This is a genomic window from Pseudonocardia sp. N23, assembly GCF_002583555.1.
Classification (GTDB): Bacteria; Actinomycetota; Actinomycetes; order Mycobacteriales; family Pseudonocardiaceae; genus Pseudonocardia.
Window position 1 is genome coordinate 1 of sequence record NZ_BEGX01000019.1, and the last position, 55,458, is coordinate 55,458.

A 55,458-nucleotide genomic window follows, 5' to 3' on the forward strand; every position below is an offset into this window, starting at 1 on the left:
CGCAGGTGTGATGGCCGGGCCGCTGGTGCGCTCCTCCTACCGCGCCGGACGGCTCTACGCCCAGACGATCGCAGCACGTGGTGAGGAGCTGACCCCGACGCTGGTGCACCTCGCCGCCGAGGGTGCCGCGGCCCAGGAGGCCCGCTCCCTGCTCACCCCGACGGGAGTCGCCCGATGAGCGCCGCGCTCACCTGCAAGCTCGTGCCCATCCCGTCATCGCGCTGCGCGACCGGCTGGCTGCGCCCGGGTACGTCGCCCGGCTGGAGGCGGCACTCGTCGACGTCTGCCGCCGCTCCGGCGTCGTCGGCGCCCACCGCATCACCGGCCGCTGCGGCGTCCGGGTGCCCGGCCGTGCCGGACAGCCCGCCGCCGAGATCGCCGCGATCGGCGTGCGGATGACCGGCTCCGTCACCCAGCACGGGTTCGCCCTCGACTGCGATCCCGACCTCGCCGCCTTCGACTCGATCGTGCAGTGCGGACTGCAGGACGCCGCGGTCACCTCGCTCTCCGTCGCCACGGGCCGGCGCATCGGCCCCGACGACGTCCGCGAGCTCGTGGCGCACGCCGTCGTCTACGCCTCGACCGGGACTGCCCCGACGCGTAGAAAAGCGTCGTGCCGCGGGCGCCGGTACGCCTAGCCTCGCCGCGTGACCGAGACGCGGACGTCGGCCGGGCGGGTTCGGGGTACCGACGAGGCGGGCGTCGCGGTGTTCCGCGGCATCCCGTTCGCGGCGCCGCCCGTCGGCGACCTGCGCTTCGCGGCGCCCGCGCCGCCCCGGCCGTGGGACGGCGTCCGGGAGGCGACGACGTTCGGTCCCCCGCCGCCGCAGCCCGCGGGCACGGGCGGTCGTGCCTTCGTCGCCGGTGACACCGACTGGCTCACGCTCAACGTCTGGGCACCCGACCCGGGCCCCGGCGCGGGTCTGCCGGTGATGGTCTGGATCCACGGCGGCGCGTACACGATCGGTGCCGCCGACCTCCCGGAGTACGACGGTGCCCGGCTCGCCCGCGACGGCGTCGTGCTCGTCACCGCCAACCATCGCGTGGGCGTCGAGGGGTTCGCGCACGTCGAGGGTGCGCCGGACAACCGCGGTCTGCTCGACCAGGTCGCGGTCCTGAAGTGGGTACAGGAGAACATCGGTGCCTTCGGCGGGGATCCCGCGCGCGTCACCGTGTTCGGGCAGTCGGCGGGCGGCGGATCGGTCGCCGCGCTGCTGACGATGCCGCGGGCGGCCGGGCTGTTCGGCCGGGCCGTCGCGCAGAGCGTGCAGGGGACGACGTTCACCCCCGAGCTGGCCCGCGACATCGGCTCGGCCTTCGCCGCCGAGATCGGGCTGCGCGCGACGACGGCCGACCTCGCCGACGTCGACCCCGAACTCCTGGTCGCGGCGTCCGACGAGGTCATCGCGAAGGCGGGCGCGCACGTGGACCGCTGGGGACCGGCGGCGTACCGGTCCATCCTGTTCTCCCCGGTCGTCGACGGCGACGTCCTGCCCGCGTCGCCGTGGCAGGTGCGTCACGACGTCGACCTCCTGGTCGGGCACACCCGCGACGAGAACAGGCTGTTCGTCGTGTTCGGCGAGGTCGACCCGGCGGACGTCGCCGCGGCGGAGGAGCGGTACGCGCCGGGGCCCTACGAGGAAGGGGACCCGGACCGGCTGTACGACCTGGTGCTGTCGGACTGGATGTTCCGGATGCCGTCGCTGCACCTGGCCGAGCGGGCGGCGCGGGCGCACGTCTACGAGCTGACCTGGGGCGGCACCCTCGGCGCCTGCCACGGTCTCGACGTGCCGCTCGTCTTCGGCAACCTGACCCGCGGGCGGCCGGCGTCGCTGATCGGGGACGTCGCCACCGCCGGGCAGGTGTCGGCGGCGATGCGCGCGGCCTGGGTCGCATTCGCCACCCACGGCGACCCCGGTTGGCCGGTGTTCGACGACGACGGGCTCGTGCAGCTCTTCGACACCGAGCCGGCGGTCGTGCCGTACCCGGAGACGGAGTCGCGGCGGGTCTGGCGCGACCATGTCTTCGCGCCGTTGCCCCTGCGGTGACGACGCGTGCGTCACGGGTGCGGACCGCGGGGCGGGTCCGTGATCGTCACGAGTCGCCACCCGGACCCGCCGCCCACCTGGTGAGGTGACTCCCGGCGCGTCCCCGGGACGGTCGCGGGTCCGGTCACGACAATGACCTCCGTCCGCGCGAGGCGGGCGGAGGGCGGTCGGCATGCTCCACCTACGGGTGATCTCGCCTCCGGCACGCACCGGCGACGTGCGCAGGCTGCTGCTCGACGAGCCCGGCGCCACCCATGTGACCCTGCACGCGGGGGTCGCGCTGCAGCCTCCCGGTGACCTCGTCGAGGCCGACGTGACCCGCGAGGCCGTCGACGCGTTGCTGGGTCGGCTCGCCGACCTCGGCATCGAGGCCGCCGGCGGGATCACGCTCGAGACGGTCGACACGACGCTCTCGGACGCGGCCGACGCCGCCGAGGAGGCGGTGCCGGGCGACCCGTCCGACGCGATCGTCTGGGACGAGCTCGTCGAACGCACCGGCGAGGAGTCGCGGCTGTCGGTGAGCTTCCAGGCCTTCCTCACGATCGCGTGCCTGCTCGCCGCGATCGGCGCGGTCACGAACTCGCCGGTGACCGTGGTGGGCGCGATGGTGCTGGGGCCGGAGTTCGGCCCGTTGGCGGCGGTCGCGGTCGGCGTGGTGCTGCGCCGCCGGGACCTGGTCCGCCGGGGCGGGCTCGCGCTGGCCGCCGGCTTCCCGCTGGCGATGGGCGTCACCGCGCTCGCGGCCGTCGTGTTCGACGCCGCCGGCCTGTTCCCGACGACCCTCGACCACCTCGACCAGACCGACTTCGTCTACCAGGTCGGGCCGTTCTCGCTGATCGTCGCCCTGCTGGCGGGGGCAGCGGGGATGGTCGCCCTGAACTCGGCGAAGGCCGCCGCGCTGGTCGGCGTGTTCATCTCGGTGACGACGGTGCCCGCGGCGGGATTCTTCGCGGTCGCGCTGGTCGAGGGCCAGTACGCCCGCGCCGGGCAGTCCGCGCTGCAGCTGCTGGTCAACCTGGTCGGTATCGTCGCCGCCGCCGTCGTGGTCCTGATGATCTACCGGTGGAACACCGCGCGGGCGGCTCGGCGGGGTGGGCCCTGACGCCGGCGCCTCGCTTGCACTTATGCGCATGTCGCAATAGGTTGTGGTCGTGAGCGATCGTCACGACACCGGCCACGGGCACGGGCACGGGCACGGGTTGTCCGCCGACGCCGACCGGCGCTGGCTGACCATCGCACTCGTCCTGATCTCGGTGTTCATGGTCGCCGAGTTCGTCGTCGGCCTCATCGCCGGCTCGCTGGCCCTGCTGTCCGACTCGGCGCACATGCTCACCGACGCCGTGTCGATCGTGCTCGCCCTCGTCGCGATCCGGCTCGCCGCCAGGCCCGCAGCGGGCGGCTACACCTACGGGCTGCGTCGCGCCGAGATCCTCTCCGCCCAGGCCAACGGCATCACGCTGCTGCTGCTGGCCGTGTGGTTCGTCTACGAGGGGATCACCCGGCTCATCGATCCCCCGCCGGTCGAGGGCGGGCTCGTCCTCGTCACCGCGCTGGTCGGGATCGTCGTCAACGTGGCGGCGACGTGGTGCATCAGCCGGGCCAACCGTTCGAGCCTCAACGTCGAGGGCGCCTTCCAGCACATCCTCAACGACCTCTTCGCGTTCGTCGCGACGGCGATCGCGGGCCTCGTCCTCGTGACCACCGGCTTCACCCGGGCCGACGCGATCGCCGCGCTGGTCGTCGCCGCCCTGATGGTCAAGGCCGGGTGGGCGCTGGTGCGCGAGTCGGGCCTCATCTTCCTCGAGGCGGCCCCCCGCGGGACCGACCCCGAGGCCCTCGGCGCCGAGCTCGTCTCGGTGCCGGGTGTCGCCGAGGTGCACGACCTGCACCTGTGGGAGATCACCTCCGGTGAGGCGGCGCTGTCGGCGCACGTCATGGTCCGCCCGGAGGACGACTGCCACCAGGTACAGAAGGCCGTCGAGGACATCCTCCGCACCCACGGGCTGCGGCACACGACGCTGCAGGTCGACCACTCGGAACCCGGGGTCGACGACCACTGCGAGGAGTCGCACGGCGTCGCGCACCGGTCGCCTGCCCTCGACGACCCGGCCCCACGCCGGGCGTCCGGGCCGTGCCGCTGAGTACTACGGACCCTCCAGCATCTCGACGTGGCCACTGGTCCCGTTCACCCGGATCCGCTGTCCGTCCTTGACGAGCCGGGTGGCGTCCTGCACCCCCACGACGGCGGGCAGCCCGTACTCGCGGGCGACCACCGCGCCGTGGGTCATCAGACCGCCGACCTCGGTCACCAGGCCGGCGATCGTCACGAACAGCGGCGACCAGCTGGGGTCGGTGTAGGCGGTGACCAGGATGTCGCCTGGCTCGACGTCGGCGTCGGCCATCGTGAGCACGACGCGGGCGCGGCCCTCGACGGTCCCGGCGGACACGGCGAGCCCGGGCAGCGCACCCGCGGGCAGGTCCTCGCGCCGGTACGCCCCGGCGACGGTCTCGCCGTCGGACGTGAGCACCCGCGGCGGGGTGAGCGTCCGGAAGAAGGCCTGGTCCTCGCGGCGCCTGCGGATCAGCTCGCGGTCGGCCCGGCCCGTGCGCACGACCTCGTGGAGCTCCTGGAACCGGAGGTGGACGGCATCCTCACGGTCGTCCAGGACGCCGTCGAGCACCAGGCGGTCGGCCTCGGCGAGCAGTGCGTTCTTGTACAGGAAATAGCGGCTCACCATGCCGTACTTGGGATACTCGCGATATCCGATGAATGTCCGGAGCCGGTCGATCATCGCTTTCGTCTCGACGGTCTTCTGCTCCCCGCCGGGCAGTTCCCGGATTCGCGCGAGCAGCTCCTGCTCCTTCGCCGCGGCGTCCCGCCTGCCCTCGTCGAAACGCCGCCGGCTCTCGCCGGGTGCGAAGGTGTCGACGTTGCCGAGGATCACGGGGACGAGCGCGGCGGGCTGTTCGCTCCACCGTGGCCGGCTGATGTCGATCTCGCCGACGCAGCGCATGCCGTACTCGTCGAGGTAGCCGCGGATCGCGTCGCGGACCTCCTCGCCGCCCGCGACCTCGGACAGCCGGTCCAGGACGTCGTCGCCACCGGCCCGCAGGTGCGCGACCGCCGCCGGGTGCGCGCGGACCACGTCGGCGACGTCGAGCAGCGCGAGCCCCATCTCCGAGGTGATGTTGTGCGGGACGGACCGGGTGAGGGTGTCGGCGGCGTTCTCCTCACCGAGCCAGGTGCGCATCCGGTCGTTGATCCACTGCGCGGCATCCATCGCGGTCATGAACACCTGGTGGCTGCGGCGGTCGAACAGCAGCCTGCGCAGCTCCTGGAAGTCCTCCAGGACGAAGTCGAACAGATCGGCACCGTGGTGCTCGCCGATGTCGCGGGCGACCGCGGCCAGGGATTCCCGGCTCCCCGCGATCAGGTCCTCGACCAGCGCCGGGTCGGCGTCGATCGGGTCGAACGCGCCGGCGAGCGGGGCGGCCGATCCACCCGGCGACGGGGCGGCCAGGAAGTCGTCGCGGTCGAGGACGGTCCGCAGCGCGTCCCCGAGCAGCGGGTCCGACGTCGTCATCGTGTCGAGGAGGACGGTACGGCCCGCCTGCGACGCCACATGGCCGGTGACGTCGACGAACAGCCGCCCACCCGCCTCGGCCATGGGCCGCGGCGTGGTCAGCTGCCACACCGACAGCCCCAGCGGCGTCATCGCGTCGGTCATCATCTGCTGGTGCCCGACCGACACGTAGACGTGGTTGCCGCCGTCCTCGTTCGGCGGCACGGGGTACAGCGTCGTGATCGGCCTGCTCTGGACGATCCGGACCTCCCCACCGGCCAGGCACCACTCGATGTCCTGCGGGCGGCCGAAGTGCACCTCGATGCGACGGCCCAGCTGCGCGAGTGCCACCACCTGCCCGTCGGTGAGCGTCGCCGCGTCCTGCAGCTCGGGCCCGACCTGCTCCGCCTCCGTCCCGCCCCCCGGTGACGCGACGACGGCGACCTTCTTCGTGGCGATGGCGCTGTCGACGACCTCGCCGGCACGCACCGTCCAGGCGTCGGCGTCGACCAGGCCGGACACCAGCGCCTCGCCGAGACCCGGGACGGCCTCCACCCGCACGACCGTCCGGTCGGACGTGACGGGGTCGGCCGTGAACAGGACGCCCGACACCTGCGGGAACACCATCGCCTGCACGACGACCGCCATCGCGACCCGGCGGTGGTCGACGTCGTTGCGCAGCCGGTAGGTCACCGCCCGCTCGGTGAACAGCGACGCCCAGCACGACCGGATGTGGTCCAGGACCGCCGCGGGACCGACGACGTTGAGGTAGGAGTCCTGCTGGCCCGCGAACGACGCCGTCGGCAGGTCCTCGGCGGTCGCGCTGGACCGGACGGCGACGGCGGTGCCCTCGCCCAGCCGGGCCAACGGCCGGGTCAGCTCGGCGGCCAGGTCATCGGGGATCGGCAACCTCTCCACGGTCGCGCGGACCTCCGCGCTGAGTCCGGCGACCGGGTCCCGGTCCGCCGGGTCCAGGTGCGACAGCGCGTCGAGCAACCCGTCGAGCGCGGGCGCGTGGGCCAGCACCCGTCGGAACGCGTGCGTGGTCACGCAGTACCCGGGTGGCACGTGGACACCGTCCACCCGCATGAGCTCCCCCAGGTTCGCGGCCTTGCCGCCGACCACCGCGACCCCGCTCCCGTGAATCTCCTCGAAATCCAGCACGAAACGGTCGTGCGACAAATCCATGGTGATGCGTTCCCCCGCCATGACGTCGATTGCGGTCTTTCGAGTCGCAGAGTCTGCGCCACCGACGGGGTCTTGCCGCAAGACCCCCTGTGCGCTATACGTTGAAACAGAGGGAAACGGATCTCGACCGCTGTGCCGTGCCGGGCCAGACTGGGCGGATGACCGACCCGAGGGTGGCCTACGAACGGTTGCGTGGCTCCCACCTGGCAGTGGTCCGAGCCGCGCTGGAGGACCACGTCGCCCGGCTCGACTGGTCGCCCGACCGCATCGAGGCCTACCGGACCCAGCGGCTGCGCGCGCTCCTGGCCTACGCCCGCGAGCGGTCCCCGTTCCACGCCGCCCGGCTGTCCGACCTGGACCCGGCCACCGCGACCGTCGACGACCTGGCCCGGCTGCCACCGATGCTCAAGCGCGACGCGCAGGACCGGTGGGACGAGATCGTCACCACCCCCCGCATCGACCGCGCCGGCGCCGAGGACGTGCTGACCCGTCAGGAGTGGTTCTCCTACTCCCCCGACGGGCTGCAGGTGTTCAGCTCCGGCGGCTCGACGGGCGTGCGCGGCGTGTACGTGTGGGGCTGGGACCAGTTCGTCACGCTGGCCTGCCTGGCGTGGCGCTGGCAGGTCCGCGCCGACCGGCGCGCCGGCCGGTCGGGCCCGTCGACGCTGGTGGTGCTGGAGGCGGGCGGGCCGCCGCACGCCAGCACCCCGCTGTTCGACGTCGCGACCGACCCGTCGATGGCGACGGTCGTCGTCCCCGCGGCCGCACCGTTCGAGGAGGTGCGGGCCGCGGTGGGCGGCGCGCGGCCGACCCATCTGGTCGGGTACGCGTCGGTGATCGGCCGGCTCGCCCGGGAGGTCGTCGCGGGCCGGCTCGACATCGCCCCCGTCCGCGTCAGCACCAACTCCGAACCGCTCACCGACGACGACCGCGACGCCATCGCCGCCGCGTGGGGTGCACCCGTCCACAACCTGTGGGGGTCGACGGAGATCGGCGTCCAGGCCGTCGGCTGCGGCGAGGGCGAGGGCCTGCACATCTGCGCCGACGAGGTGATCCTCGAACGCGTCGACGGCGACGGCCGCCCGGTCGCCCCCGACGAGCCGGCCGAGCGCACGCTGGCGACGGGGCTGGCCGGCCGCGACTTCCCGTTCCTGCGCTACGACCTCGGCGACGAGGTCACGCTGCTGCCCGGCCGGTGCCCGTGCGGCAGTGCGATGCCGCGGGTCGCCGCGATCGCCGGGCGCCGCGACGACGACTTCCACTACCCCGGCGCGGCGGTCCCGGCCTCGGCGTTCCGCTACGTGCTCGGCACCGACCCGGCGATCTCGGAGTACCAGGTGCGACAGACGCCGGGTGGGGCGGACGTGCTGGTCGTCGGCACCCCCGACGTCGCGGCGGTCGCGGCCGCGCTGGTCGGGTCCGTCCGGCCGCACGGGCTGGCCGACCCGGTGATCCGGGTGGACGTCGCCGACCGGATCCCGCGGCACGCGGCGACGGGCAAGCTGCGCCGGTTCGTACCGTTGCCCGGCTGACCAGCGGGTTCTGTCAGCGGACACCCTCCCAGAGCAGCCGTTCCGCTCGGTTGGGGTCGGCGATGCCCTCGGCCTTCTCCGCGATCAGCCCGGTGGTGCGCCGGTCGAGGACGTAGGCGTCCCAGCCCGGGTCGCCGTGGGTGACGAACGCCGTCCACGCCCCGTGCGCCGCCTCCGTCACCGCGGGCGACGGGTCCGGGCCGATCCGTGTGCGCACGCTCTCGTCGTCGGCCGTCCCGAAGACGAACGGGATCTCGGCGCCGTGGCACGCGCCCAGGCCGGCGTTGACGTCGGGACCGGGATGGTCGAAGCGGTAGACCCAGGTCGTCGCGGTGCCGGCGGCCACCCGGGCCTCCGCGTAGCGCAGCGCGGGGATGCCGAAGAACCAGTCGCTGACGACGGCCGCCAGCACGTCGCCCGGGCTCGCCCCGGGCCGCGCCTTCCGGTAGGCGGCCACCCCGCCCGGACCGAGGCCGTAGGCCCCGGCACCGCCGAGCAGGGTCGGCTCGTCGACCAGGCCGATCGTGCCCGCGGCGACGAGGAACAGCCGGGCCTCGTCGCGGTTCCAGCCGGTCAGCAGGTCGACGGGGGCGGACCGGCCGGCCCGGGCGGCCTCCAGCGGGTGCTCGGGCAGCACGGTGCCGTCGACGACCGGCGCGAAGGGCAGCAGGCTCATCGCGATGCTGCCCCATTTCTGCGGGTCGGGCGCCGTCTGCACCTCGACGACGAGGTCCGACGCCGCCTGCACCAGCTGCGGCAGCGGCACCCCGGCGATCGCCTCCCGGGTCGCGGGTACGCCGAGCGCCTCGGCGAGCAGCGTCCCGACCGTGCGGCCGAGCTCCGGGGTGAGAGTGTGCGCCCACGCGCCGGACTGCGTGATCGCCCTGCGGAACAGTCCCCGCGCCGAGGGCATGACCGTCAACGTCGTCACGCTCATGGCACCCGCGGACTCACCGGCCACCGTCACCCGGTCCGGGTCGCCGCCGAACGCGGAGACGTTGTCGCGCACCCACTCCAGCGCCGCGACCTGGTCCTGCAGACCGAGGTTCGCGACGCCGTCGTCGAGGAACAGGAACCCCTCGGCCGCGAGCCGGTAGTTGACGGCGACGACCACGACGCCGTCGCGGGCGAACGCGGAGCCGTCGTACTCCGCGACCGAGTTGGACCCGTTCATGAACGAGCCGCCGTGGATCCAGACCAGCACCGGCAGCCCGCCGGCGCCCGGGTCGGGCGTCCACACGTTGACGTTGAGGCAGTCCTCGCCCTCGATCACGACCTCGGGGAACAACGGCTGGTACTGCGGCGGGTAGTCGCCCTTCGGCAACCTTTGCCACAGATCAGAGAAATGTTGCATCACCGTGCCCCCGCCGGGCGCACCCTGTCAACGGCCCGTTCCGTCAACGGGCCCGGGACGCCCCCCGCAGCAACGCCGTCACCGCGGCCTCCGCCTTGTCCGCGTCCGGCTCCTCGCCGCTGATCAGGTCCGTGTAGATGAACGACTCCGCGATCCGGGTCACCAGGTACGCCAGGTCCGCGGACGGCATCGTCGGCGCCCGGCCGCTGCGCTCGAGCTCCGTCTCGACCAGCTCCCGCACCGCGGCGACGACGTGACCCTGCACCGGACCGGCCTGCGTCGTGATCAGCCGCAGCGCCCGCTCGGTCTCCCGGCGCAGGAACGCCCGGTAGTACGGCGCCTCGATCACGGCCCGGGAGAACTCGCCCATGATCCTCCCGACGCGTTCGGGGCCGCTCCCACCGGTCCGCTCGGCCACCGCGCGCAGCGTCGGATCGGCCAGCGAGACCAGCACGGTGCCGATCAGCTGGTCGCGGTTGCCGACCCAGCGGAACACCGTCGTACGGTCCACACCGAGCTCCGCGGACAGCCGGTTGAGGTCGACGCGCTCGCCCGCCACGAACGCCCGCCGCGCCAGCCGCACCGCTGCCGTGACCCCCTCGGCCGTCCCCGTCATGCCGACATCGTGCCCGCTCGCCGGGTGTCGTCCGCACGTGCCCGCCGCCGGTCCACTTCCTCGGACGGCGCGGAGCCGACGGGCCCGCGCGACGGCCCGTCTCGCCGGTGGCCGCGTCCCGGATCGCGTCCTCGATGCCCATGCGCCGGGCCACCTCTCGGCCGACGCCGCGGACGTCGATGTTCTGGCCCCGCTCGCACGCGAGTGCTACCTGCGGACGCTCTGACGGGGGCGGTCACCAGCCGACCCTCGCAGCCACCGGGCGATGGTCGGAACCGGTGGGCGGCAACACCCACGCGCTACTCGGTGTGAGGCCGCGGACCAGGATCTGGTCGGACCGGACGACGGGGAACGACGCCGGCCAGGTGAACCCGAAACCGGCGCCGGCGGCGGCCTGCACCGGCTGCAGCCGCGCGGTGAGGCTGTCGAACGCGCGGTCGTCCATGGTGCCGTTGAGATCGCCGAGCAGGACGACCCGCTCGGCGGGCTCGGCGGCCAGCACCGCGTCGAGCCCCTGGACACCCGCGTCACGGCTCTCGGTCCAGAAGCCGTTGCGCGGGAACAGCCGCACCGAGCCCAGGTGCGCGACGTACACCGCCAGCGGGCCGCGATCCGTGTCCACCGTGGTGCGCAGCGCGCGGGTCGAGTGGTCGAGCGCGACGTCGACGGGCCGCGCGTCCGACAGCGGCAGCCTGCTCCAGAGCCCGACCGTGCCGATCACCACGTGGTGCGGGTAGGCGTCAGCGAGGATCCTCTCGTAGGTGCCGCGGGCCTGCGGGGTCAGCTCCTGCAGCGCCAGCACGTCGGCACCCGAGGCGGCCAGGTCGCGCGCGGTGCCCGCCGGGTCGGTGTCGGCGGCGCCGACGTTGTGGCTCGCCACCGTGAGGTCGCCGCCCGGCCGGGACTTGTCCACGAGCAGCCCGCCGAACAGGCTCGCCCACGCGACGACCGGCACCAGCACCGCGACCGCCGCCGTGGCGGAGCGCCGCAGCAGCGCACCGGCCAGCAGCAGCGGGACGCCCAGCCCGAGCCAGGGAAGGAACGTCTCCACCAGGCTGCCGACGTTCCCGATCGCGTTCGGGACCGCGCTGTGCGCGGCCATGACCAGCCCCAGCAGCAGCGCCGCGGCGGCGAGCAGCCTTCCCCGCCGCCAGGTCCCCGCGGCCTGCGGCCGCACACGGTCCTCGACGGTCACTGCGCCATCCTCGGGTCCTGGGTGGGGTCGGCGTACATCCGGGGGCAGCCACGGTCGGCGGCGTCGGCGTGCAGCTCGTAGTGCCACGGCTCGTTGCGGTATACGCGGCACAGCCCGTACGTGGCGCCGTTCTCGGCCAACCATGCCGTCGCCTCGGCACCCCCGAGGTCGACGGCGTCGCCCGACACGTGCGGGGACGTCGCCACCGTCGCGACCCAGCGGGCCGCCTCGGCCTGCGACCCGTGCTGCGCGACGGCCTCGCGCAGCAGCTGCTCCTGGTAGGCCGGGGACCGCCAGCCGCTGTTGACGGCGAACCCGATGCCGTCGCCCGCGGCGTCCCGCGCGGCCCGGCGCAGCGCCCCGAGCAGGTCCGGGTCGAGGTTCGACACGGCCGGGACGTCGTCGAACACGGTGACGCCGTCGGGAACGACGCCGTCGGCCGGGCCGGGGAGCGCGCCACGCCACCCGCCGGACTGCTCGGTGGGCCGCTCGACGCGGGGTGGGGACGCAGGGGGCGAGGTCGGCGACAGGAGGAGGAAGGCCGCCGCGACGGCCAGCAGGCCGCCGATGAGCAGGGCGCCCGTGGTCCGGGCCGCTGTCGGGGATCGGGTCACGCTCCGCAGTCCACCGGCCCGGGCGTTGCAGGCCCGTATGCGCAGTTCGATACGTCGCCGATATCCCGCCGTCGGTAGCGTCGGACGGGTGCGTGTGCTGATCGTCGAGGACGAACCGCTGCTGGCGGAGGCCATCCGCGACGGCCTGCGGCTGGAGGCGATCGCCGCCGACATCGCCGGTGACGGCCACACGGCCCTGGCGCAGCTGAGCGTCACGACCTACGACATCGCCGTCCTCGACCGCGACATCCCCGGCCCGTCCGGCGACGATATCGCCGAGCACATCGTCGCCTCCGGCAGCGGGATGCCGATTCTGATGCTCACCGCGGCCGACCGGCTCGACGACAAGGCCTCCGGCTTCGAGCTCGGCGCCGACGACTACCTCACGAAGCCGTTCGCGCTGCGCGAGCTGGTCCTGCGGCTGCGGGCGCTCGACCGCCGCCGCTCCCACAGCCGCCCGCCGGTGCGGGAGATCGCCGGACTGCGGCTGGACCCGTTCCGGCGCGAGGTCTACCGCGACGACCGCTACGTCGCCCTCACCCGCAAGCAGTTCGCCGTGCTGGAGGTGCTGGTCGCCGCCGACGGCGGGATCGTCAGCGCCGAGCAGCTGCTGGAACGGGCCTGGGACGAGAACGCCGACCCCTTCACCAACGCCGTCCGCATCACCGTCTCGGCGCTGCGCAAGCGGCTCGGCGAACCGTGGGTCATCGCCACCGTGCCCGGGGTCGGCTACCGCATCGACCCGGGAGGCGAGCCGTGACCAGGACCCCTGGGACCAGCGTCCGGCTCAGGCTCACCCTCAGCTACGCCGGGTTCCTGATGCTCGCCGGCGTCCTGCTGCTCACGGCGGTGTGGGCCTTCCTGCTGCGCGACGTGCGGCTGCGCAACCTCGTCCCCGATCTCACCGATCTCCCGCGCGTCTTCCAGCCCGGGAACTTCGGGCCGAAGATCTTCGGCGTCGCCGCGTTCGCGGTACTGGCGTTCCTGCTCGTGTTCGGCCTCGTCGGCGGGTGGCTGCTCGCCGGCCACATGCTCGCCCCGCTGACCCGTATCACCGACGCCACCCGGTCCGTCGCGGCCGGGTCGCTCTCGCACCGCATCCGGCTGCCGGGACGCAACGACGAGTTCCGCGAGCTCGCCGACGCCTTCGACGCGATGGTCGCGCAGCTCGAGGCGCACGTCGCCGAGCAGCGACGGTTCGCCGCCAACGCCTCCCACGAGCTGCGCACTCCGCTGGCGACCACGCAGGCACTGCTCGACGTCGCCCGCGCCGATCCGGGACACGACTCCGGCGAGCTCATCGACCGCCTCCACACCGTCAACGCCCGGGCGATCGCGCTGACGGAGGCGCTGCTGCTCCTCGGCCGCGCCGACCGGCGGACCTTCGCCCGGGAACGCGTCGACCTGTCGTTGCTGGTCGAGGAGGCGACCGAGAGCCTCCTGCCGCTCGCCGAGGGCCGCGGCGCCACGATCACGACGGCCTGCGGCCCCGCTCCCGTCACCGGTTCGCAGGCGCTCCTGCTGCAGCTGACCACGAACCTCGTGCACAACGCGATCGTCCACAACCTCGCCGGCGACGCGGTCCCCCGCAACGGGCCCGGCACCGTCCGCGTCGGGACCGAGGTCCGGTCCGGAACGGTGCTGCTCACCGTCGAGAACAGCGGTGAACGGCTCGCCCCCGAGCTGGTGCCCACCCTCGTCGAGCCGTTCCGGCGCGGCACCGACCGCGTCCGCGGCCACGACGCGGGAGTCGGCCTCGGCCTGGCCATCGTCCGCAGCATCACCCACGCCCACGACGGTGTCCTCACCCTGGCCCCACGCACCGGTGGAGGGCTCCGCGTGACCGTGGAACTGCCCGCCGACCGGGCCGCCCCCGCGACGCCCGAGGGTCGGTAGCGACGCCGGCACCCGGTCAGCCTGCGTCCCGCTCGATCCGCCCGGCAGTGCACCCAAACCGAGGCGGACCGAACGGTCGGCGGCCCGGCGGTCCGGGTCCACGAGCATGCCGACGCCCGCTCCGGCCAGGTGGCCCACACCGTCGAGATCGAGGTGGAGCCGGTCACCTCGCCGCTGACCGCCAGCCGCAGCAGACCCTCCTCCCGCACGACCTTCAGCTGCGGGACGGCCGGGGGCGGCGTCGGGACGCGCCGGCGCGGGGGCCGTCGCCATCTCCTCCGGGAGCACCACGAACTCGATGACGGTCCCCGTCGGCACCCGACCGGACGTCGACCTCGTGGCCGAGCGTGCGGATGAGGTCGAGGCCGCGGCCCGGTACCCCTTCTCCGCGGGACGGGCCGCCAGGTCCCGTGGTCGGTCACGACGACGTGCACCGCGCCGCCGGACCGCAGCGTCACCCGCACGTCGTAGGTCCCGTCGACGTCAGGCGGATACGCGTGGTCGACGGCGTTCGCCGCGGCCTCACCTCTCGCGCTGAGCCGGGATCCAGGACTCGCGCGGAGGGTGCGGTGCCGTACGTGCGGTGCCGGCGGGATCGCGGAGCTGCCGGCGCACGATCAGAGGGGTGGTGTGCCCTCCGGTCCGGCGACGAGGTGGCGCAGCATCGGCTCGAGCCGGGAGAGCTCGGCCAGGTGCAGCTCGCTGAGCCGTGCGATGCGTTGTTCGCCCGCAGCCGTGAGGCGCAGGCGCACCGTACGGCCGTCGTCGTCGTCGCGGACCCGGTGCAGGACGCCCGCGGCCTCCGCCCGGTCGGCGAGGCCGACGACGCTGTGGTGACGGACGTTCAGGTAGTCCGCGGCCTCGCTCATGGTCGGCCCGCGCGGGTCGTCGTGGCCCTTCACCGCGAGCAGCAGCTGGTGCTGGGCGTGGGTCAGCCCCACCTTGCCGGCCTGTTCCTGGCTCCAGCTGTCGAACCGTCGCAGCGCGGTGCGGAAGCGCAGGAGATTCGCGTAGTCGGTGTGCGTCAGGCGGGACACGGTCCGACTGTGCCATGTCGCTGTTGCATCGTGGCACGGTGCAGAAGTATCGTAGTACGATACTTAGAGGAGGAGACATGTGGGAGGACATCGCGATCGCATTCGCGTGCCTGGGGTTCACGATCGTGGTCGCCGTCGTCGCAGCCGAGCTGTGGGCCATCGGCCGGGCCTACCCGACGTACGGTGCCGCCGCACGTCGCCGCACAGCCCGCGCGGCGCACGAGCATCCGACGATCGGCATCGCCGGCCACACACGACGATGAGCCGGGCGTCCGTACGCGAGCTCGCCACCGCACCGCTCATCGGCTACAGGATCGCGATCCCGATGATCTCCACCTGCGGGTGGACCGGGCACCGCTGCGCGCCTTCGTCGTCACCGAGCCGGCGGCTCCGCACGTCGGTGCTGTGACGCCGTGGACGACGCCGAGCTCGCCGTGCTGAACGCCCGCACCGATGAGTTGGACACCCGGGTCGAGCACCTGCTGCGTCGAGACTGAGAGCCGCCCGGCCTGTCGAGCCGCCGGACCGGTCGACCGGCGAGGTGGGGTTCTCCCCCGCGGACCGGGGGGAAACCCGCTGTCGCCAACGGCCCTAATCGGGCAAAGTTCGTCTCATCGGACGAACAAGCCGAACGTCGCGACAGGATCGGAACCGGGGCCCGTGGGGGGCCGACGGAACCGGTCTCGCGCACCGGTGGCGCAGGGCCCGTGGGGGGCCTCGCGTCACCGCCCGGCCGCCCGACCAGTGCGCGCCGGACGGCCAGGGCTTCGCCCTCCGGCGCGCACTCTGCTGTTCGGAGACCGCGGCCACCTGCCGAGCTCGACCTCAGCTGCCCGACCGGCCCCGGAACCGGGCCCACGTCGAACTCGGCGTGCGTCGAGGTGACCGGCTGCGCCGTTCCTGCCGACGGGACCGTCGTCGCGCATGATGGGCCTGTGCCTCCCGATCGGACACCGGACGGCCGGTGGCTCGTCGTCGACGGGCGTCGTTGGCGAGCCACCGACCCGGCGCTCCCCGACGACGCCCGCGCGCGGCCGCAGAGCCACCTGGGCGCCGCCCGGTCGGCGGTGCGGTCCGCGAAACGGGCCGGGGACGCCGACGTGCTCGACGCCGCCCGCCGCCGGGTCGGCGAAGCCGAACACGGCCTGGGCGAACGCGGAACACCGCGGTGGGAGCAGGACGACCGGGCCCGCCGACGACGGTGGACCGACGCACCGACGAGCCGGACACCGACGAACCGCACGGAAGGACCTGACGATGGACGATCTCGACGAGCTGTGGCGCGCCCTCGACCGCGTCGCCGCAGCCCCGGAGCTGCTCGTCGCCTGCGACTTCGACGGCGTACTGGCCCCCGACCTCGGCGACCCGGACGACGCCCGCGCCGAGCAGCTGTCCTCCGAGTCGCTCAACATCCTGCTCGCGCTGGCCCACACCACGGTCGCGGTCGTGTCGCGCCGCGACCCCGACGACGTCGCCCAGCTGATGCGCCTGTCCGGGACGAAGGGCGGCCTGCGCCACGTCATGCCGCAGGACGTCGGCACGTTGCGCGCCGACGCCGACGCCATGGTCCGGATCAGCGTCGACGAGGGGCCACGGCATCTCCGGGAGGGCGACGTCGCCGTCACCGTGATGAACGAGGACGGGTCGACGACGACGGCTTCCGGCTACCTGGTCGTGGACACCGAGAGCGTGTCGGAGGTGCTGGAGGAGCTCGCCCGCCTCCGCCGCGGGATCTGAGACGCCGCTACGTCGCGAACCGCGCCGAGCCGGTCAGTGCAGCGTGTAGGTGGCGGTCATGGTGCGCTCCTCGGTCCGGTGGATCGGTTCGAGAGGTGAGGACTCCGGGCGGCGCCGGGACTCACCGGCCTGCGCGCGAAACTTCCCGGACCCGGCTGTCCGGACGCGCCGGCTCGGGCAGGATGGGCGCGTGGCGGGCGCAGCGGGGCGGACGACGAGTCTGGCTCTCGAGCTGCCCGGGACCGGGCCCGACCCGATCCCCCTGGACACCGCGGTCGCCGCGGTCCTCGGCTACGCCCGCGGCTGCCGGCCCGCGTGGTTCCCGTTCGTCTGGCCGCAGGGCCGCTGGGTGGAGCTGCCCGCCTTCGGCTGGACGCGGTTCGACACCCTCGAGACCGGCCCGAACGGCGACGACGACGTCCTGCTCGGCGAGGGGCTGCACGGGAGGCTCGACCGGACCGGCTGGGCGGACGTCCGCGACGCCGTCGCCCGCGTCGCCGCCCCGGCCTCGGCGGCCGTCGCGCGCGCCCGCGGGTCGGCCCTGTGGGAGCTGGACGACGACGAGCTCTCCGTCCTCGGCGAGCCGGGCACCGTCGGCGCCGCCTTCCGCGACATCGACCAGGCCGGCGGCGCCCATCCGGCCCACGTGCGGGCGATCCTGCACCACCGCCACCCGGCGCTGATCCCGCACCTGACCCGGTCCACCCGCAGGGCCCTGCTGCCGCACTCCCACGAGGGGGACAGCGGCGTCGAGGCCGTCGTGCGGCGTGAGCTGCGGGCCAACGCGGAGGCGTTCGCCCAGCTGGAGCAGTCCGTCGCAGCGCTGGTGGGCGACGCCCGGCCGACCCGGCTGCGACTGCACGACATCCTGCTCTGGCTGGCATCGACGCTGCGCCTGACCCACGCGGTCACCCTCGGTACCGCGACCCCGGAATGGCGTGCCCACCTCGAGGCGGACGGCCGGCCCGACGCCTAGGAGGACCGGCAGCGCTCACAACCGGGACGCATGTCGAGCTCGGCAGTTGCCGGGAGAGTTCCTGTGTTGTCACCTGTGCCCGCAGTGATCGACGTCGTCGCCCCGGAGCGGAGAGTGCGCATGCCCGAGCTGCCCGAGGTGGAGTCGGCGCGGGCGGTCGTCGAACGGTCGGCCCTGGGCCGTCGCATCGCCGACGTCGACGACTCCGACTCCTACGTGTGCCGGCCGCACCCGCCGGGAGAGCTGCGCGCCGCGCTCACCGGCTCGACCCTCACCGCCGCACACCGCCGGGGCAAGTCGATGTGGTGCGACCTCGGCTCCGGCGACGTCATCGGTATGCACCTGGGCATGTCGGGCAAGATCGTCGTCGCCGACGTGGACGGGACCGAGGTCGACGGCGGCGACGACTGGGAGTTCGGGCGGCAGGCGGGGGACTACCGGTTCTCGCGCTTCTCGCTGACCTTCGCCGACGGCGGAACCCTGTACCTGATCGACCCGCGACGGCTGGGCCGGATCCGGCTCGACCCACCTGTCGACGAGCTGGGACCCGACGCCGCCGGCGTCTCCGAGGAGCAGTTCCTGTCGGTGGTCCGCGCCGGCCGGACGCCGGTCAAGGCTCGGCTGCTCGACCAGCACGCCGTCGCCGGCATCGGCAACCTGCTGGCCGACGAGATCCTCTGGCGGGCCCGGCTGAACCCGGCCCGCCCGGTCGGGTCGCTGCTCGGCGAGGACCGGCACCGGCTGTTCGAGGCCGTCGGATCCGCCGTCGACGAGGCATTGCGCAAGGGTGGGGTCCACACGCTGCCTCTCGTCCCACATCGGCACCGCGGCGGCCGGTGCCCCCGCGACGGGATCCTCCTGTCGACCTCGACGGTCGGCGGACGCACCTCGTACTGGTGCCCTGCCCACCAGCCGCGGGTGCCGTAGCGCCGGGCGGGACCCCGCGGCGTCGCCGTTGCCGGACCGGGCGCCCGCGCACCAGGTGGGTTCGTGCCGATCGTCGTCGATCGACGGCCATCATCCGACCCTGCCCCTTCCGGCCCCGCTCAGCCGAACGTCGGGACCACGACGTGGGTCGGTTCCACGAGGAACGCCTCGCGGGCCTCACCGCGGGGGCAGGGCCCGCCGGTGTACTTGGCGAAGGTGCGGTCGACGATCGCCCAGCCGGCGTCACCGTCGACGCGGGCGACGACACGGCCGCGGACGAGCGCGCTGCGCGTCAGGTTCTCCCGGTCGGTCACGGAGGTCGCGATGCGGTCGTCGGCGTCGAGGTTGCGGCCCTTGCGGGAGGCCGGTGAGGTGAAGAACGCGAGACGGTCGCCCTCGACGTCGATCATCACCGGGACGGAGTGCGGTCCGCCGTCGGGCAGCAGGGTGGTCGTGATAGCCGGCCTCGACGGCCCACCGGGCGAGATCGACGGCGCCCTGCGTGGCGATCGGCGCCCGGACACCGGCGAGGAAGCGCTGCAGCCGCAGGGTCCGCTGCAGCTCCTTGGGGCCGACTCCGACCGCGGCCCGGACCCGGCGCCGCAGCTGGCGCTCGGAGATCGACAGCAGCTCGGGCAGCGCGGCCGGTCCGCCGCTCCGCCACGGCATGAGGTTCCGGACGGCCTCGTCCACGAGCGGGTCCGGCTCGCCGGCCGCCTCGGCGACGAACGAGTCGAGCCGGTCGAGCGCGGCCCGTGGGGTGGCGGCGGCGCCGAGGGCGTCGGTCAGCCGGGCCACGTCGCGCCACAGGTCGGTGCCCGCGACGTCCCGGCCCGTCCGAGATCGTGGAGACGGCCGCATGGACCGCGTTGACGAATCCGCGTCCTGCGGAGAGCCTGCGGGGATGAACCCGACGTCATCATCCGAACCGCTGCGGTTCGACGATCGAGTGGCCGTCGTGACCGGCGCCGGGCGAGGGCTCGGGCGCGCCTACGCGCTCGCGCTGGCCGCGCGCGGCGCCCGGGTCGTGGTCAACGACCTGGGCGGCAGTCTGTTCGGTGACGGCACCGACGCCGCACCGGCGGCCGCGGTCGCATCCGAGATCACGGCGGCCGGCGGCGCGGCGCTGGCCGACGACTCCGACGTGGTGTCGGAGGAGGGCGCGGCGTCGATCGTCACCACGGCCGTCGAGGCGTGGGGGCGCGTCGACATCGTCGTGAACAACGCCGGGATCCTCGTCCCGGGCGCGCTGCCCGAGCTCACGGCCGCCGACCTGCGGCGCCACCTCGACGTGCACGTCGTCGGCGCCTTCAACGTCACCCGGGCGGCATGGCCCCACCTGGTCGCACAGGGGTACGGCCGCGTCGTGCTGACGACGTCGGTCGGCATGTTCGGCGGCGAGCACCTGATCTCCTACGCCACCGCGAAGGGAGCCTGCGTGTCGCTGGGCCGCTCGCTGGCGGACGCGGGCCGGACCCGCGGCGTCCTGGTCAACATGATCGCGCCGGCCGCCGACACGAGGATGGTGACCGATCCGCTGTTCCGCCGGCAGTCGGGGCTGCCGCCCCTGGCGCCGGACCACGTGCCGGACCCGACGCGGGATCCCGAACGGGCAACGCCGATGCTGCTGGCGCTGGCGCACGAGTCCTGCCCCTGCACGGGCGAGACCCTCAGCGCCGGGCTCGGCCGGTTCGCGCGCGTCGTCTGGGCGGAGACGGCCGGCGTCGTCGCGACCGACCTCGGGCCCGAGGATCTCCTCACCCGCTGGGACGAGGTCGTCGACCCCGCCTCTCCCGTCTTCCCCGCGTCGACCAGCGACGCGGTCCGGGCGCGCGAGGCACGCATCGCCACCGCGCTCTCCGACCGTACGGGCTGAGCCCGGGAGGAACGGTGCCGACGGGACCGGCCGGTGTGGTCCGGCCGATCCCGTGGGCGACGGTCAGTGCCCGTGACCGTGCCCGTGCCCGTGGTCGTCCGCGTGCTCGTCGTCGTGGGAGAGCAGCGCCCGCTCCTCGGTGGTGCCCTGAGGAGCCCCGTCGACGACGTCGTCACCTCCGGCACGTTCTCCCTCGACGGAGGCGTCCTGGACGTCGAGGGACAACGTGTGGATCGTCGGGACATCGTGCCCGGCCGGCGCAGGGCCGTGGATCGGACGGCGGGCGCACCCTCCGTACCGGAGCCGGAGACCTACTGCGTGGCCGCCGAGGTGATCGACGGTCCGGAGTCCGGCACCCCCGCGTAGTCGGGAAGCTCCACGCCGTTGATCGCGCGCTGCACCAGCGCCATGAGCGCCTCCATGTCCGGCTCCGGGGGCGAGCCCGCGTCCGGAGCGGGAGCCTCGAGGCTGGTCACGTGCATCCTGCCGATCTCCTGGTTGGCTTCGACGAACGGACGCATCAGCTCCTCGTAGGCCGCGAAGCCGGCCTCCGGGTCCCAGTCGGCGGCAGCCAGCTCCCCGGCCAGCAGGTACGCACCGACCAGGGCCAGTCCGGTCCCACCCCCGGACATCGGCGACGAGCTGTACGCCGCGTCCCCGAGCAGCCCCACCCGCCCGCTGGACCATCGGTCCATCACGACCTGCGCGACCTGGTCGAGGTAGAAGTCCGGGGTGTCGTCGAGGTGGTCGAGGATGCGCTGGGTCTGCCATCCGAAGCCGGCCATCCGCTCACGCAGGACGCGCTTCTGGGCCTCGACGTCGCGGTGGTCGACGTCGAAGTCGGCCGCGGGGAACGAGAGCATCGCGATCGCCCTGGTGGCGTCCTTGACGGGCCGCAGACCGGCCGAACGCCCGGAGTCCTGGTAGTCGATCAGCCAGCGGTCGAGCCCGAACTCGTTGGGCACGGTGTAGAAGGCCAGCACCAGCCCGAGGTGGCGGATGAACTGCTCACGCGGGCCGAACACCATCGACCGCACCGACGAGTGCAGCCCGTCCGCCCCGATCACCAGGTCGAAGCGCCGCTTCTCACCGCCCGCGAACGTCACGTCGACCACGTCGCCGTCCTGGGTGAGCTCGGCGATCCGGTCGCCGAAGAGGTACTCGACGCCGTCCTTCGTGTCGTCGTAGAGCACCTGCGCCAGGTCCCCGCGCAGGATCTCGATCTCCGAGATGTACCCGTCGCCGCCGTCGTCGTCGGCGCGGTAGGTCTCCAGGACGTTCCCGTCGACGTCCACCGTGTAGGCGCCCGCGGTGTCGGTGCAGGCTGCGCGTACCGCCGCGTCCAGCCCCATCCGCTTGATGATCTCCTTGGACACGCCGCGCGCGTCCACCGCCTGCCCGCCGGGGCGCAGCCCGGGAGTCCGCTCGACCACGGTCACCTCGGCGCCCCGCCGCCGCAGCCAGTGGGCCAGCGCCGGACCCGCGATGCCGGCTCCCGCCACCAAGACCTCGATACCGCTCACCGGTGCCTCCTCCGTCTGCTCGTCGAAGGGAAGACACCGACGGCTCCCGAAACTAATCGGCCTCCGGGTCCATCGCCCGCACGCCCCGCCGCCGACGCCGACGACCTCCGCTTCGTCCACGGGACGAACATGTTCGCGTCCGCATGACCAACGCGTTCCTGCGGCTGCTGCACCGGGCTTCGAGCGGTGGCTGTACGCCTCCCACGACCTCGTCGAGGGCGACGACCTCGCACCGTCCTGTCAGCCCTGACCACGCACGGGGAGCACCGGTCAGGTCGGTCGCCGATCGCGGTCGCCGAGACCGTCGAACAGCATGGCGGTGTAGGTCTCGACCACTTCGTCGGTGTCCGCGTCCTCCTCGCCCCGGATCCAGCTGCTGACGCCGTTGAGCATGTCGAGCAGGCCGAGTGCGGCCGGCGAGGGGTTCAGCTCGCGGAACTCGCCGCCACGCATGCCCGCGGCGAGGACGTCGCGGACCCGGCGGTTGTAGAAGTGCAGGTAGCCGTCGATCTCAGCGCGGTGGTCGGGGGTGAGCGACGACCGCTCGTGCAGCCCCACCAGGAACTCGACGCGCCGGCGCAGCAGGTGCCGGATGTGCGCCCCGACGAGCGCGGTGAGCCGTTCGGCGGTGCCCTCCCCGCGGCGTCGAGCAGGGGGAGGTTCTCCTCGACGGGCTCCCGCGTCACCGACGGGCAGACCTCGTAGAGGATCTCCTCCTTCGAGGAGAAGTGGTGGTAGAAGGCCTACCTCGCCGCCGTCGGGGAGGGCACCGTCAACGTCGGGGCGCTGCCGAAGACCGCCCAGGACGCCGACAACTTCGCCGAGCACCTCGCCCAGGTCCCCGCGATCGTCGTCGCGTGCGCGGAGATCGACGGCCTGCACCCCAGCACGCCCGCACGCAGCCGCGCAGGCCCGCGATCATCGCCTACGACCCCGCGGGCAACCGGACCGAGACCACCTACAGCGACCTCGACGAGCGCGCGAACCGCTTCGCGGCGCTGTTCGCCTCCCGCGGGATCGGCCGCGGCGGGCGGATCGCCTCGATGGCGCGCAACGGGGTCGACGTCGTCGCGGCCTACTACGGCGCCCTCAAGATCGGCGCGGCGTTCACCGGGGTCAACCCGCTCTACCGCGAGGCCGAGGTCACCACCGGCTCCGGCACAGCGGGGCGGCACTCGTCCTGGCCGAGGACGTCTTCGCCGCCGTCGCCGAGCCTGCGGGCGTCGACCCGCTGACCTACGGCCCCGACCTCGACGAGCTGCTGGCCGGGCAGCCCAGCGCGGAGCCCGACGTCGAGCTCGACGAGAACGATGTCGCGCTGATCGTCTACACCTCCGGGACCGAGGCGGAGCCGAAGGGCGTGCTGATCCCGCACCGCAACTACCTGGCCTCGACGGCGCCGGCGTGAGGCTGGGGTCTGCAGACCGGACCGGCCGACACCTGGCTGTTCGTGATGCCGTTCCACACGATCGCGGGGCTGGGCTCGATGACCAGCCTGACGCTGATGGGCGCCACCCTCGTCCCTGCCCGCCACCGCCGACCCCGCCACGGCCCTGCGGATCATCGGGGGCGAGGGCGTCACCGTGATCGCCCAGACCCCTACCTTCTACATCACGCTGTCCACACAGGACTCCTTCGGCCCGGACACCGTCGGCCGGGTGCGGCGCTGCATGACCTACGGCGGCCAGATCCCGCCACACGTCATCGACGCGTGGGCCCCCGCCGCACCCGAGGTCATGTGGGGCACCTACTGGGGACAGTCCGAGCTCTCCCAGCTCGGGACCGTCGGCTTCCTCAAGACCCTCGCGGACGTCCCCGGTGCCGATCCCACCTGGATCGGGAAGCCCGTGACCCACCTGGAGATCCGTGTCGTCGACGCCGAGGACGACGACGCCGAGATCGGCGAGCTGATCTGCCGCACCCCGTCGGCCATGCTGGGCTACCTCGACGACCCCGAGCGCACCGCGGCCGTCTTCCGCGACGGGTGGGTCCGCACCGGCGACATCGTCCGCGTCGACGCCGAGGGCAACCTGTTCTTCCACGACCGGCTCAAGGACATGATCAAGTCCGGCGGGATGAACGTGTCGAGCCAGGAGGTCGAGTGGGTCGTCCACACCCATCCCGCGGTCGAGCGCGCCGCGGTCGTCGGGCTGCCGGACCCGTACCGGTCCGAGGCCGTCACGGCGTTCATCGTGCTCCGCGCGGGCCACGCGCTCACCCAGGACGAGCTGATCGAGCACTGCCGCATGGAGCTGGCGAGCTACAAGGTCCCGAAGGCGGTCCACCTCGTCGACGAGCTCCCCGTCGACCCTCAGGGAAAGATCCTCAAGCACCGTCGCCGCACCCTGAGCGCCGGCTGTCAGTCCGGCCGGCCGAGCGGCGGGCCGCCGTGCCAGTCCAGGCAGACGACCGTGGCGTCGTCACGCAGATCGCCGCCCGTGGCCACCAGGACCTCCTCGCCGATGGTGTAGACCACCTCGCGGGGATGCCGGTCAGCGGTCGCGGCCAGGAGCGCCTCGACGTCGACAACCTCGGCGTTGCGTTCCAGGATCCCGTCGGTGACCAGGACGATCCGGTCCCCCGCGCGCAGGTCGACGTGCTGCACCGCGAACTCGTGGCCGGCGTAGAGGCCGAACGGGATGTCGATCCCCAGCTCGATCACGGCGGCCTCACCCCCACGGACCCGGTACGGCAACGGATGTCCCGCGTTGACGACGGCCAGCCGCGCACGAGCCCGGTCGACGCGGACGAGCTGCCCGGTCACGAACTCCCCGGGCCGCGAGTGGGCGACGAGCGCATCGTTGGCACGGCCGGCCTGGTCCAGCAGGTCGAGCTGATGACGACGGCCGTTGCGCAGGCTGCCCACCAGCACCGTGGCGAGAAGGGCGGCGGTGACGTCGTGCCCGACGGCGTCGGTGATGGACAGATGCAGGCTGTCGCGGTCGAGGGCGTAGTCGAAGGTGTCCCCGCCGACGGCGTTGGCAGGCTCCAGCCAGCCCGACACGGTGAACTGCCCCGCCTCGCAGGTGAACGCGCTCGGCAACAGCCGGCGCTGGATCTCCGCGGCGAGGGAGAACGGGGTGCTGCGTTGCGCCCACTCGAACAGGTCGGTGTGCCGACGGCTGCCGACCACGACGTAGGCGAGAGCCCGGGCCGCCGCCGCGATGTCCGCGATCGCGAACCCGTCGGGGGTCTCCGGCAGACGCACCTCGACGACGCCCATCGTGTCGCCCCGGTCGGTCACCGGCACGATCAGCCTGCTCCCGTCGCGGTCGGTACGAAGATCGGGTCGCTGCGAGCGGAGAACCCCCTCATAGACCGTGCCCGCCAGCTGAACGACGGGAACGTCCTCGGCGGCGCCCTGATGGAGCCGGGCCGCGTTGGCGTCCGTGCCACCGAACCGCGCGACCGCCCGCCCGCTGAGGTCGGTGATCCAGAACCAGACGTCGGTCGCCGACAACATCGCGGCCATCGCATCGGCCATGACGTCGATCGCCTCGACGGGTGAGGCCGCCTCGGCCATGTCCATGAGTTCCCGCAGGTCCAGCACCGGGACCCGGGAGGAAGGCATGCGACGAGACTAGTGACAGCCGGGCGGACAGCGAGCTCGACCGCGCCCAGACGGAGACGCTGTTCCTCTCCCCCGCCTGACCCCCTCTCCGCGTCGAGGAGACCACCGTGTCCGCACACACCACCACCCTCGACCTCTCGCAGACCGACACCGTCCTCGGCGCCTGCAACCCTGCCCCCGCCAAGGGCGCCTCCGCGCGGCTACGCGCCGCACTCGACCGGTTCCCATGTGCGACAGCGCTCGGCATACTCCACCCTCTCACCGGTCCGGACCAGGAGCGGCGCTCGGACCGAGGGAGCAGCACCGTTGACTGCGACCGCCATGGTCTCGGGAGGAAGGGAAGGGTGAGCCTCGTTGACCGACGACGGCACGACCGCGGCCGGAACCCCGCAGGACGGACCCGGCAGCCCGCCGGTGGGCAACACAGCGGGCGCCCGGCAGGTACACCTCGGTGAGGCCCACGTCGGAGGGCTGAGCTCGCGGCTCAACTGGCTGCGCGCCGGCGTGCTGGGCGCGAACGACGGCATCGTCTCCGTGGCCGGCCTCGTCGTCGGAGTCGCCGGAGCGACACTCGAACGCGGCCCCATCCTCATCGCCGGTGTCGCCGGGCTGACCGCCGGCGCAGTATCGATGGCACTCGGGGAGTACATCTCCGTCAGCAGCCAACGCGACTCCGAACTGGCCCAGCTCGCCACCGAACGCCATGAGCTCGTCAAGGACCCCGAGGCCGAACTCCACGAGCTCGCCGCCCTCTACGAAGCCAAGGGCCTCACGCCGGCTACCGCACGCACCGTCGCGACCGAGCTCACCGCCCACGACGCGCTCGCCGCGCACCTCGACGCGGAGCTCAACCTCAACCCCGACGAGCTGACCAGCCCGACGCACGCCGCTGCGGCATCAGCGCTGTCGTTCCTGCTCGGCGCCGCGCTCCCGCTCATCGCCATCCTGCTACCACCTCCGGCGTGGCGGGTCCCTGTCACCGTGCTCGTCGTACTCGTCGCGCTCGGCCTGACCGGCTGGATCAGCGCCCGCATCGGTGGTGGCGGTGCCCGCCGCGCGGTTCTGCGGGTGGTCATCGGCGGTGCCGCAGGACTCGCCGTCACCTACGGCATCGGACACCTCTTCGGCGCCGCAGTCGGGTGACTGGCCGTGGCGCCGGAGCAACGAGACTCAGGAGCGTCGACACATGCTCGTCGCGCGACCAGGCCTGCTCACGCCCTCGGGCTCTTGCCGGCCTCACGCCGGGAGCAGATCACCGGCCGCAAAGAGGTGTCGCGCAACCGCTCGGCCACGGCAGCCGCCGGGCCGCGCAGTCCGAGCACCACGGCGGCGGCCACAGCCGCCCCGAACAGCAGGCCCACCGCCACATCAGTCGGATAGTGCACCCCGACATAGACCCGCGAGAACGCCAGCAGCAGCGCGAGAACCGCAGCCACCACCCCCAGCCTGCGCTGCAGGATCCATAGGCCAACCACGAGCGCACCGGCGATCACGGCGTGGTCGCTGGGCATCGAGTAGTCCGTGCTGCACGGCAGCAGCACCTGTGCGTCCGGCATCGCGGCGCACGGCCGGGCTCGCCCGATCGTGACTAATGCCGACACCCCACTATTGCCGAGAGAACAAGACAGAACTCCCCGAATCAGACCTGGAATTGCCATGGTCGACTGACTGCGGTTCACATCACGAGCGCAAGATGGTCAGCGCGAACGGCAAGTACGCCATATCGCAGGCATCCTCCGGCAGAGGTCGGGACTCACGCACTCGACTCACTGAATCCACCAGCCAGTCGAAATTAACATACTTTCAGACCGATTTACCCGCGCAACTCACCGACAACTTGGGTGAAGCTGGGTCAGACAGTGGTCAACTGGTCCTGAATGTCGAACTCCAGCTCCTGGGCCACCGCCATGTAGACGCTCTGTTCGAGCTGGTTTCCATTCATTCGCACAGTGCCCCGAGGACCCTCGTAGACCAGACCCTCGGCGGCGGTGATCATCCGATAGACGTCGAGACTGCCGGCGCGCGTGACCAGTTGAGCGAGGAGGAGCATTGCCTCGTAACAAGACTCGCCGATGCTGTTGAGCGGAGGTGCACCGGCACCGAAGCGCTGGTAGTACCGCGCTGCAAACTCCAGGCTTTGCGTCGTATTCAGTCCGTCGAAGTATCCCGCCGCCGCAAACAGGCCGGTATTGGCCGCCCCGCTCCCTGCCAGCAGCATATTCTCTTCGACGTGGGGACTGAGCCTCTCCACCACGCCGACAAGGCCCCATTCAGCGAATTGCCGATTGAACTCGACACCGTCCTGACCGACGAGCAACATCATCACTGTGTCAGCGCCGCACACTTCGATTTCGTGCAGGACCCGTGAAAAGTCAGTGGTGCCCAGGGGCACATATGTCTCGGCCAGTAGCGGCGTCCCCGCTCGCCGCGCCTCCAAGCGTGCCACGGCGCCGGTCAGACGCGGCCAGATGTAGTCATTCCCGACGAGCAACCAACGCCGCGCCCCGAGCTGGCTCGTCATCCATTGCATGGCGGGCACAAGTTGCGACGCCGGAGTCTCTCCGGCCATGAAGACACCGGGTGTGTTCTCTCCACCCTCGTGCAGCGGTGCGTAGACATAGGGAACGCGGTGCGCGGTCCGGCGTGCGACCTCTCGGCGCACCGCCGAGATGTGCCAACCGGTCACGGCGTCGACCGCACCCATCGTAATCAGGGCGTCGATCTGGTCGGCGACGATCTCGGGAGGAGCGGAGCCGTCGACCACGGTCAGGCGGACCTCGCGCCCGAGCAACCCGGACCGGGCGTTCAGCTCTTCGACGGCGAGCGTTGCGCACGCCTCACACGATGCCCCGTAGATGCCGGCCGAGCCCTGCAGTGGCATGACGAAGGCGAGGTCGACCGTGTCGCGTCCAGCACGACTCATCAGGTCTCCTTCGACTGCTCAGGCTTGCCCCTCGAACTGTCTCATGTGAAATGCTGTCGCTTGAAAACATCGTGTTTCAGGGAGGGATGCTCGGCATGGAAGACCCTACGGCCCCGGTCAGCCTCGCGCTACTACTTGCACAGGCCGAGAGGCATGCGAACGACCGGCTCGACGAGGTGCTGCGGGCAACGGGACTGACCGTCGACCAGTACCGCGTGCTGCTGCAGCTCACCGACGGACAGGGCCACTCGATGGCCGAGGTCGCAGAGCAGGCAGTGCTCGCTCCAGCGACGCTGACGCGGGTCGTCGACCGACTCACCCAGCTCAATCTCCTCCATCGGCGGGTCGACCCCGTGGACCGCCGACGCGCCCTCCTCTACATGTCGCATCGCGGGGAGCCGCTGATCAGACAGGTCATCAACGAGGAGGAGGCCGTGAAGGAGGAGCTCGAGACGCGACTCGGAGTGGTCGATTTCAACCACCTGCTCGACACCCTGACCAGGATGATCTCCGCACAAGAGGCGAGCTCGACCGCGGGCTGACGTGTACTCAGGCGTGCGAGACGCGACGACGATTAGTCGTTCCGGGTGAAAACAAACCATATGAAATGAAACTTGCCCTCACCGCGTCTAGGGTCCTCGCACGGCGCCGGAGCACGGCGTCGTGCACGACGACGACGTGGAGGAGTGACCCGCCGATGCATGGACCGCACGATGTAGGTGGCCGCGACGGCCTCGGCCCGGTGATCGAGGTCTTCAAGGACCCCGAGCAGCCGCCTTTCCGGTACCCCTTCGAGGGTCGTATGCATGCCCTCACCGCCATGGCGATCGTAGGTGGCGCCTTCAATCTCGACGAGCAGCGCCACGGCATCGAACTGATGCCGTGGGCGCACTACACGGACTCGAACTACTACGAGCACTGGCTCTACTCGGTCGAGAAGCTGCTCAACGACAAGGGGATCATCACCCACGAGGAGATCGACGAACGGGTCCGCACCCAACCAGCGGGTTCATTCACCGCGAACCCCTCGAAGCCTGCTGAGCTCAGCCCTCTCGCCGAGAAGATGATGAGCGTCCTGTGGGCTGGCTCTCCGCACAATCTCGACACCGACGAGAAAGCGCGGTTCTCGCCCGGTGACACCGTTCGAGTCCGCAACATCAACGTCGCGACGCACAACCGCCTTCCCGGCTACCTGAACGGCGCGGTCGGCGTCGTGCACTGGCACCACGGAGCTCATCACGATCCAGCGTCGAGCGCCCACCGCCAGACCGACGAGCCCAACCACCTCTACACGGTTCGATTCGACAAGGCCGATCTGTGGGGTTCCGAGGTCGCAGCGGGACAGGGCGACTTCCACCTCTACGCGGACCTGTTCGAGAGCTACCTCGACGCCGTCTGACCCACCTGACCAAAGCGGGAGAGCACAACCATGACCACCCCCGAAAAACTCGAGAGCGGCAAGCTGAGCTGGATGTCGCTCGACGACGTCGAGGCCCGTGTCCGAGCGTTGGAGTCGCTGCTCGTCGAGCGTGGCCTGGCCGAGTCCTCGGCCGTCGACGCCGTTGTGAACGCGTTCGAGAACGACATGGGCCCGATGAACGGCGCCAAGGTCGTCGCCCGTGCGTGGACGGAACCGGACTTCAAGGAATGGCTCCTGCGCGACGCCACCGCAGCGATCGGGTCGATGGGCTTCACCGGCCTGCAGAGTGAGCACCTGCTGGCCGTGGAGAACACAGACGATGTGCACAACGTCATCGTGTGCACGCTCTGCTCGTGCTACCCGTGGACACTGCTGGGGATCCCACCGGCGTGGTTCAAGTACCCCCAGTACCGTGCGCGGGTCGTCAAGGAGCCGCGCGAGGTTCTCGCGGAGTTCGGCGTGCAGCTCGATCCGCACGTGCGGATCGACGTCTGGGACACCAGCGCCGAGCTGCGTTACCTGGTGTTGCCCCAGCGTCCTGCCGGTACCGACGGCTGGAGTGCCGAGCAGTTGGCTGGGATCGTCAGCCGCGACTCGATGGTGGGCGTCGCGATCGTGGACGAGCCGGCGTGACCGCGTCGATCACCGTCCCCGACCTCGACGGCGTCGCGGCGATCCCACGCTCCAACGGCGAGCCGACCTTTGACGCACCGTGGCAGAGCCGCGCGTTCGGCATGGTCGTGAGCCTGCACGAGCAGGGCCTGTACCGGTGGGACGAGTTCAAGACCCTGCTGATCGACGAGATCGAGCGCAGCGGCATCACCGACACCTGTGACCCGGCGGTGTACTACCGCCAGTTCACAGGTGCCTTCTTCCGCCTGCTCGAGGCTCGAGGCATCCTCTCGGCCACCGAGCTCGAAGTGCGCACCGACGAAGAAAAACGGCTGCTCGCCCACGAGGACGAGCACGCCGACGGCCGCGGCCATGGACACGGTCACTGACGCGTCGCACGTCACCACCGGAACCAGGCCGGCGTCGCAACGACGCCGGCCTGGTTCGTTCGTCACGAACTCAGAGGACCCTGGACGCACGCTCTCTCAGGTCGCGGTGGATGGCACCGTAGGCGGCGGCCTCCGGCAGCAGGGACTTCCGGACCTTCGTGACCGCGCTGTAGTTGACGTCGACGACGTTGGCGATCGGTGTGAGGGAGATCTGGGTCAGGAGCTGGTAGGCGTCGAGCTGGTCGAGTCCGTGTAGCTCGCTGAGCCAGTCGACCATCTCCACCTGCCCGATTCGCCATGCGTCCTCCAGTGGGCGCGAGGAACCGACGGTCATGATGAACTCGTCGTTCTCCATCCGAGGCCAGGCCGGAGCATGCCCCTTGATCAGCTCGACGATCAGCGTCGAGTCCATTGCACCCTCGATCGCCGTTCCACAGCTCTCGCCCTCACCCTGCCGGTAGTGACCGTCGCCGATCGAGAAGAGTGCGCCTGGAACGTTGACCGGGAGGTAGACGGTGGCGCCCGCGCGCATCTCGGGCGTGTCCATGTTGCCTCCGAAGTTGTCGGGGGTCAGGGAGGTCCGGACCTCCCGCAGCGGGGGAGCCACCCCGACCGTCCCGAGCATCGGTTCCATCGGAAGCTCGACCGAGAACGGCTCGCGACCGGCGACGGGTCGCCGCGCTTCGAACAGAGCGACGTTCCGCGCACGGTCGATCTGATAGATCCAGGTGAGTTCGGGCAGCGGTTGCTGGAGCGTTCTGGTGCGGTCGGTACCGGTCAGGCCGCCGAAGAACGGGATGGTGGTCGACGCTGCCCAGTCCCGGGCGGGGGTGAGGTCGACGATGTGCAGCACCAGCGTATCGCCCGGCTCAGCACCTTCGACGTAGAAGGGTCCCGTCTGCGGGTTCAGGTACCGCGTGTCGAGCAGTTCAGTCGGCCGGTCGGTCGTGCGCTGGAGCACCCCGCCGAACGCGTCCTCGCTCCACAGTCGCAGCACGTCGCCGGCTTGCACCGTCCGGACCGGAGCCGCGCCCCCGAACGTGAAGACGTAGTCCGATGGTGTCGGTCGGAACTCGATGTCAGCCATCCGTACTCCTCCTCATAGATTTCATGTGAAATGATATCTTGAGGATGGGCGTACTGGAAGCTATAGTTTCAGCAGCTCATAGCTGCTCTGAAGCTCCTGAACACAAAGTTCCGACCGAAATTACTCTCTTCGGGCCGAACTCCATCGAGAGGACCCGACATGGGCGAGAAGACTGCACTCACGGTGTCGGTGGGTGTATGGGGAGCGATCTCCACCTGGCTGACGGCGACGATCCTGCCCTTGCCGGTGTGGGTCGTCTTCCTCGCGTGGGCGTGCGCATTCCTCGTAGGAAGCGGCGTACGGGGCGCCACCCTGTCGGCGTTGGCCAACCTGGTGGGCATCGCCGTCGCGACCGTGACGCTCCTTGCGATCAATGCTGCAGGCGGCAGCACGTTGATCCTCGGGATCGGGGTCGGACTCGGCAGCGCCCTGATGATCGCGCTGTCGCGGATCCTGGTACTCAGCGCGACGCCGGCGATCGTGGTGGGATTCGCCGTCACCGTCGCGACCATGGTCGCGACCGATGTGCCGATCACTCACGCAGGCGCCGACCACCCCGCCCTGGTGGCGGCAGCCGCCGTCGTGGCGGGAGCCGTGTTCGCGGTGCTGTCGGGACGCACGGCGGCGCTGCTCACCGCTCGTCGAGACGATCCTGACCCGGTCGGCGAAGCGGCAGCGTGACGCGGCCCGCACCCACCACATGCTTCCATGTGCAACCTTTCCGAAGGAGCACTTCCACCATCCACGAGGTGACATGCTCCGAGATCGTCGACCCGGGGCTGCAGACGACGGTCCAGGACCACCCCGGTCGTCTCGGCCGGCAGGCGCTCGGGTTCTTCCCTCGGGCCCGATGGACCTCAACTCCGACCGCCTCGCTGTCCGGCGCGATCCCCATCGCTTCGAATGGGCCCGAGAGCAGGAGGGCCACGCCGGCGGCCATCCCTCGAACATCCTCGACAGCAGCTACCCGGTCGGCGGCATCCTCGCGTACGGCGACGTCCTCACCATGCTCGGGCCCGACGGCAACTCCTCCGGAGGCGTTGCCGTCATTGCGACCATCGCAGAGGCGGCGGTGTGGAAGGTCGGGCAGTTGCGGCCAGACCGCGCGTCGATCAGCTTCCGCGAGATCGACCTGACTCAGGCCGCCGCTCTCGACCGGCACGTCGAGCAAGTCCTCGACGCGCGCCACCTCGAGCAGAAATGAGCCCGACTTCGTCGAGAACGGCCGCGCGGTACCGCCGTTCGTCAGCAACGAGCGCGACGTCGCCGCGGTGACGGCGGGAGTCGGCGCCATTGTTCGGGCCACGTGAGGTCCCCGACGGCCTGTCCCAGCAGGTGAGAGCAGGAATGGCCGGGCTGAGTCGCTCGTCCGGAGCATCCGCAGATGTCGGGCACCGCCGACTCATCTCGCCGGAGTGGCGAATCAGCAGTCCTTTGTTGTCCAGAGTGTGCATCGCGGCGCCGAGCGCCGTGCCCCACCCTGGGTTGTCAGCACTCGACAGCTGGAGGTCGACCCCTATGCCGTTCATTCGCGTGGACTGGTTTCCCGGCCGCACCCTCGAGCAGAAGCCCGAGCTCGCCGAGGTCGCGACCCGTGAGTTCTCGCGGATCGCCGACTGCAGGCCTGAGACGATCAACTTCATCGTCACGGAGGTGGGCAGGGAGACCTGGGGGACGCAACGGGACGTTGCTCTGCGACGCGTACGAGTACGAGCGACGAGAGCGCTGGGAGCCGATCCCGGGCGGGCGCCCCGGACGGGAGGTGGTCCCACGTTGCAGCACAGCACGAGTGGTCCTGCGAACGCGGCTGGCGGCACGTAACCGCGATAGTCGGGGTAGCGAGCCGGCATTTGGTCGACAGCCGCCGCGTTCGCGGGTTCCGCCGCTCTTCGACACCGCGGACGACCCGCTCACGACCGTGACGAGCGCCTCCCTCGTCGTGGTCCACTCCCGGGACCGATTGCGCGACGGGTAACACTCCCTCGCCAGCATCGGGACGGACCTGGACGCATCCGGGATCGGCCGCGCTGAGCGTCCGGGCGGGTGCCGCGGCTCCTGCGGAGGAATGCAGTGCCCGATCATCTCGGAATCGATCTCACTGCGGCAGTGCGGGTCGTCGTCGCAACTGTCGCGATGTACCTGTTCTTCGTCGCGCTCGTACGGATCTCGGGCCAGCGCAGCCTCGTCGCCCTGTCGGGGTACGAGCTGGCCTGCGTCGCCGCAGCCGGCGCGGTGCTCGGCCGGACGACGCTGCTCGAGGTGCCGACCCTCGGTACGGGGGTCGTCGCGCTGACGACGTTGTTCGCCGTCCAGCGGCTGCTGGGCCGCTGCCGGCGCATCCGTGCCGTCCGGCGCCTCCTCGACCGCGACCCCGTTCTGCTCATGGACACCGGCGGGATGCGGCACGAGGCGATGCGCCGGGCCCGGGTGACCGAGGACGAGATTCGCCAGCGGCTGCGGCTCGCCGGCATCGGGGACCCGCGCGAGGTGGGGTGGGTCGTCCTCGAACGAACCGGGCAGATCAGTGTCGTCCGAGCGTCGTCGGGACTCGACCCGACAATGCTCGCGGACGTGCGCGCACAGGCGCCCGACCGGTCCACCTGACACCCCGCGAGCCGGCCGGTCCACTCGGCGGACCGATCGCTACTGCGGCGCCCACGCAGCTCCGACGCTGGGGCCATGTCACTCACCGAAGAGGATGTCCGGCGGCTGGCCGCACAGCTGTGGGACGCGGAGCAGCGCTCGGTCCCGGTGGAGCCGATCAGCCGCCGGCACCCCGGCGCCGACGTCGACGACGCGTACCGGATCCAGCTCGAGGGCATCCGGCTGCGCGTCGAGCAGGGCGACTCCGTGCGAGGTCACAAGGTCGGCCTGACCGCCCGGGTCATGCAGCAGCAGTTCGGCGTCGACCGCCCCGACTTCGGCCACCTGCTCGGGTCCATGTTCCATCCCGAGGGCGAGCCGCTGCCCGTCGACGCGCTCATCGCCCCCCGCGTCGAGCCCGAGCTGGCGTTCGTCCTGGACCGGCCGTTGCAGGGACCCTGGGTGACCGTGGCCGACGTACTGGCGGCGACCGCCTTCGTGCTCCCGGCCCTGGAGATCATCGACTCCCGGATCCAGGACTGGCAGATCGGGATCGTGGACACCGTCGCCGACAACGCGTCGTCGGCGCGGGTAGTGCTCGGCGGGGTCCGGACCCCGATCACCGGGCTGGACCCGCGGCTGATCGGGGTGGTCCTGCGGCGCAACGGCGAGATCGTCGAGACAGGTGCGAGCGGCGCGGTGCTGGGCAACCCGGCCCAGGCCGTGGCCTGGCTCGCCAACACGATCGCACCCGGTGGCGGGGCGCTCCGCGAGGGCGACCTGATCATGCCCGGGACCTGTACGCGCGCCGTGGACATGCGCCCCGGGGACACCGTGCGGGCCGACTTCGAGCACCTCGGTCACGTGGGCGTCACCTTCAGCTCGGCCGTGGGGAGTGCGGCATGACCGACGTCGCGACATGGGCCGCACGGCTCGACGACGCCGCGACCGCACCGGCGCCGATCACCCCGTTGAGCGGCGACGGGCTGACAGACCTGGCTGTCGCCTACGAGGTGCAGCGCGGCGTGGTCGCGCTGCGGCTGGGCCGCGGCGAGCGGCTCGTCGGCGGCAAGCTCGGCCTGACGAGCAGGGCGAAGCAGATCGCGATGGGCGTGGACCGCCCGCTCCACGGGCTCGTCACCAGCGGAATGGTCCGCACCTCCGGCAGCCGGCTGTCGCTCGAGGAGCTGATCCACCCGCGCGTCGAGCCGGAGATCGCGTTCGTGCTGGGGCAGCCTCTGGAGGGCCCCGGCGTCACGGTCGCCGACGTTCTGGCCGCGACCCGCTACGTGTGCCCCGCGCTCGACGTGATCGACAGCCGGTACGAAGGGTTCACGTTCACCCACCTCGACGCCGTCGCCGACAACGCGTCCTCCGCCGTGTTCGCGCTCGGGGACGACCTGGTCGCGCCCACGGGTGATCTCGCGCTGACCGGCTGCGTGCTCGAGGTCGACGGCCGGGTCGTCGAGTCCGCCGCCGGTGCCGCCGTGATGGGGCACCCGGCCGCGGCCGTCGCCTACATGGCCAACCAGCTGGTGGCCACCGGCCGCCGCCTGGAGGCGGGCTGGGTCGTGCTCTCGGGGGGCCTCACCGCCCCCGTCCCGCTGCTGTCCGGCAGCACCGTCACCGCCACGCTCAGCGGGCTGGGCAGCGTCACCCTCGGCGCGGAGTAGAGGAGATACCCATGCCGTTCATCCAGATCAACCTCGGTGCCGGCCGGACCCCGGAGCAGAAGGACGCGCTGATCCGCGCCGTGTCCGCCGCGGCCGCGGAGGCGATCTCCGCGCCGGAGACCTCCGTGCGCGTCTGGATCGTCGAGATCCCCGCGACGGAGGTCCTCGTCGGTGGGCAGACCCTCGCCGAGAAGCAGCGGGCCGGCTCCGGGCCGAAGGCCCCGGCATGACGCACTTCGTCCTCGTGCACGGCGGCTGGCACGGACCGTGGTGCTGGGCCGACCAGATCGCGGCGCTGCGCCGGCGCGGGCACGACGCCACCGCCGTCACCCTGCCGTCGGACGAGATCGGGCCCGGCGCCGCGGCGTACGCCGACGTGATCGCCCGCGCCGTCCGCCGGCCCGGGCACGACGTCGTCGTGGGCCACTCGCTGGCCGGACTCGCGATCCCGCTCGTACCCGACCGCGTCCGGATCGGCGCCCTCGTGTTCCTCGCCTCGCTGCTGCCGGACCCGGGCCGCTCGTGGCGGAACCAGCTCGGCGACGAACGGCCCATGGCCGACTGGTTCTACACCGAGGGGCTCCCCAAGCAGGACCGCGACGACCGGGGCCGGACCGTGTGGCCGGCCGACGTCGCGACCGAGCTCTTCTACCACGACTGCCCGCCCGAGGTCGCCGCCGCGGCCGCGGCACGGCTGCGCCCGCAGTCGCCCACGCCGGTCGCCGAGACGACTCCGTTGGCCGCCTATCCGGACGTGCCGATGCACTACGTCGGCTGCCGGTCCGACCGGGCGGTCTCGGGCGCCTGGGCCACGGCCGCCGCCCGCTCGCGGCTGGGGACCGGGGTGACGTGGCTGGACGGTTCGCACAGCCCCTTCCTCGCCGCTCCGGACGGGCTGGCCGAGGTCCTGCTGACCCTGGAGACCCGATGACCGGTCCGCTCACCACCGTCCCCGCCGCCCTCCAGCACGAGGTGGAGCAGTTCCTCTACCGGGAGGCGGCGCTGCTCGACGGGTGGCGCCTCGACGAGTGGTTCGCCCTCATGCACCCCGACGTCGAGTACCGGGTCCCCGCACCGGGGTCCGACCACCTCGACCCGCGGCACACGCTGCAGGTGATCCACGACGACCACACGCGCCTCGGCGGCCGGGTCGTGCGGCTCACGAGCAAGCACGCCCACGCGGAGAGCCCGCGCTCGCGGACCCGCCGGTTCGTGACCAACGTACGGCTGGACGGCCCGCCCGGGGAGACCGGGGAGATCACGGTCGCCGCGAACTTCCACGTGATGCGCACCCGGCTCGGCAAGCTGGACCACTTCCTCGGCACCTACCGGTTCGTCCTGGTGCCCGACGGGGCTGGTTTCCTCGTCCGGGAACGCGTCGCGACCCTCGACCACGGGATCGTCGAGGCGGGCGGCACCGTCTCGATCATCCTGTAGGGGCCCCGACGTGTACGACGTGCACACCCACGTGGTGCCGCCCACTACCCCGTTCCTCGACCGCCTCGCGGCGACCGATCCGCGGTGGGCCCGGCTCGAACCCGGGCCGGACACCGGCGACGTCCTCGTGGCCGGGACGGTGTTCCGGACCGTCCGGCGCGTGGCCTGGGACCTCGACGCCCGCCGCGACGAGGCGGCGGCGGCAGGCGGAACCGGCCAGCTCCTCTCGGCGATGCCGGAGCTGTTCGCCCCCTGGGCCCCGCCGGGCGACGGTGCCGACTACGCCTGGGCCTTCAACGACTGGCTCGCCGGGGAGCTGGGGCGCCACGGTGGCTTCTACGCCGGGCTCGGCCTCGTGCCGCTGCGCAGCCCCGACGCTGCCGCGGCCATGCTGGCCGACGTGGCCCGGGCCGGGCTCGTCGGCGTCGAGCTACCCGCAGGCCCACCGACGGCCGCCCTGCACACCGCGGCCTGGGCCGGGTTCCTCGACGAGGCGGAACGGCTCGGGCTGCTGGTGTTCGTCCACGCCGTCGGCGGCGCCGGGGTCGCGGACTACCCGCACCCGATGGCCGCGAACGGGGTGCTGTTCCCGGCCAGCATCGGCACCGCGATCGGTGGCCTGATCGCGACCGGCGCGATCGCCGCCAGGCCCGGACTGCGGCTGTTGGCGAGCCACGGCGGCGGCTCGCTGGTCACCGAGCTGCCGCGCATCGACTTCCTGCGGGACACGACCCCCGCGTTGCGGGAGCTGATGCCGGAGTCGGCCGTCGTGTCCGCACGCCGGCTCTGGTACGACCCGCTGCTGTTCGACGCGGGCCTGCTGCGGCACCTGGTCGAGGTCGTCGGCCCCGACCGCATCGTGCTGGGCACCGACCACCCGTTCATGCCGGCGGATCCCGTGGCCTTCCTCGACGACCCCCGGCTGCCGGCCGGCTTCGCCGCCGCCGTCCGCATGCACAACCCGGCCGCCCTGCTGGGCCTGCCGACCTCGTAGCGATGGAGCTGGAGACATGACCGAACTGCTCGAACCTGCCGCGCTCACCGGGACCGCCGGGCTGGTCGACGATCGTCCCGCCGAGGGCTTCTTCCGGGTCGACCGCGCCGCGCTCGTCGACGAGGCGGTGTTCGCCGAGGAGCAGAAGGCCGTCTTCGACCGGTGCTGGCTCTACGTCGGGCACACCTCGGAGATCGCCGCCCCCGGTGACTTCCGCGCCCGCACCGTCGCCGGCCGGCCACTGATCCTGTGGCGCGGGACCGACGGCGAGGTCCGCGTGTTCCTCAACGCGTGCCGGCACCGCGGTGCTCAGCTGTGCCGGGTCCCCGACGGCAACGCCCGCGGCATGTCCTGCTTCTACCACGCCTGGACCTACTCCAACGACGGTCGGCTCACGGGGCTGCCCGACGCGGACGGCTACGGGCCGGGGTTCGACCGGTCCCGCTTCGGGCTGAGCTCCCCGCCGGGGGTGGACGTCTACCGCGGCTTCGTCTTCTGCTGCTTCGATCCCGACGCCGTCGACCTGCCCACCTACCTCGGCGAGGCGCGCGACTACCTCGACCTCGTGGCCGACCAGTCCCCGGAGATGGAGGTGGTCGAGGGCATGCACGAGTACTCGATGGAGGCGAACTGGAAGCTGTTCGTCGAGAACAGCCTCGACGGGTACCACCTGATCCCGTTGCACCGCACCTACTTCGACTACCTCAAGGCCACCGAGGACTCCTACCTCGACCCGCGCAGGCCCACCGAGGCCCGCGATCTCGGCGGTGGGCACGCGGTGATCACCGTCGAGGGCCCGTGGGCGCGGCCCGTCGCGCGCTGGACCCCGGCGATGGGCGAGGAGAACCGCGACTATGTCGAGGCGCGCCGGACCGAGCTGGAGGAACGGTTCGACGCGGACCGGGCGCGGCGGATCGCGACGACGGACCGGAACCTGCTCGTCTTCCCGAACCTGGTCATCAACGACATCATGGGCGTCGTGATCCGCACCATCACCCCGACCGCGGCGGGCCGCACCGTGATCGCCCAGTGGACGCTCGCGACGAAGGGCGAGCCGGAGTCGGTGCGCGCTCGCAGGCTGGACTCCTACGTCACCTTCCAGGGTCCGGGCGGCCTCGCGACGCCGGACGACATGGAGGCCTGCGAGTCGTGCCAGCAGGGCTTCGCCACCGCGGCGGAGTCGCCGTGGTCGGACATCTCCCGGGGGATCCACAAGGAGGCCGCCGGCGGCCCGTTCACCGCGGCCGACGAGGTCCAGCAGCGCGCGTTCTGGCGGCGCTGGCGGGACCTGCTCGGCTTGCGCTGAGCGACCCGCCCGTCGGGACCACCGAGGATCCACGGAATGCGAATCAGTGCCGACGAGGCCGGGGAGCACCGGTCCGTCGGCGACCGGCTGCTCCTCATCCTCGACGCGGTCGCCGAGTCGTCGGGCGAGGTGGGGCTCAGCGAGCTCGCCCGCCGGACCGGACTGAAGAAGGCGACGGTGCACCGGCTCGCCGCGGACCTGGTCGCCCACCGGATGCTGGAGCGGGGCGGCTACGGGTACCGGCTGGGGCTGCACCTGTTCGAGCTCGGTCAGCACGTGCCCGCCTCGCGCCGGCTGCGGGCCACGGCACTGCCCTACATGTCCGACCTGCTCGTCGCGACCGGCGAGATCGTGCAGCTCGGGGTGCTCGACGGCACCGAGATCATCTATGTCGAGAAGCTCACCGGCCGGCACAGCGTTCCCGCCCCGTCGGCCGTCGGGTCGCGGCTGCCCGCGTACTGCACGGGGCTCGGGAAGGCGATCCTCGCCTTCAGCGACGAGAGCGCCATCTCCCGGGTGGTCGGCGCGCCGATGCCCGCCCGCACCAGCACCACCATCACCGACGGGTCCCGGTTCCGCCGCGAACTCGAGCGGATCCGGGAGACCGGCCTCGCCTACGACCGCGAGGAGGGGACCCGGGGGATCGTCTGCGTGGCGGCGGCGATCGTCGTCGAGAGCTACGTGGGCCGCGACGGGAACCGTGCCGTCGCGGGCCTGTCGGTCACGGGCCCGGCCCAGCGGTTGCAGCCGGTCCGGCTGGAGGCGGCGGTCCGCACCGCTGCACTCGCCATCAGCCGCAGCCTCGGCCACCCGCAGCTCGGCCGGTGATCAGACGACGGCCCCCGCAGGGAGGAAGGCGGCGTCCGGCTCGCCCGCCGGTCTGCTCACCGAGACGGTGGTGCCCCGGCCGAACCGCGCCGACAGGACCCGCCCGGCCCGCAGCGGTGTCGCGGCGGTGAGACCTCCGGTGATCACCAACTCGCCGGCCCGCAGGTGGCGGCCGCGCGCCGCGAGCTCCGCAACCAGCCAGGCCACCCCGTGCAACGGGTGCCCGCTCGCCGCGGCCGACACGGCGGTGGCCAGCAGCGCATCGTCCTCGGTCAGCTCGACCGGCACCCGGTGGCAGCGGAGCGGGTCGACGTCCAGGGCCGGGCCGAGCACGACCCCCGCCGCCGAGGAGCCGTCGGCGGTGTTCTGCTCGGCGGAGAACCGGTAGTCCCACCAGATCGAGTCGACGATCTCCAGACAGGCGCGGACCTCGGCGACCGCATCCGCGACCTCGGTGATCAGCAACCCGGGCCCCGACAGGTCCCGGGCCAGCACGATGCCGATCTCGGGCTCTACCCGCGGATGCAGGAACCCGGCTGCGGTGGCCCCGTGGTGCAGCACCATGTCGTCGAGCAGCGGGCCGAAGTTGGGGTCGGACACGCCCATCTGCCGGCGCATCACCGCCGATGTGTAGCCGAGCTTCCATCCGACGTGGCAGCGGCCCTCGTCGAGCCGCAGCGCCGTCAGCCGGTCCTGCACCGCGTACGCGTCGGCCGGCGACAGCGCAGCGGTCTCGGCGGTCGCGTCGAGCAGGACATGCCCGGTTCGCGCGTGGTGCAGGACGTGGGCGAGCCGCGCGGTGTCGGGCGCCTGGGTCTCGATCAGGTCGGTCACGGCTCCGATCGTCCGGCGTGGTGGTCCGCTGCGGTAACCCGCCGGTCCACTGGCCGGTCCGAGCCGTGGTCGCGGCCGCCGGGGCTTCCGAGACTCGACGGCACAACCCGCTCGACGACGAGGAGGAGCACCCATGGCCGAGATCCTGGGACTCGGGGTCACGCACTACCCACCCCTGAGCGGCACGGACGACAACCTGACCAGGGTCTTCCGCGGCGCTCTGGCCGATCCGCGGCTGCCCGCCGAGCTGCGCGACCCGGCGTCCTGGCCGGAGCGGGCCCGCCGGGAGTGGGCGGACGACGAGGGTGTCGCGGCGGGCAAGGCCCATCGCGCGGCGCTGCTGGAGGGCTTCCGCCGCATCCGCGCGACGCTCGACGAGTTCCACCCCGACGTCGTGCTGATCTGGGGCGACGACCAGTACGAGAACTTCCGCGAGGACCTCGTGCCGCCGTACGCCGTGCTGGCCTACGAGGACAAGGTCGTCCATCCATGGCGGCACGCCGACGAGTCCTCGAACATGAGGGGCAAGCCGAACGTCTGGGGCGAGGACGAGGACACCGCGCGCACCATCCGCGGCCACCGGCCGTTCGCCAGGCACCTCGTCGAGGGACTGATGAACTGCGGCGTCGACGTGCCCTACGCCTACGAGCCGCTGCACCACCCGGGCTTCGCCCACGCGTTCCTCAACACCGTGCTCTACCTGGACTACGACCGCCAGGGGTTCGACTACCCCGTCGTCGCCTTCCCGCTGAACTGCTACGGCCGCAAGGTGATCAGCTACCAGGGCAACATCTCCCCGCTCGGCGTCGAGCGCGAGCTCGACCCTCCGTCGCCGAGCCCGTCGAGGATCATGGACGTCGGCGCGGCCGTCGCCCGGATCTGCGCCGACAGCCCGTTCCGGGTGGCGCTCGTCGCGAGCTCGAGCTGGTCGCACAGCTTCCTGGTCGACTCGACGTTCCGGCTGTTCCCGGACTCCGCGGCCGACGAGCGCATGTACGACGCACTGGTGACCGGGGACCACTCCGTCTGGGAGAACGCGACCCTCGCGGACGCCGAGAAGGCAGGCCAACAGGAGCTGCTGAACTGGTGGGCGCTGGTCGGGGCGATGCGCGAGCTGGGCGTCGCGCCCAGCTGGACGACGTTCGCGGCGTCGAACATCTTCGTGTCCAACAAGGTCTTCGCGATCTACGACGGCGCGGCCCGGTGAACGCCGCAGCGGTGACCGACGTCGCAGTGATCGGCGCAGGGCTCACCGAGGTCGGGTGCGACAGCGTGGTCGCCGCGCTGGGCTTCGTCGCCAACCCAGGCCCGCTGCTCGGCTGGGGCTTCGACGTGACCGACCGCAAGATCGTCGTCGACACCGCGATGCGGACGTCGCGGCCCGGCGTCTTCGCCGCGGGCGACGTCTGCAGCTGTCCCGGGCGCGTTCCGCTGATCGCGGTCGGTTTCGGCGAGGCGGCCACCGCCGTCAACCACGCCGCGGTCCACCTCGACCCCACTGTCTCGACCTTCCCCGGCCACTCGACGGACGCCCTCGTCGCCGAGGCCGGCCTACTCATCTGAGCGAGAGGGGCACCGCCATGACCTACGTCGTCACCGACGCCTGCGTCGACGTCCTCGACCGGTCCTGCCTCGAGGAATGTCCGGTCGACTGCATCTATGAAGGCGACCGGAAGATGTACATCAACCCCGTGGAGTGCATCGACTGCGGGGCGTGCGAGCAGGCCTGCCCTACAGCGGCGGCCGTCGCCGACCGCACGATCGCCGGCACGGATGCCGCCTGGAACACCACGGACAACGCGGCATTCTTCGACGTCGTCCTGGCCGGCCGTGACGCACCGCTCGGCACCCCCGGCGGCGCCACGCACCTCGGCCCGACCGGCGTGGACACCGAGGTCGTCGCCGCGCTGCCACCGCGCTGACCGAAGCGCCGACCGTCACCGCGCTGACCGTCACCGCGCCGATCTCCTGGAGGACCCCCATGACCACCACCGAACACCGGCCCGTCACCGGCACCGATCCCCGCACCGGGCTCGACCTGCCCCCGGAGGTGGTCGAGAGCACCGACGACCACATCCGCGACGTCGTCGGGGCCGCCGCCGACGCAGCACCGGCCATCGCCGCACTCGACCGGGCCGCACGGGCCCGCCTGCTCGGCGCGCTCGCAGACGCGCTGGAGGCCGCCCGCGCGCCGATCGTCGAGATCGCCGACACGGAGACCGCGCTCGGCGACACCCGGCTGAACGGCGAGCTGACCCGCACGGCGTTCCAGCTCCGGTTCTTCGCCGACGTCCTGACCGACGGCGGCTACCTCGAGGTCACGATCGACCACGCCGGCCCGACGCCGATGGGACCGCGCCCCGACCTGCGCCGGATGCTCGTCCCGATCGGCCCCGTCGCCGTGTTCGGCGCCAGCAACTTCCCGCTCGCGTTCTCGGTGCCAGGGGGCGACACCGCGTCGGCGCTGGCCGCCGGCGACCCGGTGGTGGTGAAGGGTCACGGCTCGCACCCCGGCACCTCACGGCTCGTGCACGAGGTCCTGACCGCGGCGCTGGAGGCCGCCGGGCTGCCGCGCGGGACGCTCGGCCTGGTGTTCGGGCGCCGGGCCGGGCAGGAGCTCGTCGCACACCCGGCGATCCGGGCCGTCGGATTCACCGGGTCACTCTCCGGCGGGCGGGCCCTGCTCGACATCATCGATGCCCGCCCGGAGCCCATACCGTTCTACGGCGAGCTCTCCAGCCTGAACGCCCTGGTCGTGACCGAGGCGGCCGCACGCGAACGGGCCGGCGAGATCGGCGCAGGTCTCGTCGCTTCGGTCACGGGGTCGGCGGGCCAGCTCTGCACCAAGCCGGGCCTCGTCCTCGTCCCGGACGGGCCGGCGGGCGACGCCGTCGTGACCGCGGCGGCTGCCGCCCTCGGGGGCGCGAGCGTCGTCCCGCTGCTCAACGAACGCATCCACCGGTTCTACGTCGACGACACCGCCCGGCTCGCGTGCGCCCCCGGTGTCACGGTCGTTGCCGCCGGCGACGCGGCGGACACGGGGTTCGCAGTGGCACCGCTGCTCGTCACCGCCCGGGCGGACGACCTCCCGGACGAGGTGTTCGCCGAGTACTTCGGGCCCGCCGCCGTCGTCGTCCGCTACGCCGCGACCGCGGGGCTGACGGCCGTCCTGCGCCGGCTTCCCGCGTCGCTCACCGCGACCGTCCACACCGGTGCCGGCGAACCGGTCCCCGAACTGGCCGGCGTCCTCGCCGGGACCGCCGGCCGCCTCGTCTTCAACGGTTACCCGACGGGTGTCGCCGTGAGCTGGGCCCAGCACCACGGCGGGCCGTGGCCGGCGACGAACAGCCTGCACACCTCCGTCGGCGCGACCGCGATCCGCCGGTTCCTGCGCCCGCTGACCTGGCAGGACGCTCCGGCCGACGTGCTCCCGGACGAACTGCGCGACGTCCCGGTCGTCGGCGTGCCCCGCCGCGTCGACGGACGCCTGGTGCTCCCCGGCTGACGGCTCGGACGGCGGTCCGCTGCACGGACCGGACCGCCCCGACGATCTTCGATCCACCCGATGCTCACGCAGCCGAATCCGGCACACTTCCCGAGAGGCCCAAAGGTGCGTCCATGAGTATCCGCGACGTGATCGACAGATCGCCCATGACGAGGTTCCAGGTCATGGTCGTGGTACTCCAGTGAGCGCGGCCGCGGGACCTCGACTGCGTTCTTCGCGGTCGGGCTCCCGCTCCGCGGCGTGGTCGGGGGCATGATCGCCGCGCTGGTCACCGCCGGGTACGGGTGGCGGGCGACGTTCCTGCTCGGCGCCGTGCTCAGCCTGGTCACCGTCTCGGCCATGGCCGCGGTGCTTCCCGAGTCGATCGACTACCTCGAGGCTTCCCGGATTCCTCGACGACGCGACAGCGTGGGACCGGTTCCGGAGGCCGACTCCCGAATCCCGTCCGCGGTCGTCTCCGCGTCGGCGGAGGTCTGGAACGAGGGCGACGCCACCGGGTCGTCCCCCCGCCTGCACGGGCCCGGCACCGGTCGTCAGCGGAGCGGACGACGTGTTCGTGACCCCGAGCTCGTCGCCTGCGGCGTGACCGGACGCTTCGCCTGGTCGGGCCCGATCTCTGGGACGATCGGGACGGGAACGTCGCCGCCAGCGATCGGAGGTCGGATGCCGCGTGACCTCGACCTGCGCAAGGTGCGCTACTTCCTCGCCCTGGCCGACGAGCTCAACTACGGCCGGGCCGCGCACCGGCTGCACATCACCCAGCCGGTGCTAAGCCGTCAGATCCGCGCGCTCGAGTCCGAGCTGGGCACGCCACTGTTCGTCCGCGACCGGCGGCGGGTGGATCTGACCGCGGCCGGGTCGGCCCTGCTCGCGGACGCGCCCACCCTGCTCGCGGCCGCCGACGCGGCCCAGCGCCGGGTCGTCCGCGCCGGGCGTGGCACCGACACGTTCACGATCGGCTTCATGCCCGGGCTGATCGTCACCACCGCCGCGACGGCCATGGAGGCGCGGCACCCGGGGCTGCGGGTCGAGGTGCTTCGCACCGGCTGGGACGACCAGGTCGAGGTGCTGCGCGACGGCCGCGTCGACGTCTCCTACGTCCGGCTGCCCGTCGACGAGCGCGGCCTGCGCCTGACCGAGGTCGCGCGGGAGTCACGGGTCTGCGTCGTCGCCACGTCACACCGGCTGGCGGGCAAGGACGAGGTCACCCTAGTCGACCTCGCCGACGAGCACCTGCTGCAGAACCCGGACGCCGTCCCCGAGTGGCGCGACGTCGCCCGGGAGATGCGCGAGCGGGTCCCGCGGCCGGCCGAGGAGGACCGCTACAGCGTCGAGGAGAAGCTGGAGCACGTCGCGCGCGGCCGCGGGATCGCGGTGCTGCCCGAGTCGGTCGCGGCGTTCTACACCCGTCCCGACATCGCCGTCGCGACGATCACCGACATCGGGCCCAGCCGGGTCGCACTCGCATGGGAGGCGGCCCGTCGAAGCCCGCTGATCAGAGATTTCGTCGATGTCGCCGCGAAACCCGGCAGGCCCTGCGCCGAGTTGCCGGCGGCCTCGCCCGACGCCTCCGGCGGGTGACACGGCGCCGCGGGCCGGCACCACGTCTGTACGTGCGTCACCCCGTGCCGGGGGTACGCGGCGACGACAGCGGGTGCGCCGTCGCGACGCGGCTCAGGCAAGCAGTGCTCCGCCGTCGACGGCCGTCACGGTGCCCGTCGCGAACGGCTGGGACATGACGTAGAGGTAGGCCAGGGCGGGGTCGTCGACCTCGCCGATCCGGCCCAGCGGCACAGAGGCCGCGGTGCCCGCGTAGAACGCGTCTCGATCGGCGGCGGGCAGGGCGTCCCACATCGGGCTGCGCAGGACCCCGGGCGACACCGCGTTGACCCTGATCCGCGGGGCCAGCTCGACCGCCAGCGCCCGGGTCAGCGCGTCGACCGCGCCGACGATCGATGCCGCGACTGACCAGCCAGGGCTGGGTCTTGCGCCGGCCGATCCCGTGGTGAGGGTGATCGAGCCGCCGTCGCGCAGGTGCGGCAGGCCCGCATGCACGGCGGTGAGCGCGCCGAAGTAGCGCAGCTCGAAGAATGTGTGCGCACGAGTGGTGTCCAGCTCGCCGATCGGCATGAGCGACAACGGTTCCCCGGCTGTGAACACGAGATGGTCGATCGCGCCGAGCTCGTCGAACACGGCGCGGACGGCCGTCGGGTCGGTGAGATCGGCGGCAACGCCGCGCGCGGACCCGGGCAGCCCGGCGAGTGCCTTGTCCACACTGGTCCGTCGGCTGGAGACGACGGTGACCTGCGCGCCCGCTCCGGCGGCCAGCTGCGCCGTCGCGAGCCCGACACCCGACGTGCCGCCCAGGACGACGACCTCGGTGCCGGTGAGTGAACTGCTGACGTCCATGACCCTGTCCCTACCTGCGAGAGTGCACCGGCGGCTCCCGCCGGTGACTTCACGGTGCGCCCGGGGCGAGGGCGGCGTCCAAGACCCTTCCGGTCGGCTGTGATGCCCGATGGGTATCAGTCGGGCTGGGATGCCAGGCCCATCCCCCCGCACCTGCCCTCCGGCAGTGCCGGCTTCATCGCCACACCCCTTTCCTGCAGGCACATCGACCACGTCATGCCGCAGAACTCGAGCACCTGGATGCACTACTCGCGCTCGCGATGGATGTGCGGAGGCGGGCAGGCGACGTCACCGCGCGCCAAGTGGGCTCGCACAGGAAGAAGCCGCCGGTCCTGAGGTGCGGGTCGACCCCAGCCTGCGTGAGCGAGGTCGCCGCCTGCGCGGAAGCCTCATGGAGCTCCCCGCCGTCAGGGTGGTGAGGCCGGACCGGACACCATTACCTGCGCGTGGGACTGTCAAGGCCCTGTCTGAGTGGGTGCAGCTGCGGATGATCTCGGAGTCCTGTCTGGCGTTTCTTGCCCCTCGCTCAAGTGACAGGCGACCGCGTACCCACCGCCGTCGGGTTCCAGCACCGGATCGACCTCGTGGCATACCGGTACAGCATGCGGGCACCGGGTGACGAAGTTGCAGCCTTGCGGCGGGTGAGCGGGGTCAGGGACGTCGCCGGTCAGCACGATCCGCGGACGGGTCCGCTGGATCAGCGGGTCAGGCACTGGGATCGCCGAGAGCAGAGCGCGGGTGTAGGGATGCCGGGGCTGGAGGTAGACCTGGTCGGCGGGGCCGATCTCGACGATACGGCCGAGGTACATCACCGCGATCCGGTCGCTCATGTGCCGGACGACGCTGAGGTTGTGGGAGATGAACAGATAGGTGAGGTCGAGTTCCCGTTGTAGGCGGCGCATGAGGTTGAGCACGTCCGACTGCGTCGACACGTCCAGGGCGGACACGGCCTCGTCGGCTACGAGGAGGCGTGGGGCCAGGGAGAGTGCCCGGGCGATGGCAACGCGCTGGCGTTGCCCGCCGGACATCTCGGACGGGTAGCGGCCGAGGTGGTCCGGGCGCAGGCCAACGAGGCTCAGCAGCTCACTGCCGCGGTTCTCGCTTTCGCGGCGGGTCGTCTTCTCGAAGATCCGCAAAGGTTCGGTAACCGATGCCCCGATGGTTTTGGTGGGGTCAAGAGATGCGTAGGGGTCCTGGAAGATCATCTGCAGGTCTCTGCGGCGGTGTCGGAACGCCGAGCGTGACTCGATGAGCAGGTCCTGACCGTCGAAACGCAGTCGTCCGGAGTCGGGTTCGAGCAGACGCAGCAGGAGCCGGCCAGTGGTGGACTTGCCGGATCCGGACTCGCCGACGATGCCGAGTGTCTCGCCGGCCCGAATGGTGAAGCTGACGCCGTCGACGGCGCGGACCGCGGTGCCGCGCCTGCCCAGCAGGCTTCCGCCACCGCGGCGGAAGGACTTCCGTAGGTCCTCGACCTCGAGGAGCGGGGCTGGCTCGGCAGCGGCCGAGGTCGCCTGGGCCGCGGCTGGCTGTCTCACAAGGTTCTCCCGTCCAGGTCGGCGCGGGCTGCCCCGACACGGTCGTCGACCGTCCGTGACAGCTCGTCGATCTCGCCGCGCTGGATGCGCAGGCAGCGGCTGGTGTGGGCGCCGTCGACGGGGACGAGGTCCGGCTCGGCGATGTCGCAGAGCCCTTCCTGCGCGTGGCTACAGCGAGGGTGGAATCGGCAGCCGGGGGGCATGCGGTCGGCGCGGGGGACGACGCCGGGGATGGAGCTCAAGTCCAGTCCGGTGTGCGCGGCCTGGGGCATGGCCTGCAGCAGCCCAGAGGTGTAGGGGTGCCGGGGCGAGCCGAACAGCTCGACCGTGTCGGCTTCCTCGACCGGCTGCCCGGCGTACATCACGGTGACGTCGTCGCAGAAGTCGGCGACCACCCCGAGATCGTGGGTGACCAGCAGCACCGCCATCGACGTGGTCTCCTGCAGCTCCCGCAGCAACGCGAGGATGGAAGCCTGGACGGTGACGTCGAGGGCGGTGGTGGGCTCGTCGGCGATCAGGAGTTTCGGACGGCACGAGATCGCCATCGCGATCATGACGCGCTGGCGCATGCCGCCGCTGAAGGTGTGCGGGTACTCGAGCGCGCGTCGTGCAGCAGCCGGGATACCGACCTCACCAAGAACCTCAACGGCTCGTCGCCAGGCATCCTTGCGTGAGGCGCCAGTGTGCACCCGGACCGTCTCGGCAATCTGCTCGCCGACGGTGTAGGCCGGGTTGAGGCTGGTCATGGGCTCTTGGAAAATCATGGCGAGCTCAGTTCCGCGGAGCGGGCGCAGCTGCCGGTCGCTGAGGTCGAGCAGATTCTGGCCGGCGAGCTCGATCCGGCCGGTGGGGATACGGCTGTGCCGGCGCGGCAGCAGCCCCATTGCTGCCAGGGCAGTGACGGTCTTCCCCGACCCGGACTCGCCGACCAGCGCGCGGGCCCCGCCGGGTTGGACGTCGAGGTGTGCCCCGTCGACGACTCGCTGCCAGCCGTCATCGGAGGCGAACTCGACGCGCAGGTCGCGAATTCGCAGCAATGCCTCCGAGCTCACCAGGTGCCCCGCTCTCGGCCGATGGCGTCGCGGATGCCGTCGCCGAGAAGGTTGAAGGACAGGACCATGCACATGATCAGCAGGCCGGGGACGACGACCAGCCAGGGTCCGAGGAACTGCTGCTCGAACGCGGTGCGCAGCATCGCCCCCCAGCTCGGGTCGGGTGGCTGAATGCCGAGCCCGAGGAAGCTCAGCGAGGCCTCGGCAAGCAGCGCGAACGACATCAGCAGGCTGGTCTGCACGAGCAACGGCGAGCGGATGTTCGGCAGCACGTGCACCGCGACCGTGCGCAGCCTCGAGCAGCCGACGACCGTGCTGGCCTCGATGTACGTCTCCTCCCGTACCGCGAGCGTGGCCCCGCGCACCACCCGGAACAGTCGCGGCGCCGAGGCGAGGCCGACGGCAAGCATGGCGTTGACCAGCCCCGGGCCCAGCACCGCGATCACCGCGAGGGCGAGGACGAGCGCGGGGATCGAGTTGACCGCGTCGGCCAGCCGGCCGAGCACGGAGTCGACCCGGCCACCGACGAAACCGGCGGCAAGCCCGAACGAGACGCCCAATGCGAGAGCCACACCGACCGAGATCAGTGGCGCGATCACCGAGACCCGGCTGGCGAGGAGAGCCCGGCTGAGCACGTCGCGCCCGAGGTCATCGGTGCCGAACACGTACGGCCACCTGAACGGTGGCAGGTAGCGGCTGTCGAGGTGCTGCAGGTTCGGGTCGAACGGGGCGATCACCGGCGCGAATACCGCGCACACCACGACGAGCCCAAGGAACACCAGACACGCCAGGTTGACCTTGCTGCGCAGCACCCGCCGCGCGAACACCCGCATCGGCGAGCGCGTCGGGCTCGCTGCCGGCACGGGCGCGTCCACGACCATCACGACTGCCTCACCTTCGGGTTGAAGTACAGGTAGGAGGTGTCGACCAGGAAGCTGACGAGCAGCACGAACAACGTGATCATCAGGACGAGCCCCTGCACGACCGGGAAGTCCTGGTTGAGCACGGAGTCGATCGCGAGGGTGCCCAGCCCGGGCAGCCCGAAGATCCGCTCGATCACGATGGCGCCGCCGACGAGCGCGCCGAACTGCAGGCCCAGCACCGTCACGACGGGGATCGCGGCGTTCTTCAATGTGTGCTTGACGACGACCACCCGGGTCGGCATGCCCTTGGCCACCGCCGTGCGGATGTAGTCCTGCCCGCCCACATCGACGACACCGGCGCGCGTCTGCCGGGTCACCTCCGCCGCGGTGATCGTGCCGAGGGCGACGGCCGGGAGCAGCAGGTGCTGGAACCATCCGGTGAGACCGCCCTCGGCGATCGAGATGTATCCCGCGACGGGGGCGAGGCCGAACTGGAGGGCCACGACGTTGACCAGGATCAGGGCGAGCCAGAAGCTGGGCATCGAGATCCCCAGGGAGGCCACCGTCGTCGCGATGCGGTCGAGAGCACTGCCCGGGCGCAGGCCGGCGAGGATCCCGAGGAGCAACCCGACGACGACTGCGAACAGCATCGCCAGCAGGGTCAGCGACAGCGTCACCGGCAGCGCCTCGACGAGCGAGGTGAGCACTGAGCGGCTGCTGAGCAACGAGGTGCCCAGGCCGCCCTGCGCGACGTGCCACAGCCAGCTCGCGTACTGGACGAGGAACGGCCGGTCGAGCCCCAGCTGCCGGCGGACGAGCTCGATCTGCTCGGCGGACGCGTTGTCGCCGGCGGCGACCGAGGCAGCGTCGCCAGGGACGAGATAGGTCAGCGAGAACGTCAGGAAGCTCACGATGAGCAGCACCGGGACGATCGCGATAATTCGCCGGCCGACGATCGTGACCATCGTCGGTCCTCCTCTGAAGGCTCGGGGGCAGTCGGGACGGTGGGCGGGGTCGCCGGGATCGCCGGCGACCCCAGCCCGTCAGGTGGTCCTGACCTTCGCGGCCCCGCGCAGCACGTCGCTGCCTGCGGCCCCGTCGAACCTGTCCAGACCGACGACGTCGTCCTGGTGTCCCAGCGGCAGCGCGTGGTTGCAGAGGTAGACGTGGACCGGGCCGAGCTCGAACGCTCGAGCGAACACTTTGTCGTAGAGCGCGGTGCGGGCGTTGATGTCGAGCGGGCCCGCGGCTTGGTCGATCAGGGCCGTCAGTTCGGGATCGGTCAGGTTCCCCGGGTTGGACGACCCGCCCTTGAGGTAGTGCTGGGCGGCGAAGACGGACGGGTCGGTGTAGGAGGCACCGTCGCCGGCGTAGGAGTCACCCTCGCCCTGTCCGAACAGGACGCGGGCCTGGACCACGTCAACGACCCGCAGGTTCACCTTGATCCCGATCTCGGCGAGGTTCTGCTGGAAGAGGACGGCGCGGGTCTGGGTCGTGGGGACCCCAGGCACGAGCATGTCCATCTCGAAGCCCTCGGGCAGCCCGGCCCGGGCGAGCAGTTCCTTGGCCTTCGCGACGTTGCGCGTGTAACCCCACTCCTCGCGTTCGGCGTCGACGGTGGCCGAGTGGGCGAAGTAGCCCTCGGGAAATGGCTGGACGGTCTTGACGCAGTCGCCGTTGAAAGCGATCCGGGAGGTGGCGTCGCGGTCGATGGCCAGGCTGATCGCCTGTCGAACCTCCTTCGAGCCGAGCTTGCTGCGCGTGGGGTTGAGCAGGATCCGGGCGCCGGAGATGCTGTGCGCGCGGAAGAGACGGATTCCCGCGGACTCGGCCTCCAGCGCGGCGGGCCCCGCCAGCCGGGCGTAGTCGAGCGCGTCGGTGCGTAGCAGGTTGACCACACCGGACCCGTCGTTGACGGAGAAGACGAGGGTCTTGTAGCGGAATGCTTCGGAATCCCAGTAGTCAGCGCGACGGGTGAAGACGTACTCCGTCTTGGGCCGGAACCCGGTGAGGACCATGGCGCCGGCGCCCACGGGCTTCTGGTCGAGGTCGGGGTTCGCGAACGCAGCCGGCGACACCATCATCCCGACCCGGGAGGCCAGCACGTTCAGCAGCGCACCGCCCGAGCCTGTCACGCGGATGGTCACGGTCGACGCGTCGACTACGTCGACATCGGTGATCATCAGGATGTCGTTCTTGAGCCGGGACTTCTCGTTGGTTCGGTAGCGGTCGAGGTTTGCCTTCACCGACGCTGCATCGAAGGGCGTTGCGTCGGAGTAGGAGACCCCCTGGCGTAGCTGAAGCGTCAACGCCTTGCCGTCAGGAGAGAGCTGCCAGGAGGTCGCCAGCTGCGGCACGGGCGCGCCGGCCTCATCGACAGCGGTCAGTCGGTCGTACGCTGGGGCGAGCCACGGCATGTCCAGTTCGGACTGGCTGGTCATGGGGTCGAACGAGGTCGGCGGCGCCGTGCCGGCGTACCGGATCGTCCCGTCGCGGTCGATCTCGCCTTGGGCAAAGCCGGCATCGCCACCGTTGGCGGAGTCCGACTGCGAACGCGTCCCACCGCCGCACGCGACGAGCAGCGCCGCGACGAGGACCACCAGCACAGGCGCCAGAATCCGCTGCCGTGAGGCGAGGCGCGGATGGCGTCTCCGCCGGTTTGAAGCCGAGTGGGCCATGGACTCTCCTACCGCCGAGTGAAGGGCCGAGATCGGGAAGTCGAACGATCGACTGGTCGAGCCGTCATACTGATGGGATCCAATCCTTGCGGCAGAGTATCCTGACAGAAGGCTTCTGGCTACCATTCGGCGTGGCGGCCATCCCTACGGAACTGCTGCACCCTGGACGGTTCGCGGGGAGGAACCTGATGTCGCCCCGATCGCCGCGATCAGACCGGCGTGAGCATCGGAGGTGACCAACCGGACCCTGGACAGGCCGCGGGCGGTGAGATCGCGGAGAGGCCCAACCAGCCCGCGCCGTCCTCGGCTGAGCTGACCCGCATCCCGAGGATCTCCCGGTTGAGGTTCCCCCGGTAGCTCGGAGTGCTTGCTACCTGGCGGGTGCCGGGTCGGCCCCGTCGATGGGTGTTGCGGGTTGATCGTCCAGGACGCTGGTCTGGGTGCGCCAAGTGGCCTCGTACTCGTCGGGTGAGCGCCACCCGAGCCCGGCCTGGATGCGTTCAGTGTTGTACCAGCCGTCAATGTAGGCGAATAGCGCGTTCTCGGCCTGTTCGCGGGTGCGCCATGATGTCCGGTAGACGAGCTCGGTTTTGAGTGCGGAGAAGAAGTTCTCCATGAGAGCGTTATCTTACGAATCGCCGACTGACCCCATCGACGCTAGGATTCCGTGATCTTCTAGGCGTTGCCCGAAGCGCAGAGACGTGTAATTCGAGCCGCGATCCGAGTGATGGACGACCTGGTCTGCGCGGACATTACGAGTCCAGACCGCATACTCGAGCGCGCCGAGGATGAGGTCAGTGTCGCAACGATCTGAGCAGCGCCACCCGACGATCCGGTTGGAGAACGCGTCGCGGACCGCGGCCAACCAGAACACGCCCTCCCCGCAGGGGATGCGTGTGGCGTCGGCGACCCACAACCGGTCGGCGCCGAGGCGGTGAAGTCCCGGTTGACCAGGTCTGGGGCCGGGGTATGGCGCGGGTCCTGCCTGGTCGAGGCTGCGCGCCAGCGCTTGCGCAGGAACGCGCCCTGCAGCCCGTGCTCGCGCATCAGCCGCTCGACCCGCTTGCGGGAGACGTGCCGTCCGCGGCGGCGCAGGGTGGCGTGCACCCGTGGAGCGCCGTAGGTCGCGCCGGAGCGGTCGTGGATCTCGCGGATCTGGTCGAGCAGCTCGGTATCAGCACGGCGGCGCTGCGACGGGTCGCGTTGCTGGGCGAGCCAGCCGTAGTAGGTCGATGCGGCGACACCGAGAACTGTCAGGATCGGGGCGATCCCGAACTGGCCCTTCAGGGCTTCGACAGCGGTCACCACTTGCGCCTTGCCGGGTCCATCTCCTGGGCGAAAAAAGCACTCGCCGCCTTGAGGATCTCGTTGGCCCGGCGGAGTTCGGCGTTCTCCTTGCGCAGCCGGCGCAGCTCCTCGGTCTCGGAGCTGGTCGGGCGGTCGTGGCGCTCACTGTGGTCGGCCTGGTCCTGGCGGATCCAGTTCCGCAACGCTTCGTGGTGCACACCCAGCTGCTCGGCCAGCCGCCGGATCACCGGCTTGGGGTCAGACTCCCGGTAGAGCCGCACCGCGCGCTCACTCAGCTCATCGGGGTACTTCTTCGGTGCTGCCATCGGAGACTCCCTTCACGGCCCTTCAGCCATGATCGTCGGTCTCCGAGCAAGCGGGGGAACC

The 55,458-nt window shown here is 71.8% G+C and carries 60 protein-coding genes and 4 pseudogenes; 37 read left to right on the plus strand and 27 right to left on the minus strand.

The window, feature by feature from the left end:
* The first annotated feature begins 122 nt into the window (after positions 1-122).
* The 4 genes from TOK_RS31515 to TOK_RS06855 all read left to right on the plus strand — a co-directional run bounded on the left by TOK_RS31515 (position 123) and on the right by TOK_RS06855 (position 4,189).
* Positions 123-638: a hypothetical protein gene (locus tag TOK_RS31515; protein WP_141566289.1), complete on the plus strand. Its 516-nt coding sequence runs from the start codon at positions 123-125 to the stop codon at positions 636-638.
* 9 nt (positions 639-647) lie between these two features.
* On the plus strand, positions 648-2,048 hold the full coding sequence (locus TOK_RS06845) for a carboxylesterase/lipase family protein (RefSeq protein WP_098956960.1): 1,401 nt from the start codon (positions 648-650) through the stop codon (positions 2,046-2,048).
* Positions 2,049-2,220: 172 nt separating this feature from the next.
* The gene (locus TOK_RS06850) at positions 2,221-3,150 is read left to right on the plus strand and encodes a DUF389 domain-containing protein (protein WP_098956961.1); all 930 of its coding nucleotides are present in this window, start codon (positions 2,221-2,223) and stop codon (positions 3,148-3,150) included.
* A 49-nt stretch (positions 3,151-3,199) separates the two neighbouring features.
* Positions 3,200-4,189: a cation diffusion facilitator family transporter gene (locus TOK_RS06855; protein ID WP_216361878.1), complete on the plus strand. Its 990-nt coding sequence runs from the start codon at positions 3,200-3,202 to the stop codon at positions 4,187-4,189.
* Between the two features lie 3 nt (positions 4,190-4,192).
* Here TOK_RS06855 and rph read toward each other — a convergent pair whose 3' ends face one another.
* On the minus strand, positions 4,193-6,799 hold the full coding sequence (rph, locus tag TOK_RS06860; protein ID WP_098957006.1) for a rifamycin-inactivating phosphotransferase: 2,607 nt from the start codon (positions 6,797-6,799) through the stop codon (positions 4,193-4,195).
* 158 nt (positions 6,800-6,957) lie between these two features.
* Between rph and TOK_RS06865 the strand changes: the two genes are divergently transcribed.
* On the plus strand, positions 6,958-8,331 hold the full coding sequence (locus TOK_RS06865; protein WP_098956963.1) for a phenylacetate--CoA ligase family protein: 1,374 nt from the start codon (positions 6,958-6,960) through the stop codon (positions 8,329-8,331).
* A gap of 13 nt (positions 8,332-8,344) precedes the next feature.
* Here TOK_RS06865 and TOK_RS06870 read toward each other — a convergent pair whose 3' ends face one another.
* The 4 genes from TOK_RS06870 to TOK_RS06885 form a co-directional block, all read right to left on the minus strand.
* Positions 8,345-9,655 (minus strand): carboxylesterase/lipase family protein, encoded by a 1,311-nt coding sequence (locus TOK_RS06870; RefSeq protein WP_253258226.1) that lies wholly within the window; start codon positions 9,653-9,655, stop codon positions 8,345-8,347.
* Between the two features lie 73 nt (positions 9,656-9,728).
* Complete coding sequence (locus TOK_RS06875) at positions 9,729-10,301, minus strand: QsdR family transcriptional regulator (RefSeq protein ID WP_098956964.1); 573 nt, start codon at positions 10,299-10,301, stop codon at positions 9,729-9,731.
* 235 nt (positions 10,302-10,536) lie between these two features.
* Positions 10,537-11,496, minus strand: a complete 960-nt coding sequence (locus tag TOK_RS06880) for an endonuclease/exonuclease/phosphatase family protein (RefSeq protein ID WP_253258227.1) — start codon at positions 11,494-11,496, stop codon at positions 10,537-10,539.
* Positions 11,493-12,110, minus strand: coding sequence for a D-alanyl-D-alanine carboxypeptidase family protein (locus TOK_RS06885; RefSeq protein WP_253258228.1), 618 nt, complete (start codon positions 12,108-12,110; stop codon positions 11,493-11,495). The genes TOK_RS06880 and TOK_RS06885 overlap by 4 nt, the downstream gene beginning before the upstream one ends.
* A gap of 88 nt (positions 12,111-12,198) precedes the next feature.
* Between TOK_RS06885 and TOK_RS06890 the strand changes: the two genes are divergently transcribed.
* Positions 12,199-12,870: a response regulator transcription factor gene (locus TOK_RS06890; RefSeq protein ID WP_098956966.1), complete on the plus strand. Its 672-nt coding sequence runs from the start codon at positions 12,199-12,201 to the stop codon at positions 12,868-12,870.
* Positions 12,867-14,006: a HAMP domain-containing sensor histidine kinase gene (locus tag TOK_RS06895; RefSeq protein WP_098956967.1), complete on the plus strand. Its 1,140-nt coding sequence runs from the start codon at positions 12,867-12,869 to the stop codon at positions 14,004-14,006. The genes TOK_RS06890 and TOK_RS06895 overlap by 4 nt, the downstream gene beginning before the upstream one ends.
* A 377-nt stretch (positions 14,007-14,383) precedes the next feature.
* Here TOK_RS06895 and TOK_RS35260 read toward each other — a convergent pair.
* Both TOK_RS35260 and TOK_RS06900 read right to left on the minus strand, forming a co-directional pair.
* Positions 14,384-14,602 (minus strand): annotated as a pseudogene (locus TOK_RS35260) (ATP-binding protein); the annotation flags it as partial.
* Between the two features lie 21 nt (positions 14,603-14,623).
* Complete coding sequence (locus tag TOK_RS06900) at positions 14,624-15,043, minus strand: MarR family winged helix-turn-helix transcriptional regulator (protein WP_216361879.1); 420 nt, start codon at positions 15,041-15,043, stop codon at positions 14,624-14,626.
* A gap of 77 nt (positions 15,044-15,120) precedes the next feature.
* Here TOK_RS06900 and TOK_RS06905 point away from each other — a divergent pair, with 77 nt between their 5' ends.
* The 4 genes from TOK_RS06905 to TOK_RS06925 all read left to right on the plus strand — a co-directional run bounded on the left by TOK_RS06905 (position 15,121) and on the right by TOK_RS06925 (position 18,683).
* Entirely contained in the window at positions 15,121-15,306 is a 186-nt protein-coding gene (locus tag TOK_RS06905) for a hypothetical protein (protein WP_098956968.1), read from the plus strand.
* Between the two features lie 994 nt (positions 15,307-16,300).
* Positions 16,301-16,780 (plus strand): hypothetical protein, encoded by a 480-nt coding sequence (locus TOK_RS06915; RefSeq protein WP_098956969.1) that lies wholly within the window; start codon positions 16,301-16,303, stop codon positions 16,778-16,780.
* Positions 16,781-16,970: 190 nt separating this feature from the next.
* Positions 16,971-17,756: a hypothetical protein gene (locus tag TOK_RS06920; protein WP_098956970.1), complete on the plus strand. Its 786-nt coding sequence runs from the start codon at positions 16,971-16,973 to the stop codon at positions 17,754-17,756.
* A gap of 120 nt (positions 17,757-17,876) precedes the next feature.
* Complete coding sequence (locus TOK_RS06925; RefSeq protein ID WP_098957009.1) at positions 17,877-18,683, plus strand: Fpg/Nei family DNA glycosylase; 807 nt, start codon at positions 17,877-17,879, stop codon at positions 18,681-18,683.
* Between the two features lie 119 nt (positions 18,684-18,802).
* Here TOK_RS06925 and TOK_RS06930 read toward each other — a convergent pair whose 3' ends face one another.
* Positions 18,803-19,093, minus strand: a complete 291-nt coding sequence (locus tag TOK_RS06930) for a pyridoxamine 5'-phosphate oxidase family protein (protein ID WP_098956971.1) — start codon at positions 19,091-19,093, stop codon at positions 18,803-18,805.
* Positions 19,094-19,136: 43 nt separating this feature from the next.
* Between TOK_RS06930 and TOK_RS32415 the strand changes: the two genes are divergently transcribed.
* Positions 19,137-19,556, plus strand: a complete 420-nt coding sequence (locus TOK_RS32415) for a hypothetical protein (protein ID WP_172457448.1) — start codon at positions 19,137-19,139, stop codon at positions 19,554-19,556.
* An 85-nt stretch (positions 19,557-19,641) separates the two neighbouring features.
* Positions 19,642-20,559, plus strand: a complete 918-nt coding sequence (locus TOK_RS06935; protein WP_172457449.1) for an SDR family NAD(P)-dependent oxidoreductase — start codon at positions 19,642-19,644, stop codon at positions 20,557-20,559.
* A 63-nt stretch (positions 20,560-20,622) separates the two neighbouring features.
* On the opposite strand, the gene TOK_RS32420 is transcribed toward TOK_RS06935, so the two are convergent.
* From TOK_RS32420 to TOK_RS32425, 3 genes are all read right to left on the minus strand, one after another.
* Positions 20,623-20,784 carry a hypothetical protein gene (locus tag TOK_RS32420; RefSeq protein ID WP_172457450.1) on the minus strand — a complete coding sequence of 54 codons (162 nt, stop codon included), beginning with the start codon at positions 20,782-20,784 and terminating at the stop codon, positions 20,623-20,625.
* Positions 20,785-20,870: 86 nt separating this feature from the next.
* Positions 20,871-22,082, minus strand: coding sequence for an FAD-dependent monooxygenase (locus TOK_RS06945; protein WP_172457451.1), 1,212 nt, complete (start codon positions 22,080-22,082; stop codon positions 20,871-20,873).
* 270 nt (positions 22,083-22,352) lie between these two features.
* Positions 22,353-22,910, minus strand: a complete 558-nt coding sequence (locus TOK_RS32425) for a hypothetical protein (RefSeq protein WP_216361880.1) — start codon at positions 22,908-22,910, stop codon at positions 22,353-22,355.
* Positions 22,911-22,939: 29 nt separating this feature from the next.
* On the opposite strand from TOK_RS32425, the pseudogene TOK_RS33230 reads away from it, so the two are divergent.
* Both TOK_RS33230 and TOK_RS33240 read left to right on the plus strand, forming a co-directional pair.
* A pseudogene (locus TOK_RS33230) lies at positions 22,940-23,490 on the plus strand (AMP-binding protein).
* 115 nt (positions 23,491-23,605) lie between these two features.
* The gene (locus TOK_RS33240) at positions 23,606-24,553 is read left to right on the plus strand and encodes an AMP-binding protein (protein ID WP_216361884.1); all 948 of its coding nucleotides are present in this window, start codon (positions 23,606-23,608) and stop codon (positions 24,551-24,553) included.
* On the opposite strand, the gene TOK_RS06965 is transcribed toward TOK_RS33240, so the two are convergent.
* Positions 24,442-25,653 carry a PP2C family protein-serine/threonine phosphatase gene (locus TOK_RS06965; RefSeq protein WP_098956975.1) on the minus strand — a complete coding sequence of 404 codons (1,212 nt, stop codon included), beginning with the start codon at positions 25,651-25,653 and terminating at the stop codon, positions 24,442-24,444. The two genes, TOK_RS33240 and TOK_RS06965, sit on opposite strands and share 112 nt — an antisense overlap.
* Positions 25,654-26,067: 414 nt before the next feature.
* On the opposite strand from TOK_RS06965, the gene TOK_RS06970 reads away from it, so the two are divergent.
* Positions 26,068-26,796 carry a VIT family protein gene (locus TOK_RS06970; RefSeq protein ID WP_098957011.1) on the plus strand — a complete coding sequence of 243 codons (729 nt, stop codon included), beginning with the start codon at positions 26,068-26,070 and terminating at the stop codon, positions 26,794-26,796.
* 68 nt (positions 26,797-26,864) lie between these two features.
* Here the strand turns inward: TOK_RS06970 and TOK_RS06975 are convergent, their stop codons facing one another.
* Positions 26,865-27,311, minus strand: a complete 447-nt coding sequence (locus tag TOK_RS06975; protein ID WP_098956976.1) for a phosphatase PAP2 family protein — start codon at positions 27,309-27,311, stop codon at positions 26,865-26,867.
* 194 nt (positions 27,312-27,505) lie between these two features.
* Positions 27,506-28,576 (minus strand): substrate-binding domain-containing protein, encoded by a 1,071-nt coding sequence (locus TOK_RS06980; protein WP_098956977.1) that lies wholly within the window; start codon positions 28,574-28,576, stop codon positions 27,506-27,508.
* Positions 28,577-28,626: 50 nt separating this feature from the next.
* On the opposite strand from TOK_RS06980, the gene TOK_RS06985 reads away from it, so the two are divergent.
* The 4 genes from TOK_RS06985 to TOK_RS07000 all read left to right on the plus strand — a co-directional run bounded on the left by TOK_RS06985 (position 28,627) and on the right by TOK_RS07000 (position 30,997).
* Positions 28,627-29,118 (plus strand): MarR family winged helix-turn-helix transcriptional regulator, encoded by a 492-nt coding sequence (locus TOK_RS06985; protein WP_098956978.1) that lies wholly within the window; start codon positions 28,627-28,629, stop codon positions 29,116-29,118.
* A gap of 155 nt (positions 29,119-29,273) precedes the next feature.
* Positions 29,274-29,975 (plus strand): nitrile hydratase subunit beta, encoded by a 702-nt coding sequence (nthB, locus tag TOK_RS06990; protein WP_098956979.1) that lies wholly within the window; start codon positions 29,274-29,276, stop codon positions 29,973-29,975.
* A gap of 30 nt (positions 29,976-30,005) precedes the next feature.
* Positions 30,006-30,629: a nitrile hydratase subunit alpha gene (gene nthA, locus TOK_RS06995; protein WP_098956980.1), complete on the plus strand. Its 624-nt coding sequence runs from the start codon at positions 30,006-30,008 to the stop codon at positions 30,627-30,629.
* The gene (locus TOK_RS07000; RefSeq protein ID WP_098956981.1) at positions 30,626-30,997 is read left to right on the plus strand and encodes a nitrile hydratase accessory protein; all 372 of its coding nucleotides are present in this window, start codon (positions 30,626-30,628) and stop codon (positions 30,995-30,997) included. Before nthA ends, TOK_RS07000 begins: the two co-directional genes overlap by 4 nt.
* Positions 30,998-31,067: 70 nt before the next feature.
* On the opposite strand, the gene TOK_RS07005 is transcribed toward TOK_RS07000, so the two are convergent.
* Positions 31,068-32,084 carry an acetamidase/formamidase family protein gene (locus TOK_RS07005; RefSeq protein ID WP_098956982.1) on the minus strand — a complete coding sequence of 339 codons (1,017 nt, stop codon included), beginning with the start codon at positions 32,082-32,084 and terminating at the stop codon, positions 31,068-31,070.
* A 159-nt stretch (positions 32,085-32,243) separates the two neighbouring features.
* On the opposite strand from TOK_RS07005, the gene TOK_RS07010 reads away from it, so the two are divergent.
* The 12 genes from TOK_RS07010 (at position 32,244) to TOK_RS07065 (ending at position 40,905) form a co-directional block, all read left to right on the plus strand.
* A complete protein-coding gene (locus TOK_RS07010) occupies positions 32,244-32,765 on the plus strand; it encodes a DUF1097 domain-containing protein (protein WP_098956983.1) in 522 nt (173 codons plus the stop codon).
* A 169-nt stretch (positions 32,766-32,934) separates the two neighbouring features.
* Positions 32,935-33,288 carry a hypothetical protein gene (locus tag TOK_RS07015; RefSeq protein WP_172457452.1) on the plus strand — a complete coding sequence of 118 codons (354 nt, stop codon included), beginning with the start codon at positions 32,935-32,937 and terminating at the stop codon, positions 33,286-33,288.
* Between the two features lie 314 nt (positions 33,289-33,602).
* A complete protein-coding gene (locus tag TOK_RS07020) occupies positions 33,603-33,905 on the plus strand; it encodes a tautomerase family protein (protein ID WP_098956985.1) in 303 nt (100 codons plus the stop codon).
* A 249-nt stretch (positions 33,906-34,154) separates the two neighbouring features.
* Positions 34,155-34,688 (plus strand): DUF421 domain-containing protein, encoded by a 534-nt coding sequence (locus tag TOK_RS07025; protein ID WP_141566291.1) that lies wholly within the window; start codon positions 34,155-34,157, stop codon positions 34,686-34,688.
* A gap of 75 nt (positions 34,689-34,763) precedes the next feature.
* Positions 34,764-35,573 carry a 2-keto-4-pentenoate hydratase gene (locus TOK_RS07030; protein WP_098956987.1) on the plus strand — a complete coding sequence of 270 codons (810 nt, stop codon included), beginning with the start codon at positions 34,764-34,766 and terminating at the stop codon, positions 35,571-35,573.
* On the plus strand, positions 35,570-36,340 hold the full coding sequence (locus TOK_RS07035; RefSeq protein ID WP_098956988.1) for a 2-keto-4-pentenoate hydratase: 771 nt from the start codon (positions 35,570-35,572) through the stop codon (positions 36,338-36,340). Before TOK_RS07030 ends, TOK_RS07035 begins: the two co-directional genes overlap by 4 nt.
* An 11-nt stretch (positions 36,341-36,351) precedes the next feature.
* Positions 36,352-36,570: a tautomerase family protein gene (locus tag TOK_RS07040; protein ID WP_098956989.1), complete on the plus strand. Its 219-nt coding sequence runs from the start codon at positions 36,352-36,354 to the stop codon at positions 36,568-36,570.
* Positions 36,567-37,271, plus strand: a complete 705-nt coding sequence (locus TOK_RS07045) for an alpha/beta hydrolase (protein WP_098956990.1) — start codon at positions 36,567-36,569, stop codon at positions 37,269-37,271. The genes TOK_RS07040 and TOK_RS07045 overlap by 4 nt, the downstream gene beginning before the upstream one ends.
* Entirely contained in the window at positions 37,268-37,777 is a 510-nt protein-coding gene (locus TOK_RS07050; RefSeq protein WP_098956991.1) for an aromatic-ring-hydroxylating dioxygenase subunit beta, read from the plus strand. The genes TOK_RS07045 and TOK_RS07050 overlap by 4 nt, the downstream gene beginning before the upstream one ends.
* Positions 37,778-37,787: 10 nt before the next feature.
* Positions 37,788-38,771, plus strand: coding sequence for an amidohydrolase family protein (locus tag TOK_RS07055; RefSeq protein ID WP_172457453.1), 984 nt, complete (start codon positions 37,788-37,790; stop codon positions 38,769-38,771).
* Between the two features lie 16 nt (positions 38,772-38,787).
* Positions 38,788-40,077, plus strand: a complete 1,290-nt coding sequence (locus tag TOK_RS07060) for an aromatic ring-hydroxylating dioxygenase subunit alpha (protein ID WP_098956993.1) — start codon at positions 38,788-38,790, stop codon at positions 40,075-40,077.
* A 36-nt stretch (positions 40,078-40,113) separates the two neighbouring features.
* Positions 40,114-40,905 (plus strand): IclR family transcriptional regulator, encoded by a 792-nt coding sequence (locus TOK_RS07065; RefSeq protein WP_098956994.1) that lies wholly within the window; start codon positions 40,114-40,116, stop codon positions 40,903-40,905.
* Here the strand turns inward: TOK_RS07065 and TOK_RS07070 are convergent, their stop codons facing one another.
* Positions 40,906-41,739, minus strand: coding sequence for a 2-keto-4-pentenoate hydratase (locus TOK_RS07070; protein WP_172457454.1), 834 nt, complete (start codon positions 41,737-41,739; stop codon positions 40,906-40,908).
* A 133-nt stretch (positions 41,740-41,872) separates the two neighbouring features.
* Between TOK_RS07070 and TOK_RS07075 the strand changes: the two genes are divergently transcribed.
* The 5 genes from TOK_RS07075 to TOK_RS07095 all read left to right on the plus strand — a co-directional run bounded on the left by TOK_RS07075 (position 41,873) and on the right by TOK_RS07095 (position 46,825).
* A complete protein-coding gene (locus TOK_RS07075) occupies positions 41,873-42,946 on the plus strand; it encodes an extradiol ring-cleavage dioxygenase (RefSeq protein WP_098956996.1) in 1,074 nt (357 codons plus the stop codon).
* 11 nt (positions 42,947-42,957) lie between these two features.
* A complete protein-coding gene (locus tag TOK_RS07080; protein WP_253258231.1) occupies positions 42,958-43,302 on the plus strand; it encodes an FAD-dependent oxidoreductase in 345 nt (114 codons plus the stop codon).
* 17 nt (positions 43,303-43,319) lie between these two features.
* Positions 43,320-43,661: a ferredoxin gene (gene fdxA / locus TOK_RS07085; RefSeq protein WP_098956997.1), complete on the plus strand. Its 342-nt coding sequence runs from the start codon at positions 43,320-43,322 to the stop codon at positions 43,659-43,661.
* Between the two features lie 59 nt (positions 43,662-43,720).
* On the plus strand, positions 43,721-45,244 hold the full coding sequence (locus TOK_RS07090; protein WP_098956998.1) for an aldehyde dehydrogenase (NADP(+)): 1,524 nt from the start codon (positions 43,721-43,723) through the stop codon (positions 45,242-45,244).
* Between the two features lie 252 nt (positions 45,245-45,496).
* Positions 45,497-46,825: a LysR family transcriptional regulator gene (locus TOK_RS07095; RefSeq protein ID WP_253258232.1), complete on the plus strand. Its 1,329-nt coding sequence runs from the start codon at positions 45,497-45,499 to the stop codon at positions 46,823-46,825.
* Positions 46,826-46,918: 93 nt separating this feature from the next.
* Here TOK_RS07095 and TOK_RS07100 read toward each other — a convergent pair whose 3' ends face one another.
* The 11 genes and pseudogenes from TOK_RS07100 to TOK_RS07150 form a co-directional block, all read right to left on the minus strand.
* On the minus strand, positions 46,919-47,653 hold the full coding sequence (locus tag TOK_RS07100) for an SDR family oxidoreductase (protein WP_098956999.1): 735 nt from the start codon (positions 47,651-47,653) through the stop codon (positions 46,919-46,921).
* 455 nt (positions 47,654-48,108) lie between these two features.
* Complete coding sequence (locus tag TOK_RS07105; protein WP_098957000.1) at positions 48,109-49,191, minus strand: ABC transporter ATP-binding protein; 1,083 nt, start codon at positions 49,189-49,191, stop codon at positions 48,109-48,111.
* Positions 49,188-50,243, minus strand: coding sequence for an ABC transporter ATP-binding protein (locus TOK_RS07110; RefSeq protein ID WP_253258233.1), 1,056 nt, complete (start codon positions 50,241-50,243; stop codon positions 49,188-49,190). Before TOK_RS07110 ends, TOK_RS07105 begins: the two co-directional genes overlap by 4 nt.
* The gene (locus tag TOK_RS07115; protein ID WP_098957001.1) at positions 50,240-51,124 is read right to left on the minus strand and encodes an ABC transporter permease; all 885 of its coding nucleotides are present in this window, start codon (positions 51,122-51,124) and stop codon (positions 50,240-50,242) included. The genes TOK_RS07110 and TOK_RS07115 overlap by 4 nt, the downstream gene beginning before the upstream one ends.
* Positions 51,124-52,071 (minus strand): ABC transporter permease, encoded by a 948-nt coding sequence (locus TOK_RS07120; protein WP_098957002.1) that lies wholly within the window; start codon positions 52,069-52,071, stop codon positions 51,124-51,126. The genes TOK_RS07115 and TOK_RS07120 overlap by 1 nt, the downstream gene beginning before the upstream one ends.
* Positions 52,072-52,149: 78 nt before the next feature.
* Entirely contained in the window at positions 52,150-53,910 is a 1,761-nt protein-coding gene (locus TOK_RS07125; RefSeq protein ID WP_098957003.1) for an ABC transporter substrate-binding protein, read from the minus strand.
* Between the two features lie 63 nt (positions 53,911-53,973).
* A pseudogene (locus tag TOK_RS07130) lies at positions 53,974-54,122 on the minus strand (transposase); the annotation flags it as partial.
* A 32-nt stretch (positions 54,123-54,154) separates the two neighbouring features.
* On the minus strand, positions 54,155-54,400 hold the full coding sequence (locus TOK_RS07135; RefSeq protein WP_098957004.1) for an IS3 family transposase: 246 nt from the start codon (positions 54,398-54,400) through the stop codon (positions 54,155-54,157).
* Positions 54,401-54,412: 12 nt separating this feature from the next.
* Positions 54,413-54,658, minus strand: a complete 246-nt coding sequence (locus tag TOK_RS35265) for a DDE-type integrase/transposase/recombinase (RefSeq protein WP_374754863.1) — start codon at positions 54,656-54,658, stop codon at positions 54,413-54,415.
* 143 nt (positions 54,659-54,801) lie between these two features.
* Positions 54,802-55,092: pseudogene (locus TOK_RS35270) on the minus strand (IS3 family transposase); the annotation flags it as partial.
* A complete protein-coding gene (locus TOK_RS07150) occupies positions 55,086-55,397 on the minus strand; it encodes a transposase (RefSeq protein ID WP_253258234.1) in 312 nt (103 codons plus the stop codon). The pseudogene TOK_RS35270 and the gene TOK_RS07150, both read right to left, overlap by 7 nt.
* Between the last annotated feature and the right edge of the window lie 61 nt (positions 55,398-55,458).

What these genes read in the sequence shown, in the direction of transcription:
- TOK_RS06930 (WP_098956971.1), bottom strand. Translation starts at nt 19,093, where the DNA reads ATGATCGACGTCGAGGGCGACCGTCTCGCGTTCTTCACCTCACCGGCC.
- TOK_RS07045 (WP_098956990.1), top strand. Translation starts at nt 36,567, where the DNA reads ATGACGCACTTCGTCCTCGTGCACGGCGGCTGGCACGGACCGTGGTGC.
- TOK_RS06850 (WP_098956961.1), top strand. Translation starts at nt 2,221, where the DNA reads ATGCTCCACCTACGGGTGATCTCGCCTCCGGCACGCACCGGCGACGTG.
- TOK_RS07075 (WP_098956996.1), top strand. Translation starts at nt 41,873, where the DNA reads ATGGCCGAGATCCTGGGACTCGGGGTCACGCACTACCCACCCCTGAGC.
- TOK_RS07020 (WP_098956985.1), top strand. Translation starts at nt 33,603, where the DNA reads ATGCCGTTCATTCGCGTGGACTGGTTTCCCGGCCGCACCCTCGAGCAG.
- TOK_RS07100 (WP_098956999.1), bottom strand. Translation starts at nt 47,653, where the DNA reads ATGGACGTCAGCAGTTCACTCACCGGCACCGAGGTCGTCGTCCTGGGC.
- TOK_RS07010 (WP_098956983.1), top strand. Translation starts at nt 32,244, where the DNA reads ATGGGCGAGAAGACTGCACTCACGGTGTCGGTGGGTGTATGGGGAGCG.
- TOK_RS06875 (WP_098956964.1), bottom strand. Translation starts at nt 10,301, where the DNA reads ATGACGGGGACGGCCGAGGGGGTCACGGCAGCGGTGCGGCTGGCGCGG.
- TOK_RS07015 (WP_172457452.1), top strand. Translation starts at nt 32,935, where the DNA reads ATGGACCTCAACTCCGACCGCCTCGCTGTCCGGCGCGATCCCCATCGC.
- TOK_RS06905 (WP_098956968.1), top strand. Translation starts at nt 15,121, where the DNA reads ATGTGGGAGGACATCGCGATCGCATTCGCGTGCCTGGGGTTCACGATC.
- TOK_RS07150 (WP_253258234.1), bottom strand. Translation starts at nt 55,397, where the DNA reads ATGGCAGCACCGAAGAAGTACCCCGATGAGCTGAGTGAGCGCGCGGTG.
- nthB (WP_098956979.1), top strand. Translation starts at nt 29,274, where the DNA reads ATGCATGGACCGCACGATGTAGGTGGCCGCGACGGCCTCGGCCCGGTG.
- rph (WP_098957006.1), bottom strand. Translation starts at nt 6,799, where the DNA reads ATGGATTTGTCGCACGACCGTTTCGTGCTGGATTTCGAGGAGATTCAC.
- TOK_RS06980 (WP_098956977.1), bottom strand. Translation starts at nt 28,576, where the DNA reads ATGAGTCGTGCTGGACGCGACACGGTCGACCTCGCCTTCGTCATGCCA.
- TOK_RS06865 (WP_098956963.1), top strand. Translation starts at nt 6,958, where the DNA reads ATGACCGACCCGAGGGTGGCCTACGAACGGTTGCGTGGCTCCCACCTG.
- TOK_RS07030 (WP_098956987.1), top strand. Translation starts at nt 34,764, where the DNA reads ATGTCACTCACCGAAGAGGATGTCCGGCGGCTGGCCGCACAGCTGTGG.
- TOK_RS07005 (WP_098956982.1), bottom strand. Translation starts at nt 32,084, where the DNA reads ATGGCTGACATCGAGTTCCGACCGACACCATCGGACTACGTCTTCACG.
- TOK_RS07035 (WP_098956988.1), top strand. Translation starts at nt 35,570, where the DNA reads ATGACCGACGTCGCGACATGGGCCGCACGGCTCGACGACGCCGCGACC.
- TOK_RS07060 (WP_098956993.1), top strand. Translation starts at nt 38,788, where the DNA reads ATGACCGAACTGCTCGAACCTGCCGCGCTCACCGGGACCGCCGGGCTG.
- TOK_RS07090 (WP_098956998.1), top strand. Translation starts at nt 43,721, where the DNA reads ATGACCACCACCGAACACCGGCCCGTCACCGGCACCGATCCCCGCACC.
- TOK_RS07115 (WP_098957001.1), bottom strand. Translation starts at nt 51,124, where the DNA reads ATGGTCGTGGACGCGCCCGTGCCGGCAGCGAGCCCGACGCGCTCGCCG.
- TOK_RS07050 (WP_098956991.1), top strand. Translation starts at nt 37,268, where the DNA reads ATGACCGGTCCGCTCACCACCGTCCCCGCCGCCCTCCAGCACGAGGTG.
- TOK_RS06965 (WP_098956975.1), bottom strand. Translation starts at nt 25,653, where the DNA reads ATGCCTTCCTCCCGGGTCCCGGTGCTGGACCTGCGGGAACTCATGGAC.
- TOK_RS06925 (WP_098957009.1), top strand. Translation starts at nt 17,877, where the DNA reads ATGCCCGAGCTGCCCGAGGTGGAGTCGGCGCGGGCGGTCGTCGAACGG.
- TOK_RS07125 (WP_098957003.1), bottom strand. Translation starts at nt 53,910, where the DNA reads ATGGTAGCCAGAAGCCTTCTGTCAGGATACTCTGCCGCAAGGATTGGA.
- TOK_RS07135 (WP_098957004.1), bottom strand. Translation starts at nt 54,400, where the DNA reads ATGGAGAACTTCTTCTCCGCACTCAAAACCGAGCTCGTCTACCGGACA.
- nthA (WP_098956980.1), top strand. Translation starts at nt 30,006, where the DNA reads ATGACCACCCCCGAAAAACTCGAGAGCGGCAAGCTGAGCTGGATGTCG.
- TOK_RS07120 (WP_098957002.1), bottom strand. Translation starts at nt 52,071, where the DNA reads ATGGTCACGATCGTCGGCCGGCGAATTATCGCGATCGTCCCGGTGCTG.
- TOK_RS07095 (WP_253258232.1), top strand. Translation starts at nt 45,497, where the DNA reads ATGATCGCCGCGCTGGTCACCGCCGGGTACGGGTGGCGGGCGACGTTC.
- TOK_RS06985 (WP_098956978.1), top strand. Translation starts at nt 28,627, where the DNA reads ATGCTGTCGCTTGAAAACATCGTGTTTCAGGGAGGGATGCTCGGCATG.
- fdxA (WP_098956997.1), top strand. Translation starts at nt 43,320, where the DNA reads ATGACCTACGTCGTCACCGACGCCTGCGTCGACGTCCTCGACCGGTCC.
- TOK_RS07040 (WP_098956989.1), top strand. Translation starts at nt 36,352, where the DNA reads ATGCCGTTCATCCAGATCAACCTCGGTGCCGGCCGGACCCCGGAGCAG.
- TOK_RS06915 (WP_098956969.1), top strand. Translation starts at nt 16,301, where the DNA reads ATGGACGATCTCGACGAGCTGTGGCGCGCCCTCGACCGCGTCGCCGCA.
- TOK_RS06975 (WP_098956976.1), bottom strand. Translation starts at nt 27,311, where the DNA reads ATGGCAATTCCAGGTCTGATTCGGGGAGTTCTGTCTTGTTCTCTCGGC.
- TOK_RS07065 (WP_098956994.1), top strand. Translation starts at nt 40,114, where the DNA reads ATGCGAATCAGTGCCGACGAGGCCGGGGAGCACCGGTCCGTCGGCGAC.